Annotated in this window: 59 protein-coding genes and 1 tRNA gene (2 of these 60 running past the window's edge); 33 read left to right on the top strand and 27 right to left on the bottom strand. The window is 63.5% G+C overall.

The features are described from left to right. The 3 genes in view from NKI38_RS03810 to NKI38_RS03800 are tightly spaced (at most 15 nt apart) and all read left to right on the top strand, a layout consistent with a single transcriptional unit that may run on beyond the window. Nucleotides 1-878, top strand: partial view of a tripartite tricarboxylate transporter permease gene (locus tag NKI38_RS03810; RefSeq protein ID WP_352654905.1) — the 3' portion only. It extends 646 nt beyond the left edge of the window; the window shows 878 of its 1,524 coding nt (coding positions 647-1,524); its start codon lies off the left edge, out of view; its stop codon occupies nt 876-878. A 15-nt stretch (nt 879-893) separates the two neighbouring features. Then, nucleotides 894-2,078 carry a CaiB/BaiF CoA transferase family protein gene (locus NKI38_RS03805; protein WP_352654903.1) on the top strand — a complete coding sequence of 395 codons (1,185 nt, stop codon included), beginning with the start codon at nt 894-896 and terminating at the stop codon, nt 2,076-2,078. After that, the gene (locus NKI38_RS03800; protein ID WP_352654901.1) at nt 2,075-2,926 is read left to right on the top strand and encodes a citryl-CoA lyase; all 852 of its coding nucleotides are present in this window, start codon (nt 2,075-2,077) and stop codon (nt 2,924-2,926) included. The genes NKI38_RS03805 and NKI38_RS03800 overlap by 4 nt, the downstream gene beginning before the upstream one ends. 10 nt (nt 2,927-2,936) lie before the next feature. Here NKI38_RS03800 and NKI38_RS03795 read toward each other — a convergent pair whose 3' ends face one another. Continuing rightward, on the bottom strand, nt 2,937-3,401 hold the full coding sequence (locus tag NKI38_RS03795; RefSeq protein ID WP_352654899.1) for an NUDIX hydrolase: 465 nt from the start codon (nt 3,399-3,401) through the stop codon (nt 2,937-2,939). A gap of 127 nt (nt 3,402-3,528) precedes the next feature. Beyond that, entirely contained in the window at nt 3,529-3,840 is a 312-nt protein-coding gene (locus NKI38_RS03790) for a hypothetical protein (RefSeq protein WP_352654897.1), read from the bottom strand. A 155-nt stretch (nt 3,841-3,995) separates the two neighbouring features. Here NKI38_RS03790 and NKI38_RS03785 point away from each other — a divergent pair, with 155 nt between their 5' ends. Continuing rightward, complete coding sequence (locus NKI38_RS03785) at nt 3,996-4,187, top strand: hypothetical protein (protein WP_352654895.1); 192 nt, start codon at nt 3,996-3,998, stop codon at nt 4,185-4,187. Then, entirely contained in the window at nt 4,187-4,753 is a 567-nt protein-coding gene (locus tag NKI38_RS03780) for an invasion associated locus B family protein (RefSeq protein ID WP_352654894.1), read from the top strand. Before NKI38_RS03785 ends, NKI38_RS03780 begins: the two co-directional genes overlap by 1 nt. A 113-nt stretch (nt 4,754-4,866) precedes the next feature. On the opposite strand, the gene coaBC is transcribed toward NKI38_RS03780, so the two are convergent. From coaBC to ubiE, 3 genes are all read right to left on the bottom strand, one after another. Further along, nucleotides 4,867-6,336, bottom strand: coding sequence for a bifunctional phosphopantothenoylcysteine decarboxylase/phosphopantothenate--cysteine ligase CoaBC (gene coaBC, locus NKI38_RS03775; protein ID WP_352654893.1), 1,470 nt, complete (start codon nt 6,334-6,336; stop codon nt 4,867-4,869). A gap of 95 nt (nt 6,337-6,431) precedes the next feature. Further along, complete coding sequence (ubiB, locus tag NKI38_RS03770) at nt 6,432-8,006, bottom strand: 2-polyprenylphenol 6-hydroxylase (RefSeq protein ID WP_352654891.1); 1,575 nt, start codon at nt 8,004-8,006, stop codon at nt 6,432-6,434. A gap of 70 nt (nt 8,007-8,076) precedes the next feature. After that, nucleotides 8,077-8,853, bottom strand: a complete 777-nt coding sequence (gene ubiE / locus NKI38_RS03765; protein ID WP_352654890.1) for a bifunctional demethylmenaquinone methyltransferase/2-methoxy-6-polyprenyl-1,4-benzoquinol methylase UbiE — start codon at nt 8,851-8,853, stop codon at nt 8,077-8,079. 133 nt (nt 8,854-8,986) lie between these two features. Between ubiE and NKI38_RS03760 the strand changes: the two genes are divergently transcribed. The 3 genes from NKI38_RS03760 (at nt 8,987) to NKI38_RS03750 (ending at nt 11,540) form a co-directional block, all read left to right on the top strand. Further along, nucleotides 8,987-9,958 (top strand): adenosine deaminase, encoded by a 972-nt coding sequence (locus NKI38_RS03760; RefSeq protein ID WP_352654888.1) that lies wholly within the window; start codon nt 8,987-8,989, stop codon nt 9,956-9,958. 171 nt (nt 9,959-10,129) lie between these two features. Continuing rightward, nucleotides 10,130-10,759: a uracil phosphoribosyltransferase gene (upp, locus tag NKI38_RS03755; protein ID WP_352654886.1), complete on the top strand. Its 630-nt coding sequence runs from the start codon at nt 10,130-10,132 to the stop codon at nt 10,757-10,759. A gap of 217 nt (nt 10,760-10,976) precedes the next feature. Further along, nucleotides 10,977-11,540 (top strand): TIGR02281 family clan AA aspartic protease, encoded by a 564-nt coding sequence (locus NKI38_RS03750; RefSeq protein WP_352654884.1) that lies wholly within the window; start codon nt 10,977-10,979, stop codon nt 11,538-11,540. Nucleotides 11,541-11,624: 84 nt separating this feature from the next. Here the strand turns inward: NKI38_RS03750 and deoA are convergent, their stop codons facing one another. From deoA to NKI38_RS03720, 6 genes are read right to left on the bottom strand one after another with little or no spacing between them, the layout of a single operon-like run. Further along, nucleotides 11,625-12,944: a thymidine phosphorylase gene (gene deoA, locus NKI38_RS03745; RefSeq protein ID WP_352654882.1), complete on the bottom strand. Its 1,320-nt coding sequence runs from the start codon at nt 12,942-12,944 to the stop codon at nt 11,625-11,627. Further along, nucleotides 12,944-13,753, bottom strand: coding sequence for a purine-nucleoside phosphorylase (locus NKI38_RS03740; RefSeq protein ID WP_352654880.1), 810 nt, complete (start codon nt 13,751-13,753; stop codon nt 12,944-12,946). The genes deoA and NKI38_RS03740 overlap by 1 nt, the downstream gene beginning before the upstream one ends. Nucleotides 13,754-13,800: 47 nt before the next feature. Beyond that, on the bottom strand, nt 13,801-14,193 hold the full coding sequence (gene cdd / locus NKI38_RS03735; RefSeq protein ID WP_109658878.1) for a cytidine deaminase: 393 nt from the start codon (nt 14,191-14,193) through the stop codon (nt 13,801-13,803). A 53-nt stretch (nt 14,194-14,246) separates the two neighbouring features. Further along, nucleotides 14,247-15,218, bottom strand: a complete 972-nt coding sequence (locus tag NKI38_RS03730) for an ABC transporter permease (protein ID WP_352654877.1) — start codon at nt 15,216-15,218, stop codon at nt 14,247-14,249. 1 nt (nt 15,219) lies between these two features. Beyond that, a complete protein-coding gene (locus NKI38_RS03725; protein WP_352654875.1) occupies nt 15,220-16,359 on the bottom strand; it encodes an ABC transporter permease in 1,140 nt (379 codons plus the stop codon). After that, on the bottom strand, nt 16,356-17,888 hold the full coding sequence (locus NKI38_RS03720; RefSeq protein WP_352654874.1) for an ABC transporter ATP-binding protein: 1,533 nt from the start codon (nt 17,886-17,888) through the stop codon (nt 16,356-16,358). The genes NKI38_RS03725 and NKI38_RS03720 overlap by 4 nt, the downstream gene beginning before the upstream one ends. A gap of 221 nt (nt 17,889-18,109) precedes the next feature. On the opposite strand from NKI38_RS03720, the gene NKI38_RS03715 reads away from it, so the two are divergent. After that, a complete protein-coding gene (locus NKI38_RS03715; protein WP_502899244.1) occupies nt 18,110-18,319 on the top strand; it encodes a SlyX family protein in 210 nt (69 codons plus the stop codon). Between the two features lie 21 nt (nt 18,320-18,340). Beyond that, on the top strand, nt 18,341-18,730 hold the full coding sequence (locus tag NKI38_RS03710; protein ID WP_352654872.1) for a hypothetical protein: 390 nt from the start codon (nt 18,341-18,343) through the stop codon (nt 18,728-18,730). Nucleotides 18,731-18,794: 64 nt separating this feature from the next. Here the strand turns inward: NKI38_RS03710 and NKI38_RS03705 are convergent, their stop codons facing one another. The 3 genes from NKI38_RS03705 to NKI38_RS03695 form a co-directional block, all read right to left on the bottom strand. Then, nucleotides 18,795-19,784: a BMP family lipoprotein gene (locus NKI38_RS03705; protein WP_352654871.1), complete on the bottom strand. Its 990-nt coding sequence runs from the start codon at nt 19,782-19,784 to the stop codon at nt 18,795-18,797. Nucleotides 19,785-19,994: 210 nt separating this feature from the next. Then, nucleotides 19,995-20,660 (bottom strand): peptide-methionine (S)-S-oxide reductase MsrA, encoded by a 666-nt coding sequence (gene msrA, locus NKI38_RS03700; RefSeq protein WP_352654869.1) that lies wholly within the window; start codon nt 20,658-20,660, stop codon nt 19,995-19,997. A gap of 38 nt (nt 20,661-20,698) precedes the next feature. Continuing rightward, entirely contained in the window at nt 20,699-21,022 is a 324-nt protein-coding gene (locus tag NKI38_RS03695; protein ID WP_352654867.1) for a hypothetical protein, read from the bottom strand. A 395-nt stretch (nt 21,023-21,417) separates the two neighbouring features. Between NKI38_RS03695 and NKI38_RS03690 the strand changes: the two genes are divergently transcribed. From NKI38_RS03690 to NKI38_RS03645, 10 genes are all read left to right on the top strand, one after another. Then, nucleotides 21,418-21,507, top strand: a tRNA-Ser gene (locus NKI38_RS03690). A 268-nt stretch (nt 21,508-21,775) separates the two neighbouring features. After that, nucleotides 21,776-22,000, top strand: coding sequence for an alkylphosphonate utilization protein (locus NKI38_RS03685; RefSeq protein WP_352654865.1), 225 nt, complete (start codon nt 21,776-21,778; stop codon nt 21,998-22,000). A gap of 72 nt (nt 22,001-22,072) precedes the next feature. Continuing rightward, entirely contained in the window at nt 22,073-23,356 is a 1,284-nt protein-coding gene (locus NKI38_RS03680) for an acyltransferase family protein (RefSeq protein WP_352654863.1), read from the top strand. 463 nt (nt 23,357-23,819) lie between these two features. Continuing rightward, on the top strand, nt 23,820-23,909 hold the full coding sequence (gene kdpF / locus NKI38_RS03675; protein ID WP_019861144.1) for a K(+)-transporting ATPase subunit F: 90 nt from the start codon (nt 23,820-23,822) through the stop codon (nt 23,907-23,909). Between the two features lie 20 nt (nt 23,910-23,929). Continuing rightward, nucleotides 23,930-25,633: a potassium-transporting ATPase subunit KdpA gene (gene kdpA, locus NKI38_RS03670; RefSeq protein WP_352654861.1), complete on the top strand. Its 1,704-nt coding sequence runs from the start codon at nt 23,930-23,932 to the stop codon at nt 25,631-25,633. Between the two features lie 25 nt (nt 25,634-25,658). After that, the gene (locus NKI38_RS03665) at nt 25,659-25,874 is read left to right on the top strand and encodes a hypothetical protein (RefSeq protein WP_352654859.1); all 216 of its coding nucleotides are present in this window, start codon (nt 25,659-25,661) and stop codon (nt 25,872-25,874) included. Next, nucleotides 25,871-27,964 carry a potassium-transporting ATPase subunit KdpB gene (kdpB, locus tag NKI38_RS03660; protein ID WP_352654857.1) on the top strand — a complete coding sequence of 698 codons (2,094 nt, stop codon included), beginning with the start codon at nt 25,871-25,873 and terminating at the stop codon, nt 27,962-27,964. The genes NKI38_RS03665 and kdpB overlap by 4 nt, the downstream gene beginning before the upstream one ends. 10 nt (nt 27,965-27,974) lie before the next feature. Beyond that, nucleotides 27,975-28,541 carry a potassium-transporting ATPase subunit KdpC gene (gene kdpC, locus NKI38_RS03655; RefSeq protein ID WP_352654855.1) on the top strand — a complete coding sequence of 189 codons (567 nt, stop codon included), beginning with the start codon at nt 27,975-27,977 and terminating at the stop codon, nt 28,539-28,541. 54 nt (nt 28,542-28,595) lie between these two features. Then, on the top strand, nt 28,596-31,322 hold the full coding sequence (locus NKI38_RS03650; RefSeq protein WP_352654853.1) for a DUF4118 domain-containing protein: 2,727 nt from the start codon (nt 28,596-28,598) through the stop codon (nt 31,320-31,322). Beyond that, nucleotides 31,319-32,011, top strand: a complete 693-nt coding sequence (locus NKI38_RS03645; RefSeq protein ID WP_352654851.1) for a response regulator transcription factor — start codon at nt 31,319-31,321, stop codon at nt 32,009-32,011. The genes NKI38_RS03650 and NKI38_RS03645 overlap by 4 nt, the downstream gene beginning before the upstream one ends. A gap of 4 nt (nt 32,012-32,015) precedes the next feature. Here NKI38_RS03645 and NKI38_RS03640 read toward each other — a convergent pair whose 3' ends face one another. From NKI38_RS03640 to NKI38_RS03605, 8 genes are all read right to left on the bottom strand, one after another. Further along, the gene (locus NKI38_RS03640) at nt 32,016-33,461 is read right to left on the bottom strand and encodes an MFS transporter (RefSeq protein ID WP_352654849.1); all 1,446 of its coding nucleotides are present in this window, start codon (nt 33,459-33,461) and stop codon (nt 32,016-32,018) included. Between the two features lie 198 nt (nt 33,462-33,659). Beyond that, nucleotides 33,660-34,142 carry a DUF992 domain-containing protein gene (locus NKI38_RS03635; RefSeq protein ID WP_352654847.1) on the bottom strand — a complete coding sequence of 161 codons (483 nt, stop codon included), beginning with the start codon at nt 34,140-34,142 and terminating at the stop codon, nt 33,660-33,662. Between the two features lie 92 nt (nt 34,143-34,234). Further along, nucleotides 34,235-34,711, bottom strand: coding sequence for a DUF992 domain-containing protein (locus NKI38_RS03630; RefSeq protein ID WP_352654845.1), 477 nt, complete (start codon nt 34,709-34,711; stop codon nt 34,235-34,237). A 206-nt stretch (nt 34,712-34,917) separates the two neighbouring features. Next, entirely contained in the window at nt 34,918-35,760 is an 843-nt protein-coding gene (locus tag NKI38_RS03625) for a tetratricopeptide repeat protein (protein WP_352654843.1), read from the bottom strand. 141 nt (nt 35,761-35,901) lie between these two features. Then, entirely contained in the window at nt 35,902-36,180 is a 279-nt protein-coding gene (gene rpsU, locus NKI38_RS03620) for a 30S ribosomal protein S21 (RefSeq protein WP_023810129.1), read from the bottom strand. A 184-nt stretch (nt 36,181-36,364) separates the two neighbouring features. Beyond that, nucleotides 36,365-36,751: an SET domain-containing protein gene (locus NKI38_RS03615; RefSeq protein WP_352654841.1), complete on the bottom strand. Its 387-nt coding sequence runs from the start codon at nt 36,749-36,751 to the stop codon at nt 36,365-36,367. A 128-nt stretch (nt 36,752-36,879) separates the two neighbouring features. Further along, nucleotides 36,880-37,638, bottom strand: coding sequence for an SDR family oxidoreductase (locus NKI38_RS03610; protein ID WP_352654840.1), 759 nt, complete (start codon nt 37,636-37,638; stop codon nt 36,880-36,882). 115 nt (nt 37,639-37,753) lie between these two features. Continuing rightward, nucleotides 37,754-38,113, bottom strand: a complete 360-nt coding sequence (locus NKI38_RS03605; protein WP_352654838.1) for a YrdB family protein — start codon at nt 38,111-38,113, stop codon at nt 37,754-37,756. Nucleotides 38,114-38,329: 216 nt separating this feature from the next. Here NKI38_RS03605 and NKI38_RS03600 point away from each other — a divergent pair, with 216 nt between their 5' ends. The 8 genes from NKI38_RS03600 (at nt 38,330) to NKI38_RS03565 (ending at nt 46,162) form a co-directional block, all read left to right on the top strand. Next, nucleotides 38,330-39,583 carry a sarcosine oxidase subunit beta gene (locus NKI38_RS03600; RefSeq protein WP_184876774.1) on the top strand — a complete coding sequence of 418 codons (1,254 nt, stop codon included), beginning with the start codon at nt 38,330-38,332 and terminating at the stop codon, nt 39,581-39,583. Continuing rightward, entirely contained in the window at nt 39,583-40,023 is a 441-nt protein-coding gene (locus tag NKI38_RS03595; RefSeq protein WP_352654836.1) for a hypothetical protein, read from the top strand. Before NKI38_RS03600 ends, NKI38_RS03595 begins: the two co-directional genes overlap by 1 nt. Nucleotides 40,024-40,035: 12 nt before the next feature. Continuing rightward, entirely contained in the window at nt 40,036-40,347 is a 312-nt protein-coding gene (locus NKI38_RS03590; protein ID WP_023759679.1) for a sarcosine oxidase subunit delta, read from the top strand. Continuing rightward, nucleotides 40,344-43,337: a sarcosine oxidase subunit alpha gene (locus NKI38_RS03585; protein WP_352654834.1), complete on the top strand. Its 2,994-nt coding sequence runs from the start codon at nt 40,344-40,346 to the stop codon at nt 43,335-43,337. The genes NKI38_RS03590 and NKI38_RS03585 overlap by 4 nt, the downstream gene beginning before the upstream one ends. Further along, nucleotides 43,330-43,914: a sarcosine oxidase subunit gamma gene (locus tag NKI38_RS03580; RefSeq protein WP_352654832.1), complete on the top strand. Its 585-nt coding sequence runs from the start codon at nt 43,330-43,332 to the stop codon at nt 43,912-43,914. Before NKI38_RS03585 ends, NKI38_RS03580 begins: the two co-directional genes overlap by 8 nt. A 58-nt stretch (nt 43,915-43,972) precedes the next feature. Then, nucleotides 43,973-44,203 (top strand): hypothetical protein, encoded by a 231-nt coding sequence (locus tag NKI38_RS03575; protein WP_023759682.1) that lies wholly within the window; start codon nt 43,973-43,975, stop codon nt 44,201-44,203. Between the two features lie 77 nt (nt 44,204-44,280). Continuing rightward, complete coding sequence (locus NKI38_RS03570) at nt 44,281-45,066, top strand: ThuA domain-containing protein (RefSeq protein WP_352654830.1); 786 nt, start codon at nt 44,281-44,283, stop codon at nt 45,064-45,066. 46 nt (nt 45,067-45,112) lie between these two features. Next, nucleotides 45,113-46,162: a Gfo/Idh/MocA family protein gene (locus NKI38_RS03565; RefSeq protein WP_352654828.1), complete on the top strand. Its 1,050-nt coding sequence runs from the start codon at nt 45,113-45,115 to the stop codon at nt 46,160-46,162. Between the two features lie 42 nt (nt 46,163-46,204). On the opposite strand, the gene NKI38_RS03560 is transcribed toward NKI38_RS03565, so the two are convergent. The 5 genes from NKI38_RS03560 to NKI38_RS03540 all read right to left on the bottom strand — a co-directional run bounded on the left by NKI38_RS03560 (nt 46,205) and on the right by NKI38_RS03540 (nt 49,768). Next, the gene (locus NKI38_RS03560; protein ID WP_352654826.1) at nt 46,205-46,453 is read right to left on the bottom strand and encodes a DUF680 domain-containing protein; all 249 of its coding nucleotides are present in this window, start codon (nt 46,451-46,453) and stop codon (nt 46,205-46,207) included. A gap of 182 nt (nt 46,454-46,635) precedes the next feature. Next, nucleotides 46,636-47,280, bottom strand: coding sequence for a TetR/AcrR family transcriptional regulator (locus tag NKI38_RS03555; protein ID WP_352654824.1), 645 nt, complete (start codon nt 47,278-47,280; stop codon nt 46,636-46,638). 116 nt (nt 47,281-47,396) lie between these two features. After that, nucleotides 47,397-48,431: a phosphotransferase family protein gene (locus NKI38_RS03550; RefSeq protein WP_352654823.1), complete on the bottom strand. Its 1,035-nt coding sequence runs from the start codon at nt 48,429-48,431 to the stop codon at nt 47,397-47,399. Further along, nucleotides 48,428-48,913, bottom strand: a complete 486-nt coding sequence (locus NKI38_RS03545) for a MaoC family dehydratase (RefSeq protein ID WP_352654821.1) — start codon at nt 48,911-48,913, stop codon at nt 48,428-48,430. The genes NKI38_RS03550 and NKI38_RS03545 overlap by 4 nt, the downstream gene beginning before the upstream one ends. Before the next feature lie 39 nt (nt 48,914-48,952). Next, nucleotides 48,953-49,768, bottom strand: coding sequence for an SDR family oxidoreductase (locus NKI38_RS03540; RefSeq protein ID WP_352654819.1), 816 nt, complete (start codon nt 49,766-49,768; stop codon nt 48,953-48,955). A gap of 115 nt (nt 49,769-49,883) precedes the next feature. Between NKI38_RS03540 and NKI38_RS03535 the strand changes: the two genes are divergently transcribed. The 5 genes from NKI38_RS03535 to NKI38_RS03515 all read left to right on the top strand — a co-directional run. Further along, nucleotides 49,884-51,125: an acyl-CoA dehydrogenase family protein gene (locus tag NKI38_RS03535; protein ID WP_352654817.1), complete on the top strand. Its 1,242-nt coding sequence runs from the start codon at nt 49,884-49,886 to the stop codon at nt 51,123-51,125. A 53-nt stretch (nt 51,126-51,178) separates the two neighbouring features. Beyond that, the gene (locus NKI38_RS03530; RefSeq protein WP_352654816.1) at nt 51,179-52,216 is read left to right on the top strand and encodes a zinc-binding dehydrogenase; all 1,038 of its coding nucleotides are present in this window, start codon (nt 51,179-51,181) and stop codon (nt 52,214-52,216) included. Nucleotides 52,217-52,434: 218 nt separating this feature from the next. After that, nucleotides 52,435-53,598: a glycosyltransferase family 87 protein gene (locus NKI38_RS03525; RefSeq protein WP_352654814.1), complete on the top strand. Its 1,164-nt coding sequence runs from the start codon at nt 52,435-52,437 to the stop codon at nt 53,596-53,598. Beyond that, complete coding sequence (locus NKI38_RS03520) at nt 53,591-54,580, top strand: glycosyltransferase family 2 protein (RefSeq protein WP_352654812.1); 990 nt, start codon at nt 53,591-53,593, stop codon at nt 54,578-54,580. Before NKI38_RS03525 ends, NKI38_RS03520 begins: the two co-directional genes overlap by 8 nt. Further along, nucleotides 54,577-54,949, top strand: partial view of a ChbG/HpnK family deacetylase gene (locus NKI38_RS03515; protein WP_352654810.1) — the start only. It continues 437 nt past the right edge of the window; 373 of the gene's 810 nt are visible here — the first part of the coding sequence; it begins with the start codon at nt 54,577-54,579; its stop codon lies off the right edge, out of view. Before NKI38_RS03520 ends, NKI38_RS03515 begins: the two co-directional genes overlap by 4 nt.

Below are 54,949 nucleotides of genomic sequence, written 5' to 3'. Positions count from 1 at the left end.
TCGGCGAGACGCTCTACATGGCTTCGCGCCGTTATGCCGGCAGGGATGAGATCGTGCCGCTGAAGGGCTCGCTCTACATGACGGCGGCTGAATGGGGGCGTTCGTGGAAACCCTGGCTACGCGGGGCCGCGATTGGTTTTCCGATCGGCGCCATGCCGGCCGGCGGCGCCGAAATCCCGACCTTCCTGTCCTACGCCGTCGAGAAGAAGCTGTCGAAGCACAAGGGCGAGTTCGGTACGGTCGGCGCGATCGAGGGCGTCGCCGGCCCCGAGGCCGCCAACAATGCGTCCGCCGCCGGCGTGCTGGTGCCGATGCTGACGCTTGGCCTACCTACCTCAGCGACGGCGGCGATCATGCTGTCGGCGTTCCAGAGCTACGGCATCAATCCCGGGCCGCTGCTTTTGACGACGCAAGGCGACCTCGTCTGGGGGCTGATCGCCAGCCTGTTCATCGCCAACGTCATCCTCGTCGTCCTCAACCTGCCGCTGATCGGGCTGTGGGTGCGGCTGCTGAAAATCCCGGCGCCGCAGCTCTATGCCGGCATCCTGGTGTTCGCCACGGTCGGCACCTATGGCATTTCGCAATCGCCCATCGACCTCGTCATTCTTTATCTCCTGGGGGGCGCCGGCTTCCTGATGCGGCGTTTCGATTTCCCGACCGCGCCCGTCATCATCGGAATGATCCTGGGGCCGCTCGCCGAAACCCAGTTTCGCCGGGCGATGACCATCTCGAACGGAGACTGGTCGGTGTTTTACACCCACAAGCTGTCGCTGACACTGCTGACGCTCGCCTTCATCGGCCTTGCCGGCCCGCATATCTGGGCCTTCATCGAGCACCGGCGTCGGCGCGGACCGGAGCATGTGCCCGGCGATGCCTGATCGATTTGAGCTGTCATGAGCGAATTGCTTTCCGGTATCCGCGTCCTCGATCTGACCAACGTCCTGGCCGGCCCCTATTGTGCCTATCAACTGGCGCTGCTTGGCGCCGACGTAATCAAGGTCGAAGCGCCGCAAGGCGGCGACCTGGCGCGCCAGCTCGGCGGCTCGCCAAGGCTCAACAGCGCCGGCATGGGCGCCTCGTTCCTGGCGCAGAACGCCGGCAAACGATCGGTGGTGCTCGACCTCAAGCAGCCGGCCGATCGCGAGCGCTTCCTCGATCTGGTCGCCAGCGCCGATGCCTTGGTGGAGAATTTCCGCCCGGGCGTGATGGATCGGCTCGGCCTTGGCTACGGGGCACTGAAGGCGGTCCGTCCCAGCCTCGTCTATTGCGCGATATCGGGTTTCGGCCAGACCGGGCCGATGCGCGACAATCCCGCCTATGACCAGATTATCCAGGGCCTGTCGGGGATCATGAGCATCACCGGCACGCCGGAGACGGCGCCGCTGCGGGTCGGTTATCCCGTCGCCGATACGCTTGGCGGCCTGGTCGGCGCGTTCGCCATCGCCTCGGCGCTGGTGCGGCAGAAGACGAGCGGCGAGGGCGCCTTCCTCGACGTCTCGATGCTGGAATGTACCCTTTCCGCACTTGGCTGGCCGGTCTCCAACTATCTGACCGCGGGTGTAGACCCCCAGCCAATGGGCAATGAGAACATGACTGCGGCACCGTCCGGCGCGTTTCGCACCGGTGACGGGCTGCTCAACATCGCCGCCAACAAGCAGGAACAGTTCGTGACGCTGTGCCGGCTGATCGGCCGGCCGGACCTGGTCGGGGACGCCCGCTTTGCCGAGCGCGAGACACGCAAGCGCAACCGTGCGGCGCTTAAAGTCGAGATCGAGGACGCCCTGGCGAGCGCCCCGGCGGCAGACTGGGAAGAGACGCTCAACCGTGCCGGCGTGCCCGCCGGCAGGGTGCTGACGATCCCGCAAGTGCTGGCCGAGCCGCAAGTGCTCGAACGCCAGGTGACCGCGAATTTTGATGATGTGGCTGGCATGGACGAGCCGCTGACCGTTCTGCGCGGCGGTTTCATGGTCGATGGCGTTGCACCCCTGCCGACGAAGCCGCCGCCGGCGCTCGGCGAGCACATGGGCGAGGTGTTCGCGGACCTGCCGCCGCGCGCCAAGGCAAAGGCACGGGCATGAGCGGCACGGAGAAGAAGACTGGCCGTGAGCGCGGGGAGGAATGGTGGCAGACCGATATTATCGAGATGCGGCCGGGTGTCATCCGGCTGCGCGGCTACGAGATCCAGGATCTGATCGGCCGCGTCAGCTTTCCGGCAATGATCTGGCTGATGCTGCGCGGCGAACTGCCCAGCGAGGATCAGGCCGCGCTGCTCGGCATTGCGCTCGGTGCCGCCGTCGACCACGGGCCGCAAGCGCCGTCGATCGCCATCGCGCGCATGGCTGCAACCTGCGGCGTCGGCATCAACAGCGCCATGGCCTCGGCCATCAACGTTCTCGGCGATGTGCACGGCGGTGCCGGCGAACAGGCGCTTTCCTTCTACGGTGACATTGCCGTGGCGATCGATGCCGGGATGACGCTGAATGAAGCGGTCTCGGCACGGCTCGACCGGTTCTTCGCCGAGGAGAAAGGCTATGTGCCGGGGCTCGGACACCGCTTCCATCCCGTCGATCCGCGCGCGCCGCGGCTGCTGGAAGTGACCCGCGAATTTGCCGCACGCGGTGTCGTCAACGGACGTTTCGCCGACATCGCCGAGGCGATCGAGGCAGAAGTCGCGCGGCGCAAGGGGAAAAAGATACCGCTCAATATCGATGGCGCCACCGCCGTCATCTATGGCGAACTCGGCTTTCCACCGCCGCTGACGCGCGGGCTTTTCGTGCTGTCGCGCTCGGTCGGCATCCTCGCGCATGCCTGGGAGCAGTCGCAGCAAACCGAGCGAAACAAGGGGCCGCTGCCGCGCGAGTGGTTGTGGACCTATACCGGCACGCCGGTGCGGCCGTTTCCAGAAGAAGATGACACGGGCGAGTGAGGCTTCATGCCTAGTCGACCGGATCGGGAAGTTTCAGCGTTTTTACCAGCGTCGAAAGGTCGGGCTCATCGATGAGCATGGCCGCGTCGGCCGGCGCCAACCAGGCCCGCTGGCGTCGTTTGGCTTCCTGCCAATCGGCCAGTTCCTCCGTTACCTCGAGCAGATAGACGATGACGTCGACGCGGACAAAGCGGTTGGCCAGCCGCTTCCAGTAGGAATAGGTGCCCGCCGGCTGCTTCAGTGTCTTGCCGAGCACGCCGGCTTCTTCCTGTGCCTCGATGGTGGCCGCCTTGCGTCCGTTCTTGCCCTTCATCGGCCATCCCTTGGGAACGATGAAGCGCCTGGTGGTTCGCGACGTGACCAGCATCACCTCGATATCGCCGCGCGCGTTCAGCCGAAAGGGAATAGCCGCCACCTGGCGGATCCTCTCGCCCTTCTTTGCCTTGCGTACGGTCTTTTTCTTGGTGGCTGCCATTCGTCAATCCAGTCGATGCAATGCCGCATAGCGCGACAAGGCATCGTTGCAAAACCAAAACTTTCGCGTGTGCCGAAAGGCACCACGAACACATAAGTCGGCTAAATAAATGAAAAACGCCTGGATGTCAGCGGCAATTGCTCACGGCGGTGGTGCCGATTATCTGCGTCTGGCAGCTTGGCTTGAGTTGCTGCACGACCGGTGGTGGTTGCCGAACGACCTGGCGGTCCTGGGCACGATACTGCTGCTGTTGCTGCTGATATTGCTGCCGCTGTACCCTGTTTTGCAGGATTTGCAGGTCGTTCTGCCGGATCAGCGCGTTGTTGCCGGTGGCGGAATTGAGGGCCTGCGCCGAAGCGGGCAGCCAGACGCCCACCAGCAGCATTGCCGTGGCCAGCATTGCCGATGTGAAAATCGTTGATGGTCGAAACGCTGACATCCGCTCATTCCCGCGTGATGAAATCCTGCACCTAATATAGGGGCGTCTGTCCGGCTGTGCCATGTCCAGGCGTCGATCGAAACGAGATCGGCTTGTCGACCGCCGAATGACCCCTGGCGGCGGCTTAGAATCTGCCTGGCAACTTCGCATTGCACTTGACGGAAGCCGTCGTTTCGCCGCTCTATCGGATCGGCGCCGGCCTTGAGCTGAATGGCGTCAATGGCGTCGGCATGTCCGTCAGGTATGATGGCGCCTTCGGCGAAACGGTTAAACAGAACGCGATCAGCGCGTCTCTCAAGGTCAGCTTCCAGCTGGCCCGAGGCGGGGCCGGGCGGGAGGGATCTTGATGAGGAAGTACGCGTATCTCGTGGCGATGCTGGGTGTTGCCTGCGCCATGGGTGTGCCGGCCGTGGCAGCGCAGACCAAGGTGGCGGCGCCGCCCGCCGCCGATGCGCCGCAGCTGCCTGGTGGCGCGTCGGCACTGTCCGAAACCCATGGCGACTGGACGGTCAATTGCCAGATATCAGGCGCGACCAAGACCTGCAGTCTGTCGCATCAGCAATTCAACAAGCAAACCAACCAGCGCCTGCTGGCGATCGAGCTGTCGAGCAAGACCGGCGCGGACGCCACGGGAACGCTTGCACTGCCGTTCGGACTGGCGTTGGCCAAGGGGGTCAGTCTGTCCATCGACGACCAGAAGCTGGACGGCAGCCTGGCATTCAACACCTGCCAGGCCGTCGGATGTCTGGTGCCGGTGGCGCTCGATGCGACGGTCACGCCGCTGCTGAAGTCAGGCACCACTCTGAAGATCGATGCTTTCGCGGCCGACACCGGACAGGCGGTGAGCTTTTCCATTCCGCTTAACGGCTTCGCCGGCGCGCTTGCCCGAACCGCGGAGCTCTTGACCAATTGACCGCAGAGGTCATGTGGAGCCGCAGGACCTGAAGCGCGCCGCCTGAAGCCGTCTCGCGGCAGGGGCGGTGCGTCACTGCAGCTGACGTAGCGGCACAACGTCTTTGCGTCGGCTCAAACGACGATCGTTTTCAGCCGTTCGGCGATCAGGGCGGCGAGCCGCGCCGCCACCTCGTCCTTGCTCATCTCGGGCCATTCCTCGACGCCGGCCTTCGACACGATCCGCACCCGATTGCGATCGCCGCCCATCACGCCCGACGGACCGACGCCGCTGGACTGCGACACGTCGTTGGCAACGATGAAATCGGCGCCTTTCTTCCGGAGCTTGGCCTCGGCGTTGCGCAAGAGATCCTGTGTCTCGGCGGCGAAGCCGATCACGAGGCCGGGTCGCTGGCTGTGATGGCCAATCCCGGCGAGAATGTCGGGGTTCTCGACCATACGCAGCACCGGCGGCCCTTCGCCCGCGACCTTCTTGATCTTCTCACCGGCTGAATTCTCCGTGCGCCAGTCGGCAACGGCGGCGACGAACACCGCCGCGTCGGCGGGCAGCAACTGTTCCACCGCATCGCGCATCTCCTGCGCCCGTTCGACATGGATGGTTTTCACCCCGGTGGGATCGGCAATACCGACTGGGCCGGAGACGAGACGCACATCGGCGCCGAGCCTGGCCAGAGCTGCCGCGATGGCGTGGCCCTGCTTGCCGGACGAACGGTTGGCGATGTAGCGCACCGGGTCGATCGGCTCGTGCGTCGGGCCGGAGGTCACGATGATCTTGCGCCCCGACAGCGGCTTGGGGCTGACATCGAGCAGCGCCTCGATGGCGGCGACGATCTCCAGCGGCTCGGCCATGCGGCCTTCGCCCGCTTCATTGCTTTCGGCCATCTCGCCCTTGGCTGGACCGACGAAGGCAACGCCGTCCTTCTGCAGCGTTACGCGGTTGCGGCGGGTGGCCGGATGCGCCCACATCCTGGGGTTCATGGCCGGTGCCATCAACACCGGCTTGTCGGTGGCGATGAGCACGGTGGAGGCCAGATCGTTGGCGTGGCCATTGGCAAGCTTGGCCATCAGGTCGGCGGTGGCTGGCGCCACCACCAGCAAGTCGGCCTCGCGCGACAGCCTGATGTGGCCGACATCGTGCTCGTCATTGCGGTCGAACAATTCGGTGAAGACATGGTCGGCGGAGAGCGCGCCGACCGACAACGTGGTGACGAATTCCTGTGCGGCCGATGTCATCACCACCCGGACCGCAGCACCGCGCTCGCGCAGCCGGCGGATCAGATCCAGCGCCTTGTAGGCGGCAATTCCACCACCGATGATGAGCAGGATGCGCTTGCCGGAGAGGCCGCGCGGCAGCCTCTTGTCTGCCGGCGCGTTAGCCGGGGTCGCCGCGCCGCGCACGCTGGTCAACTCGCGCAGCGTTCTTTCGATCTGGTCGATGCGACCCATGGGGCCGATCTGCCCATCGACAGCGGCCCGGATCATGACCCGCGCCTGCTCTTCCATGGAGCGGTCGTTTTCCGCCGCCAATCGGCGCAGCAACTCCTTGACCTCGTCGTCCAGGTTGCGGATCGTGATGCTGGCCATGTGATTGCACTTCGTTTTGGCTATTGATGGCAATGATAGCAATGCACTCAAACCGCCGCAAGTTTGCGAAATCGAACCCCATCAGCGACTGGGCGTTAGATGATTTTCCAGGCGATATAGACCAGCGTCAGCGCGATCACCCACAGCGCCAGGCGGCCGGAGCGGCTGTAACGTGCCTCGGCTTTGCCTATGGCGTGAGCGGTTGTCTCATCGAAGCGTAGGCCATGCTCGGCCATCAGGTCGATCTCGCGCGACAGCCGATCGGTGCGCGCCGCAAGCTCGGGTGCCTGGCGGGCCAGCGTCAGCAGCGCTTTGGCGCCATCGCGCGCATCGAGCATCATGCCACGCGGTCCGAGGTTGCCGGCGATCCAGCCGCTTACCACCGGTTCGGCCGTCTTCCACATGTTGAAAGCCGGGTCGAGCGTGCGGGCGACACCCTCGACCACCACCATGGTCTTCTGCAACAGGATCAATTCCGGCCGGGTCGCCATGTCGAAGAGTTCGGTTACCTCGAACAGCAACGTCAAAAGCTTGGCCATCGAAATGGTCTCGGCCGGCTGGCCGTGAATCGGCTCGCCGATCGCCCGGATCGCCTGCGCGAAGGCCGCGACATTGTGCTGGCGCGGCACGTAGCCGGCCTCGAAATGCACCTCGGCGACGCGCAGATAGTCGCGCGTGATGAAGCCGTAGAGGATTTCGGCGAGGAAGCGGCGCTCTTTCTTGCCGAGACGTCCGGCAATGCCGAGATCGACGGCGACGATGGTGCCGTTTGCCTCGACGAACAGGTTTCCCGGATGCATGTCGGCGTGGAAGAACCCGTCGCGCAGCGTATGGCGCAGAAACGACTGGATCAGGTTGGCGGCGATGGTTTTCAGATCATGATCGGCAGCGGCAAGGCCGGCTATGTCGTTCATCTTGACGCCGTCGACCCATTCCATGGTCAGCACGTCACGGCCGGTGCGCTCCCAGTCGACGGATGGCACGCGAAAACCGGGATCATCCTTGGTGTTCTCGCCCAATTCCGAGAGAGCGGCCGCTTCGAGGCGAAGATCCATCTCGATCTTGGTGGTCTGCGCCAGCGTTTCGGTCACCTCGACCGGCCGCAGCCGGCGTGACGAGGGGATGTATTTCTCCTGCAGGCGGGCGGCGAGGAAATAGCTTTCGAGATCATGGAAGAAGCGGCGGCGCACCCCCGGCCGGATCACCTTGACCGCCACCTTGGTGGCAACGCCGTCGTGGAGGGTGTCGGCGGCATGGACCTGGGCGATGGAGGCGGCTGCGACCGGGTCGCCGAATTGCGCGTAGAGATCGCCAACCTTGCGCCCGAGCGAGGCCTCGATCGCGGCAATCGCCTCGGTCCTCGGGAAGGTGTGCATCTTGTCTTGCAACATGGCGAGATCAAGTGCCATGTCGTTGCCGACGACATCGGGCCGTGTCGCCAGGAACTGGCCGAGCTTGACATAGGAGGGACCGAGCCGGACGACCGCCTTGGCCAGTCTGTCGCTGCGCTCATAGGCAAGTGCCCGGCGGCGGGTGAACAGCCGCGCCAGCCGCCAGCCGAATTTCGGCAGGCCGGACAGTTCCTCGCCGGGCAAGGCGGCAACGACGCCCTCGCGCACCAGCACCCAGCCGGCCCTTACGAGCCGAAATCCAGCGCTGACGGTGCTCATGGCCGCGCCCGTCCTGCCGGCTCTTTGAACCGGCATCGCGCATGTCGAATGTGAGAAATGCCCCCCGGCCTCAAAGCTTCCAGCCCGAATGAAGCGCGGCAATACCGCCGGAATAGTTGCGGAAGGAAACGCGATCGAAGCCGGCGCGGGAAATCATAGTCGCGAAATTCTGCTGGTTGGGGAACCTGGCGATCGATTCGACCAGATAGGAATAGGGCTCGCCGTCGCCGGTGACCATCTTGCCGATCTTCGGAATGGCATTGAACGACCAGGCTTCGTAGGCCTTGTCGAGCAGCGGCATCTCGACTTCGGAAAATTCCAGGCACAGGAAGCGCCCGCCTGGCTTCAGCACGCGGAACGCTTCGCTGAGCGCGACATCGATGCGCGGCACGTTGCGGATGCCGAAAGCGATGGTGTAGGCGTCGAATGTGGCGTCGGCGAAAGGCAGTTCCTCGGCATTGGCCTCGACGAAATCGGTGTTGCTGGACAGGCCCTTCTTTTCGGCGCGGTCGCGGCCGACGGACAGCATCGAGCCATTGATGTCGAGCACGGTGGCATGTGCATTGCCGTGGCTGGCATCGACGATGCGGAAGGCGATGTCGCCGGTGCCTCCGGCAACGTCGAGGACGCGCCAGCCGATCCTTTTTGGAGGATTGAGCCAGGTGACCATGGCGTCCTTCCACAGCCGGTGCAGGCCAGCCGACATCAGATCGTTCATCAGGTCGTAGCGGTTGGCGACCTTGTGGAAAACATCGTTGACCAGAGACTGCTTGTCGCCAGCCCCTACACGCTTGAAACCATAGGAGGTTTCCATGCCGCCCGCGGCCGTGGTTCTCTCAACTGACATTTTTTTGATCCGTCATAAAACCGGCGGGACCATAGCCGATCGATGGTGCGGGCGCTATTGTTTAAGGCGCGGTGTTCAGCCGCGCTTCCAGGTGGCGGTTTTCGAGACCTGGACTGACCGACGGGATGTTTGAATGCCTTTGAAAGCGGAACTGCACTGCCACATCGAAGGGGCAGCGTCGCCAGAACTCGTCATCCGCCAGGCGCAGAAATACGGCAAGGACACCTCGCCCTATATCCAGAACGGTTCGTTCGTCTGGCACGATTTCACGTCCTTCCTCGCGGCTTACGACTTTTCCTCCGATCTGTTCCGGACCGAGGAGGACTATGCGCGGCTGGCCGATCATTATCTGACCAGCCTTGCCCGCGACGGGGCGATCTATTCCGAGGTGTTCACCTCGCCGGACCATGCCAGGAAGGCCGGGCTGTCGCCCAAGGCCTATACCGACGCGCTTGGCGAAGGCATGGCCCGCGCCAAGGCCAAGACCGGCATCGAGGGCCGCATGATCGTTACCGGCGTGCGCAATGTCGGCGTCGAGTCGATCGAGCAGGCGGCGCGTTTCGCGGCGCGTTGCGGGCACCCGCTGGTCACCGGTTTCGGCGTTGCCGGCGATGAGCGCATCGGCGAGATGGAGGATTATGTCAGGGCATTCGAGATCGCCCGCGAGGCTGGGCTCGGCATCACCATCCATGCCGGCGAACTGACAGGCTGGGAGACCGTCCAGGCGGCGCTCGACCATATCCGCCCGTCGCGCATCGGCCATGGCGTGCGTGCCATCGAAAATCCGGACCTTGTCCGGCGCATCGCCGACGAGGGCGTCGTGCTGGAATGCTGCCCCGGCTCCAACATCGCGCTCAAGGTGTTCGACAGTTTTGCCGACCATCCGTTTCCGTCCCTGCAGGCGGCAGGCTGCAAGGTGACGCTCAATTCCGATGATCCGCCCTATTTCTGGACCTCGCTGAAGCGCGAATACGTCATTGCCGCCGAGCATTTCGCGATGAGCGAAAAGGCGCTGGCCGCCGTTACCCGTACAGCCATCGAAGCCGCTTTCGTCGACAAAAAGACCAAGACAGCACTTCTTGCCCGGCTCGATGCGAAGAGGTGAATGGTGAATGGTGAATGGTGAATGGTGAATGGTGAATGGTGAATGGTGAATGGTGGGAGGCCCTGTCTGCCTGTCAAGCATTACCTTTCCGCATCTCGCAAAAGACTCGCAAACCCATTCACTATTCACTATTCACCATTCACCACTTTCCATCGCGGCTCGGAGCACATTATGCAGGGCGTCACCGTCATCGACCATCCGCTTGTCCAGCACAAGCTGACCATCATGCGCAAGAAGGAGACCTCGACGGCGGGCTTCCGCCGGCTGCTGCGCGAAATATCGCTGCTGCTCGGCTATGAGGTCACTCGCAACCTCGAACTGACGACGACGACGATCGAGACGCCGATGGAAACCATGGAAGCGCCGACGCTGGAGGGCAAGAAGCTGGTCTTCGCCTCGGTGCTGCGCGCCGGCAACGGCTTGCTGGAAGGCCTGCTCGACCTGGTGCCGGCGGCCCGCGTCGCCCATGTCGGTCTCTATCGCGATCACGAAACGCTGGAAGCGATCGAGTATTTCTTCAAGGCGCCGAGCGATCTCGGTGACCGGCTGGTCATCGTCGTCGATCCGATGCTGGCGACCGCCAATTCGGCGATCGCGGCGATCGACAAGCTGAAAGAGCGCGGTGCCACCAACATCCGCTTCCTTTGCCTGCTGGCGGCGCCCGAAGGCATCGAGCGCTTCACAAAGGCGCATCCGGACGTTCCCGTCTTCACCGCTTCAATCGACCGCCAGCTCAACGAGAAGGGCTACATCATGCCCGGCCTCGGCGATGCCGGTGATCGCATGTACGGGACCAAATAGTACCAGCCAAAGTTGCCTGGTACGATTTACCAAATATTTACGCAAAGGCGGGGTTTTGGCGCGTGTTAAAGCGGCAAACACCATCCGGGCTTAAGGATCGGCTCTCACTACAGCGCCGCGCGTCCATTCGGACGCGCAAATAACGCTGTAGCACTTTGATTTTGCGCATGACCCGAAAATCGATCCCGATTTTCGGGTCATGCGGCGAGGCCGGTCCATGCTGCGCAAACTTCTTATCCTCGGCGTTTTCGCCGGCACGTCGGCATCGATACCGATCGTGTATCAGGCGAATCCGCAATTCGTCGAAAACCTGCTGAAATCGACGGTGCCGGGCAAACAGGCGGCTGGAGCCCAACCGAACGTCAACCTGGCATCGGTCCCCGACAAGCCGGTGGCGGCGCTGCCGATGGGCCGCAAGGTGGTCGTTGCGGCAGACGAGCGCGGACACTTCTCGTCGGCCTTCAAGCTCAACGGACGTCAGATCGACGGCATGATCGACACCGGCGCCACGCTGGTCGCCATCAACACCTCGACAGCACGTAGGATCGGCCTGTCGTTGAACGCTTCCGATTTCAACCACGAAGTCAGCACCGCCAACGGCACCATCAAGGCAGCCGTGGCAATGATCGACCGCCTGCAGATCGGAAACATCACGGTCAACGATGTCCAGACCATCGTGCTCGACGACAGGGCGCTGCGCACCAATCTGATCGGCATGAGCTTCCTCAACCGGCTCAGCAAATACCAGGCCGAGAATGGCGCGCTGCTGCTCGTCCAGTAAAGTCCTATTTGTTTTCCGCAATTCCCAAGGGAAGCGCTATGCGCTTTTCCCGGGAAAACCGTTACACACTTTTCCTGGAATTGCTCAGCCGCGCGGCAGAATCCGCCGGATGACCGACTTGTCGGCGGCCGGCTTCGAAGCGCCGACCGTATAGGCCGAAAGCACGGCGGCGGCGGCGGCCTCGGCATCGGCCAATGAGCGGGCATGGACCAGTGCCAGCGGGTCGCCGAGCCTGACCTCCGCACCGATAGGCAACAGCCTGGTGATGCCGACCGCAGGGTCGACCTTGTCGTCCGGCCGCGTGCGTCCGCCTCCCAGGCCAACCACGGCGAGCCCGATGTCTCGGGCTGCGATGCCGGTGACGAAGCCGTTTGCGGTCGCCTTGACGGCAAATTCGGTCGCAGCCGCAGGCAGATATTTTTCCGGCTTCTCGATGAAATCGGCGGGACCGCCAAGCGCGGCTACCATGCGCGCGAAGGTGGCGGCGGCACGGCCGCTGGCGAGCGTCTCGGTGGCGCGCCGCATGCCATCCTGGTTGGACGACACCAGCCCCGCCGACTGCAGCATTTCGGCGGCCAGCGCCAGCGTCACATCCTCCAGCCGATGGTCGCGAAACCGACCAGTGAGGAAATCGACGGCATTGCGCACCTCGACGGCGTTGCCGGCGGCCGACGCCAGCGGCTCGTTCATTCCGGTGATCAACGCCGAGGCGTTCAGCCCGGCACCATTGGCAATTTCGACCAGGCTGTTGGCCAGTGCGGTCGCGTCGCGCGACTTCTCCATGAAGGCGCCGTTGCCGACCTTGACGTCGAGCACCAGCGACTGCAGCCCGGCCGCCAGCTTCTTCGACAGGATCGAAGCGGTGATCAAGGGCACTGATTCGACCGTGCCGGTGACATCGCGGATCGCATAGAGCCGGCGGTCGGCGGGTGCGAGGTCGGCGGTCTGGCCGATAATGGCGCAGCCGGTTTCAAGCACCGCCTTGCGAAACAGTGCGATATCGGGCTGGCTGGCGTAGCCGGGGATGGCATCCATCTTGTCCAGCGTGCCACCCGTGTGGCCAAGGCCCCGGCCTGATATCATCGGCACATAAGCGCCGCAGGCGGCGACGATCGGTGCCAGCATGAGCGAGACATTGTCGCCGACGCCGCCGGTCGAATGCTTGTCGGTGACCGGGCCGGGCAGGTTCGACCAGTCGAGCACGTCGCCGGAATCGCGCATGGCGAGCGTCAGCGCCACCGCCTCGTCGCGGCTCATGCCGTTGAAGAACACCGCCATGGCGAAGGCACCCACCTGGCCGTCCGAAACGGCGCCTGACGTCACGCCCTCGACGAAGCCGGCGATCTCCTGCTCCGACAGCCTCAGGCCATCGCGCTTGCGGCGGATGATTTCCTGCGGAAGCATCAGCTCTCCAGCAGTCCGTCGCGGAACACGCGTTGCAGGATCGTTGCCAGCCGCGCGCCGCCAACCGGTGCCATGTCCTTGGTCTCCTGGTGCGAGAGCTCGGCCCCGGTCATGCCGGCAGCCAAATTGGTGATGACCGAACAGGCGGCGACGCGCAGTCCGAGGAAACGGGCGAGAATGACCTCCGGTACGGTCGACATGCCGACCGCGTTGGCGCCCATGATGCGCGCCATGCGGATTTCGGCCGGCGTCTCGAAGCACGGGCCGGAGAACCACATGTAGACGCCCTTGTGCAGTGTGGTGTCGGTCGCTTTCGCCGCCCGTTCGATGGCCTTGCGGATGCCGGCATCATAGGCTTCGGTGAGGCCGACGAAGCGGCGGTCGCTGGGTTCGCCGATCAGTGGGTTGCTGCCCGAGAAATTGATGTGGTCCGATATCAGCATCACCGAACCCGGCGGCATGTCCGGATCGACCGAACCGGCGGCGTTGGTGAGGATCAGTTTCGTGATGCCGATGCCGGCAAGCACTTCCAGCACCGGGCGCATCGCCGCAGCAACGCCGTGCTCATAATAGTGGGCGCGGCCGGACAGCATCAGCACCGGCACACCGGCAAACAGCCCCGCCACCACTTCGCCGGCATGGCCGGTGACGCCGCTTCTGGGAAAGCCCGGCAGCTCGGCATAGGAGATGCGGATCGGATCCTTGATCTGGTCGACCAGCCCGCCCAGGCCCGAACCCAGCACCAGCGCCGTCAACGGCGCCAGGCCGTCCAGTCTTTCGATGAGATGATCCAGCGCCTTTTCCGTCATTTCAGCCAGCTCTTCATTTCAGCCAATTCTTCATTTGAGCCACGTCTTCATTTCAAGATGTCGCCGCGGAAGCCATAGGGCAGCATCTCGCCCATGGTCACGGTCTCGGCCACGCCGGCATTGTCACAGAGATAGAGCTTGGTTTCCGGCCGGCAGAATTCCGCCAGCCGCTGCCGGCAGCCGCCGCAAGGCGAGCATTTCGCCATGCGCTCGGCAAGAACGGCGATTTCCACGATCTTGCCGCCACCGCCCATGATGTAGTGGCCGAGCGCTGTGGTCTCGGCGCACCAGCCTTCCGGGTAGGAGGCGACCTCGATATTGGCACCGGTAAAGACGCGCCCATCCTCGGTGCGCAAGGCGGCGCCCACCGGAAACTTCGAATAGGGCGCATAGGCCTTGGCCATGGCAGCCTTGGCGGCCTCGAACAGGTCATGCGACATTCAGGTGTTCTCTCCGATGATCGTGTCCAAAACCCGGCACAAAGCCGGCCGGCTCAGCGTTCCTTGACGTAGGGCACGCCGCCGGCGCGCGGTGGAATGGCCTTGCCGATGAAGCCGGCGAGCAGGATGACGGTGAGGATGTAGGGCAGCGCCTGCATGAACTGCACCGGCACCTTGCCGATGATGGGCAGCGGCGAGCCTTGCAGGCGGATCGACAGCGCGTCGAGGAAACCGAACAGCAAGCAGGCGAACATGGCGTTGACCGGCCTCCACTTGGCGAAGATCAGGGCTGCCAGCGCGATGTAGCCCTTGCCGGCGGTCATGTCCTTCACGAAGCCGCCATTTTGTACCATCGACAGATAGGCGCCGGCGATGCCGGTGAGGATGCCGGTGCAGATCAGCGCCCGATAGCGCAGCCAGGCGACGGAAATGCCGGCGGTGTCGACGGCGGCCGGGTTCTCGCCGACGGCGCGCAGGCGCAGGCCGAAGCGGGTGCGAAACAGCACCCACCAGGTAAACGGCACCATCAGGAAGGCGAGATAGACCAGGATCGAGTGGCCCGACAGCAGCTCGGCATAGATCGGTCCGATGATCGGCACACCGTGGATGGCATCGGCGCCGGGCCAGATGATGGCCTCGAAGCGCTCGCCCGGTTGCAGCGCCGGCGTGCGCCCGCCTTGCTGGAACCAGGCCTGGCCGAGGATGATGGTCGATCCGGCGGCGATGAAATTGATCGCCACGCCGGAGACGATCTGGTTGCCGCGATGGGTGATCGAGGCAAAGCCGTGGATCATGGCAAAGGCGACCGAGATCAGGATGGCCATGCCGAGGCCGAGAAAGGCCGAATGGAACACGGAAGCCGCCGCCGCGCCGGCGAAGGCGCCGACCAGCATCTTGCCTTCGAGACCGATGTCGAAGATGCCGGCGCGTTCCGAATAGAGGCCGGCGAGGCATGCCAGCAGCAGCGGCACCGAGAGGCGGATGGTCGAATCCAGTGTCTGGACGATTGCGTTGAACACATCCATCTCAGGCACCCTTGCTCTTGACCGCTTCCATGCCGACCGACCTCGGATTGAACGAGGCGAACAGCGCCTGGATGTAAGGCCTGAACATGTGCTCGAGCGCGCCGGCAAACAGGATGACGAGACCCTGAATGATGACGATCATGTCGCGGCTGATCGCCGGCATCTCGAAGGCAAGCTCGGCGCCGCCCTGGTAGAGCATGCCGAACAGGATCGCCGCCAGCACGATGCCGATGGGGTGCAGGCGGCCCATCAGCGCCACGGCGATGCCGACGAAACCGGCGCCGGAAACGAAATCGATCGCGACATTGTGCTGGTCGCCCATTACCGGGTTGAGTGCCATCATGCCGGCGAGCGCGCCCGAGATCATCATGGCGGTGATGATGATGCGGGTTTCCGAAATGCCGGCATAGCGCGCCGCTTTCGGGCTGTGACCGTAGGTGCGCATCTCATAGCCGAGCTTGGTGCGCCAGATCAGCAGCCAGACCAGGAAGGCCATGACCAGCGCCAGCAGGAAGGAAATGTTCAGCGGTGCCGAACGGATCTTGGCACCGAACAGTTCGATGATCCAGTTGAGCTTAGGCAATTCCGCGCCGGCGAGGAAGTTGCGCGTCTGCGGCGCTTGCGACGCTGCCGGCTTCAAGGGGCCGACCAGCAGGTAAACCATGATCGAGGCGGCGATGAAGTTGAACATGATGGTGGTGATGACGATGTGCGAGCCGCGCTTGGCCTGCAGATAGGCGGGGATGAGTCCCCACAACGCGCCCACGACCGCCGAAGCGACGATGGCCAGCGGAAATGTCAGCCACCATGGCAGCACGCTGTCGAAGGACAGACAGACAATGGCGATGCCGAGGCCGGCGATGTAGGCCTGGCCCTCGGTGCCGATGTTGAACAGGCCGCAATGCGCGGCAACCGCCACGGACAGGCCGGTGAAGATGAAAGTCGTGGCATAGAATAGGGTGAAGGCAATGCCAGTCCCCTTGCCGAAGGCGCCCTCGACCAGGATGACGGCGGCGCGGAACGGGTTTTCGCCGACCAGAACCACGACGAAGCCGGCGACGACGAAGGCAACGAACAGATTGATCACCGGGATCACGCCGTAGTCGGCCCAGGCCGGCAGCTTGGCGTAGGGCGTGCTCATTCCGCTGCCTCCTGATGCTCGACGCCGGCCATCAGCAGGCCGAGTTCGCCCTCGGTTGCTTCCGGGCCGCGCTCGCCGACGATGCGGCCGGCAAACATCACCAGGATGCGGTCGGAGAGCGAGCGGATCTCGTCCAGCTCGACCGACACCACCAGCACCGCCTTGCCCTGGTCGCGCATGGCGATCAGGCGCTTGTGGATGAATTCGATGGCGCCGACATCGACGCCGCGCGTCGGCTGGCCGACGATCAGCACGCCGGGGTCCTGTTCCATCTCGCGCGCCAGCACGATCTTCTGCTGGTTGCCGCCGGAGAAATTGGCGGTTTTCAACCTGCAATCGGCCGGACGGATATCGTATTTGGCGATCTTGTCCTTGGCATCGTTGCGTATGGCGTCGATGTTGAGGAACGGCCCTTTCAAATAGCGGGGATCGTCGTGATAGCCGAGGATGGAATTCTCGTTCTCCTCGAAGGCCAGCACCAGCCCGACATGATGGCGGTCCTCCGGCACGTGCGCCAGGCCGCGGTCGCGAAGCTCGCCGGGGTCGGCGGCACCGGTCAGGTCGATCGGCTTGCCGTCGAGCATGACCGAGCCAGACACGGCGCGCCTGATGCCGGAGATCGCCTCGAGCAGTTCGGATTGTCCGTTGCCGGCGACACCGGCGATACCGACGATCTCGCCGGCCCTGATATCGAAGGAGATGTCGTCGACCATGGTGACGCCGCGCGCGTCCTTTACTGTCAGGTTCTTGACCGCGAGCTTGACGCCGCCGGCTTCCGCCTCGCCCTTTTCGACCCTCAAGAGCACGCGCCGGCCGACCATCAGCTCGGCCAGCTCCTCGACCGTGGTCTTGGCGGTCTCGCGCGTCGCCACCATCGTGCCCTGGCGCATGACCGACACCGTGTCGGTGATGGCCATGATCTCGCGCAGTTTGTGGGTGATCAGCACCACCGTCTTGCCCTGGTCCTTCAACTGCCTGAGGATGCGGAACAGGTGGTCGGCCTCGGCCGGCGTCAGCACGCCCGTCGGCTCGTCGAGGATCAGGATCTCGGCGCCGCGATAGAGCGCCTTGAGGATCTCGACACGCTGCTGCAGGCCGACCGGCAATTCCTCGACGATCGCATCGGGATCGACTTCCAGCCCGTATTCGCGCTCCAGCCGCTCCAGTTCGGAGCGCGCTTTGGCGATGCTGCGCTTCAGCAGCGCATCGCTCTCGGCGCCGAGGATGACGTTTTCCAGCACCGAGAAATTGTCGACCAGCATGAAGTGCTGATGCACCATGCCGATGCCCAGCGCGATCGCGTCATTGGGGGTCTTGATCGAGGCGGGCTGGCCGCCGACACGAATCTCGCCGCTGTCGGCCTGATAGAAGCCGTAGAGGATCGACATCAGCGTCGACTTGCCCGCGCCATTCTCGCCGACGATACCGTGAATGGTACCGCGCGCGATCTCCAGATTGATGTCGCGGTTGGCGCGCACGGCGCCAAAACTCTTGTCGATGCCGATCAGCTCGATTGCGGCTTGCGCCATGCAGCCTGTCCCACTCTTTTTTTTATCGCTTGGTCAAAACGCCTAGCATGACGCTCCGTCCATGCCAATTGGCCGAAGCAGGGTCACTCTCGACAAATCCCGGTGCGCTTGTCAATTTCCAACGTGGCCGGGGCCCTCACATTCGCTAATATGGCAAAGCCGACATTCGCATCGCTGCGCAACGTAGTGCGAGACATCGCTGTGAAAGACTGGGGATTTGAATGATCATGCCCGCCGACCGGCTGACGACGCTGGAGATCCGCTCCGCCGAACAGGAGAAGACCATCGAGGAACTGTCCGGCCAGATCGCCGAGCAGTGGAAGGTGATCGAGCGCATGCAGCGCAAGCTCGATGCGCTGACCGACCGCTTCCTGGCGCTGGAGGAGCAGGCAGGAGACGACGTGCCTGTAACCAAGCCGCCGCACTGGTGAGGAAAGGGGAGGGTGCACGCCGTGGCCAGTGAAAGCGATCGCATCGCGCGGGCAGGCGACTATGTGCTCGGCCTGATGAACGACGCCGACCGCGAACGGGCCGAGCGCGACCTTGCGATCGATCCCGCCTTCCGCGACGCGGTCGTGCAGCTTGCCGAGCGCATGCATGTCTTCGACCGTGCCGAACCTGCGGGCGAAGAGCGCTGGAAGCAGATCACGCAGCGCATTGGAGACCTGCCGCAGATGCGCACCTCTGGCCTGAGCGATGCCGGGTCGCCAACAGTGATCCGAAGCCTGTCGCAGCGGCCGTACGGCATCGGCCTGCACACGCTTGGCGGGCGGAGCGGATTTGTCGTCGCCGCCGGGCTGATCGTGGCCTTCGTGTTGGGGTATCTGGCGGGTAAACTATAGGCAACGCAAAACCGCCAGGCTTGCGCCCGGCGGTTTGCAGATCATGGCTGTATATTTGTGCCGCTCAATAGGGGCAGGCGTTGTCGGCGGTGTAGTCGTGCACCTCGATCTTGCCGGAGATGATATCGGCCTTGGCCTTTTCGACGGCGGCTTTCATCTCATCGGTGATCAGCGCCTTGTTGTTGTCGTCCATGGCGTAGTCGACGCCGCCCTCCTTGAGGCCGAGATTTTGCAGGCCGCCCTTGAAGGTGCCGTTCTTGCCGTCCATGAAGGCGTTGTAGACGGCAACGTCGACGCGCTTCATCATCGAGGTCAGCACCTTGCCGGGCTGCAAGCCGTTCTGGTTGGAATCGACGCCGATGCCAAGCTTGCCGGCATCAGCCGCTGCCTGCAGCACGCCGACGCCGGTGCCGCCAGCCGCGGCATAGACCACGTCGGAGCCCTGATCGATCTGTGTCTTGGCGATCTCGCCGCCCTTGGCCGGATCGTTCCAGGCAGCCGGCGTGTCGCCGGTCATGTTCTGGATGACGTCCGTCGCGCCGGCCGACTTGGCGCCGCCGACATAGCCGCATTCGAACTTGCGGATCAGCGGAATGTCCATGCCGCCGATGAAGGAGACCTTCTTCGACTTCGATGCCATCGCCGCCAGGATGCCGACCAGATAGGAGCCTTCATTTTCCTTGAACACCAGCGAGCGGACATTGGGCAAATCGACGGCGTCGTCGATGATGGCGAAGTTGAGGTCAGGATACTCGGCCGCGACCTTCTTCAGCGCATCCTCCCAGGCGAAACCGGCCATGACGATCGGGTTGCGGCCGTCCTCGGCGAATCGGCGCAGAGCCTGTTCGCGCTGCGAGGCGTTGGACACCTCGAATTCGACGTAGGCCGTGCCGGTCTCTGTCTTGAACTTCTCGGCGCCATGATAGGCGGCCTCGTTGAAGGACTTGTCGAATTTGCCGCCGAGATCATAGAGGATGGCCGGCTGGACATCCGCGGCGAAAGCCGGAAGAACCATTGCGGTTGCGGCCAGGAGGCCGAGAACGATACGTTTCATGTGATCCACACCCTGTCGGTTATTTTTTCCGTTATGCACCGCATGCCGGCCCGGTTCTCCGGCAGGCATGCGACGTCAGCCAGGAGTGTACTCCCCTCCCGCTCGGGGCAATCTGGCATGGCCCGAAACAAAATTCACGCGGAATTTTGACCTTTTGGAAAAGCATGGCGCGAGCAAGCGGTGCCGCGGCTCGATCCCTGCGCCAAAGGCTCAGCCGGAGGCAACAGCCGGAATGGCGCAAGCGACACCCGTGCCCTTGAGGCTGCAAGTGCCGTAAGGGTTCTTCGCCAGATATTGCTGGTGGTCGCTCTCGGCGAAGTAGAACTCTGGCGCCGGCGCGATCTCGGTGGTGATCCTGCCGTGGCCGCCGCCACGCAGCGAGGCTTCATAGGTAGCGCGCGAGGCGCTCGCCGCCCGCAATTGCGCATCACCTGATGTGTAGACCGCGGAGCGGTAGGTGGTGCCGACATCGTTGCCCTGGCGCATGCCTTGCGTCGGGTCGTGGCTTTCCCAGAACAGCTTCAAAAGCGCGGCATAGGAGGCGATCTTGGGGTCATGGACGACCAGCACCACTTCGGCATGGCCGGTAAGCCCGGTGCAGGTTTCCTGGTAGGTCGGATTGGGCGTGAAGCCGCCGGCATAGCCGACCGCCGTGACCCAGACGCCTTCGATCTGCCAGAAAAGCAGTTCCGCGCCCCAGAAGCAGCCGAGCCCGAACATCGCCATCTCCAGCCCCTCGGGATAGGGACCCTTGAGCGGCCTTTTCAAGACCTTGTGCCTTGGCGCAGTCGGGATCGCCCTGGCGCGGCCCGGCAACGCCTCGGACGGCTTCGGCAGATTGAGCTTCTTGTTCAGCATGTCGCTGAGAAAGAACATGCGCAGCTTTCCTCTGTGGGTAGGACGCGGAAAGGAGATCAGTTCGCGGCGAACCGTCCCGCGCGCCGTTGCCGCTTATAGCCGATCGCATAGAGCAGGAAGGCCAGCACCGCGAACACGGCGAAGCCCGGCTGGTTAAGCACCCAGGCGACGGCGCCGTCCCACAGCAACGGACTGGCCTTGGTCCGGATGAAGGTTTCGAAGGCTGCCCGCGTGTCCGGCGATACCGCCAGCCAACTGGCGTTGAGCGGGGTCAGCACCAGCGCCGAGGCCGCCACGGTGCGCGTCACGTCGAGCACCGCCATGATGACGGAAATCGATAGCGCGACCATTGCGGCAAGACGGAAGACGAAGCGAAACATCAGAGACCTTCCTCCGGATCAGTCCTCAAGCTCCTCCCGAGGGCTTCCGGCACGTTTCGAAACGAGAGATAGAATGCGCATGTCTGGTTCGCAATCGCCATACGCGAATTCCGGCGCTCTGTCCGGTTGGCCCTATACCGCCGGCTTGCGTTTGCGCCGCGCCGCCGGCCTGCCGAAACGCTGTATGGCCGGCAAAGCGAATAGACTGCCGTTATGGCTTGGCATTCGCCGCCGGATCGACTAGATGAGCCCCGCGCCTGTTGCTTCGACGGCTCAGGTGCGGGGAAAGGCGCTTGCTGGTTGGCGACGCCGATGGCGGAAGTTCCGCCTTGCCCCAAGGGAGGTGCATCTCCCCAACCCGCGTGGCGAAACCGGCCGGCGCGACATGCATGGACGGAGAGGTGGCCGAGTGGTTGAAGGCGCACGCCTGGAAAGTGTGTTTACGGGAGACCGTAACGCGGGTTCGAATCCCGCTCTCTCCGCCAGAAACTTCAAAAATGATATAACCATCTGATATCATTGCGTAAGGGGTGCCAGGATGATCGGCGTCCGGTATGGGGCATGATGGTCATGGCCCTGCTTATGTGATCGCGGTGCTGGAAAGGCAGCTGGCAATTTTCGAACGCCTTGGAGACGCAATCGCCGCGAAGCGCGTCGATTGATCATTGGATAATCCTATGAAAAGACCGTCCACGAGCTGTTTTGGAATTCTTGCGCGATCTGGTAGTGGTGACCCAAATCACAGGAGACGGCATGCCAAACGATGTAATCGTGCGCGACAGCAATGGCGCTCAATTGAATGACGGCGATTCCGTCACGCTGATCAAGGACCTCAAAGTCAAAGGCACTTCGGAGACGATCAAGCGGGGCACGTCGGTGAAGAACATTCGCCTCAACGGCAATCCCGGCGAGATCGAATGCAACACCAAGCAAGTGAAGGGCCTGGTGCTCAAAACCGAGTTCGTGAAGAAGGCGTGACCCTCAAGGCGACAAGCAATCTCGATGCGTGGTCTATTATGAGCGTGTGGTCCGGCGACCGCAGAACGTGGTGTGCGCAAGAACAAGCTCGGAGCAATCGTGATTGGACTTTATGACCTCTGGCCCGCGTTTGTGGTCGTCGCGCTGCTTTGGCCGCTTGCAGGCACGTCCTTATTTCAGCGGGTAGGCTTCGAATCGAATTCCGCCAGGGTCCGGGCAATTGACGGGATGCGAGGATATCTGGCGCTTGCAGTCGCGCTTCACCACTCCGTCATTTACCATGAATTCTTGACGACAGGCGCGTGGAAGTACCCGCCTTCCGCTTTCTATGGCCTGCTGGGACAGGTTGGGGTCTCCTTTTTCTTTGTCATCTCGGCCTACCTGTTCTGGGGGAAACTGCTGTCGGCAAAGTCCTCCGTGGATTTTCCGACGTTGTTGCTCAAGCGGGCTTTCAGGATCGGGCCGCTCTACATTGTCGCGGTCGGCGCAGCGATGGTGCTTGAGCTCGTCAACGCACAGATCGATTACTCAGCCCTCGCGACCTACGAGCGTGCGTTTTTCAATCTGCTGTTGGGTGTCTTTGGCTACGTCCAGCTTTCGAGCTTCGGAGTCTACCTGCTGGCCGGTGTAACCTGGACCTTGCCCTATGAATGGCTATTCTATTTCAGCCTGCCTATCATGGCGATATTCAGCCGGCACCCGATTGCACGCCTAGGCATGCCGGTGGCCCTTCTGGCTTTTTCCATTCTCATGTCGGTGGGTGGAGGGAGTCTAGCTTACTGCTATCTGGGGCTTTTCGCAGGAGGCATGGTGTGCGCGACGCTTGAAGCAAACGCCCTGCTGGTGAAAATGCATCGACACGTTCTGTCCGCCATCGCCCTGGCGGTCCTGGTGTATATTTTTGCCACCTATGACATTGCCTACGCCCCGGGGCCGATGCTGCTATGCATCGGAACTTTCTTCCTGATCGCCTCGGGCGCGGATTTCTTTGGTCTCCTGACCGCCAACCGCTCAGTGCGGCTGGGTGAGATCAGCTATGGCATCTATCTGCTGCAGGGGCTTACCTTCGCCTCGGTATTCTCCATCGCGCCGGTGCGGAATTTTGCCATGGACAACGCCACCCAGTATTGGCTTGTGACATTGATGGCGATGGTACTTCTGGTCCTCATGGCGCTGGTCGCACACCTTGTTGTTGAAAAGCCCGGCGTCTCGCTTGGAAACAGTCTTGTGGCAGCTCTTCGCCTGCCGGCGATGCGCGAGGCACGCGAGGCTGCAGCCGCTGACGCTGGGGCTTGGCGCATCCGGGACGTTTCACAAGACAATCTGTTGACCGCTCATAACGGCCAGGAGCGATGATTTTTCTGGGCCATTGAACCGCGCGCTCAAACAACCACTTCGACAGCGGCTGGTTACGTCTGAAAAGTATCCAAGCCAAGCTTGGATGGCCGGCTGCAGGATGAGGGTTCGCGCTCGGCCGGCGTGACGACCAGCCGGTAGAAGGTGTGCTTCGACACCCTTCAGACGGCCGCCGGACCGAAAACCTTTATAAAATTCCTATTTCTTTCTATTGCGCCCCGTCTCGAACCTTTATGGCGATCGGGTCCATATTCCATCTGAAACAAATTTCGGTGCCGTCATGAAAATACGGCGGGCCGTTTAGGGTGTTGCTGACCTTTTCATCGAAGGCGCAAGCCAAACAGATATGCGCAAGGAACAAACACAATGGACGTCATTGTTCTCGGGATCGGGGTTTTGTTTTTCGCCCTGTTCTTCGCCTATGTCAAAGCCTGCGACAGAATTTGAGCTTAAGGATCGAACCATGCTTTTCGATTACATCCTCGGTGGTGGCGTGACCTTGTTCCTGCTCGCCTACCTGACCTACGCGCTCGTTCGTCCAGAACGCTTCTGAAGGCACGGAAAGCCACAGCCATGACACTGAACGGTTGGATACAGATCCTGGTCTTTTGCGGGATCATCATTTTGCTGGTGAAGCCGCTCGGCGGCTACATGCACCGCGTCTTCAACGGCGACCGCACGCTGCTTTCGTCAGTCTTTGGCCCGCTCGAGCGCGGGCTCTACCGCGTTTGCGGAACCAACGAACGCGAGGAACAGCACTGGACCACCTATGCGGTGGCTTTGCTGCTCTTCAACCTTGCCGGCTTCCTGGTGCTCTATGTCCTGCAGCGCCTGCAGGGAAGCCTGCCCTACAATCCGGCCGGCATGACCGCCGTTGAACCAGGGCTCGCCTTCAACACCGCCGCCAGCTTCATGACCAACACCAACTGGCAGAACTACGGCGGCGAGAGCACGATGTCCTACCTCGTGCAGATGGCTGGCCTGACGGTGCAGAATTTCGTTTCGGCCGCCACCGGCATTGCCATCGCAATTGCGTTGATCCGCGGCTTTGCCCGTGCTTCCGGCAAGTCGATCGGCAATTTCTGGGTCGATATGACCCGTTCCACGCTTTATGTGCTGTTGCCGCTCTGCATCGTGCTGACACTGGTCTATGTCTGGCTCGGCATGCCGCAGACGCTTGGCGCCTATGTCAATGCCACCACGCTCGAAGGCGCGCAGCAGACCATCGCTGTCGGCCCGGTCGCCTCGCAGGTGGCCATCAAGATGCTCGGCACCAATGGCGGCGGCTTCTTCAACGCCAATGCCGCGCATCCGTTCGAGAACCCCGATGCGATCTCCAACCTGATCCAGATGGTCTCGATCTTCGCCATCGGCGCCGCCTTGACCAATGTTTTCGGCCGCATGATCGGCAACCAGCGCCAGGGCTGGGCAATCCTGTCGGCCATGGGCGTCATGTTCATCGCCGGCGTCATCGTCTGCTATTGGGCGGAAGCCGCCGGCAACCCGCTGGTGCATGCGCTGGGCATCGACGGCGGCAACATGGAAGGCAAGGAGACGCGCTTCGGTATCGCCCTGTCGGCGCTGTTTGCCGTCATCACCACGGCCGCTTCCTGCGGCGCGGTCAACGCCATGCATGGTTCTTTCACCGCGCTCGGCGGCATGATCCCGATCATCAACATGCAGCTTGGCGAAGTCATCGTCGGCGGTGTCGGCGCCGGACTCTACGGCATCCTGATGTACATCGTCATCGCCGTCTTCGTCGCCGGCCTGATGGTCGGCCGCACGCCCGAATATCTCGGCAAGAAGGTCGAGGCCAAGGAGGTCAAGATGGCGATGCTGGCCATCCTGTGCCTGCCGCTGGCGATGCTGATCTTCACCGCCATCGCGGTCGTGCTGCCGACCGGTGTGGCTTCGATGGGCAATGCCGGCCCGCACGGCTTCTCCGAGGTTCTCTATGCCTATACGTCGGGTGCTGCGAACAATGGCTCGGCCTTTGGCGGCCTCAGCGGCAACACGCCCTGGTACAACATCACCATCGGCATCGGCATGCTGATGGGCCGCTTCCTGGTGATCATCCCGGCGCTGGCCATTGCCGGCTCGCTGGTGGCGAAGAAGACGGTTCCGGCTTCCGCCGGCACCTTCCCGACCGATGGCCCGCTGTTCGTCGGGCTGCTGGTCGGCGTCATTCTCATCGTCGGTGGTCTGACCTTCTTCCCGGCGCTCGCCGTCGGGCCGATCATCGAGCACCTGGCTGGCATTCACGGGCAGACCTTCTGAGACCGCCCGAGTCTGGATCAATGATATGTCCTGGTTCAGCTCCATGCGTCGCAAGATCAGCCACAGGGGCGATCACGGGAAGGAGGAGAGACCTCCTCCTTTCCCGACCCTGTCGACGTTTCTCGGTCTTGCGGCAGTCATGCTCGTCCTCTGGTTGCTGGCCTACGGGCCGCCGCACTTCCTTTCGGCATCCGATCATCGGGTGCCGTCCAACAACACCGAAGCCGGAGCTTCAAAATGAGCCACTCGAAATCAGCAAGCATCATGGATGCCCGCATCCTGCTTCCCGCCATCGGCGGCGCCTTCCGCAAGCTCGACCCGCGCACGCTGGCCAGGAACCCGGTGATGTTCGTCGTCGCCGTCGTCTCGGCGCTCACCACGGTGCTGTTCGTCAAGGACGTGGTCACCGGCGGCGGCAATCTCGGCTTCACGCTGCAGATCATCATCTGGCTGTGGTTCACCGTGCTGTTCGCCAATTTCGCCGAAGCCGTCGCCGAAGGCCGGGGCAAGGCGCAGGCGGATTCGCTGCGCAAGGCGCGCACCGAAACCCAGGCGAAGCTTCTGACCGGCGAAGACCGCACGAAATACAAACTCGTGCCCGGCACCAGCCTCAAGGTCGGCGATGCGGTGCTGGTCGAGGCCGGCGATATCATCCCGTCCGACGGCGAGGTGATCGAAGGCGTCGCTTCGGTCAACGAGGCGGCGATCACCGGCGAGTCCGCGCCGGTCATCCGCGAATCCGGTGGCGACCGTTCGGCGGTCACCGGCGGCACGCAGGTGCTGTCCGACTGGATCCGCGTGCGCATCACGGCGGCGTCCGGCCACACCTTCCTCGATCGGATGATTTCGCTGGTCGAAGGTGCCGAGCGCCAGAAGACGCCGAACGAGATCGCACTCAACATCCTGCTCGTTGGCATGACGCTTATCTTCGTTCTGGCCACCGCAACGATCCCGAGTTTTGCGACGTATTCGGGCGGCTATATCTCGGTCACGGTGCTCGTCGCCCTGTTCGTCACCCTGATCCCGACCACGATCGGCGCGCTGCTGTCGGCCATCGGTATCGCAGGCATGGACCGCCTGGTGCGCTTCAATGTGCTGGCCATGTCGGGCCGCGCTGTCGAGGCTGCCGGCGACGTCGACACGCTGCTGCTCGACAAGACCGGCACGATTACGCTCGGCAACCGCCAGGCGACCGAGTTCCGTCCGGTCAAGGGCGTCACTGAGCAGGAACTGGCCGACGCGGCGCAACTCGCCTCGCTTGCCGATGAGACGCCGGAAGGCCGCTCGATCGTCGTGCTGGCCAAGGAGAAATACGCCATCCGCGCCCGCGACATGGCGACGTTGCACGCCACCTTCGTGCCTTTCACCGCGCAGACCCGCATGAGTGGCGTCGACATCGACGGTTCCTCGGTGCGCAAGGGCGCGGTCGATTCCGTGCTCGCCCATGTCAGCCAGTCGACGGTCGCCACCCACGCCATGCGGCCCGGCAGCGATACCGTCAGGGATCTCCAGGCGATCGCCGACGAGATCGCCAAATCGGGCGGCACGCCGTTGGCTGTCGAGCGCGACGGGCGCCTGCTCGGCGTCGTCCACCTCAAGGATATCGTCAAGGGCGGCATCAGGGAGCGCTTCGCCGAATTGCGCAAAATGGGCATCCGCACGGTGATGATCACCGGCGACAATCCGATGACGGCGGCAGCCATTGCCGCGGAAGCCGGCGTCGACGACTTCCTCGCCCAGGCAACGCCCGAGGACAAGCTGAAGCTGATCCGCGATGAGCAGGCCAAGGGCAAGCTGGTCGCCATGTGTGGCGACGGCACCAACGATGCGCCGGCCCTTGCCCAGGCCGATGTCGGCGTCGCCATGAACACCGGCACGGTCGCCGCGCGCGAGGCCGGCAACATGGTCGACCTCGACAGCGATCCGACCAAACTCATCGAGATCGTCGAGATCGGCAAGGCGCTGCTGATGACGCGAGGCTCGCTGACGACCTTCTCCATCGCCAACGACGTGGCCAAGTATTTCGCCATCATCCCGGCGATGTTCGCTGCCTTCTATATCGCGCCGGGACAGACGACCGGCCCGTTGCAGGCGCTCAATGTCATGCATCTGGCGACACCGCAGAGCGCCATCCTGTCGGCCATCATCTTCAACGCGCTGATCATCATCGCACTGATCCCGCTGTCGCTGAAAGGCGTCAAATACCGTGCCATCGGCGCCGGCGCGCTGCTCAGCCGCAACCTGCTCGTCTACGGCCTCGGCGGCATCATCGTCCCCTTCGTCGGCATCAAGGCGATCGACATGATCGTCACCTCACTCGGCCTCGCTTAAGGATATCCTCATGCTCACTCAGATAAGACCCGCGATCATCATGATCGTCTTCTTCACGGTGCTGACCGGCCTGATCTATCCCTTGGGCATGACCGGCATCGCACAAGTGCTGTTCCCGCGCCAGGCCAATGGCAGCCTGATCGAAAAGGACGGCAAGGTCATCGGGTCCGAACTGATCGGCCAGGGCTTTGCCAGCGACCGTTATTTCCACGACCGCCCCTCGGCCGCCGGCGACGGCTACAACGCTGCCGCCTCGAGCGGCAGCAATTTCGGCCCGACCAATTCCAAGCTGATCGACCGTATCAAAGGCGATGCGGAAAAGCTGAAGGCGGAGAATCCGAACCAGCCCGTGCCGATCGACCTGGTGACGACGTCCGGCAGCGGCCTCGATCCTGATATCAGCCCCGAAGCCGCCTACTTCCAGGTCGCAAGGGTGGCCAAGGCCAGGGGGATCGACGAAGCCAGGGTCAAGGCGCTTGTCGACAGCCAGGTCGAGAGCAGGGAACTCGGTTTCATGGGCGAACCGGTGGTCAATGTGCTCGGTCTCAATCTTGTGCTGGACGCCGCGAAACGGTGAATGGCGGCGGCCGGGGATCGACAGTATCCCCGGCGCCATCCATGATCGATCCTGATGCCGGACGACAGAAGCAACGAGACCAGACCCTCACCCGACGCACTGCTTGATCATGCCGAGCGGGAGGGGCGCGGCCGTCTGCGGATATTCCTCGGCGCGGCACCGGGCGTCGGCAAGACCTACGAGATGCTGATGTCGGGCCGCGCCAGGCTGGCCGACGGCGTGGACGTGGTGATCGGCGTCGTCGAGACGCATGGCCGCAAGGAAACGCTGGCCCTGGTCGAGGGTTACGAGGTCATTGCGCGCCGCAAGGTCGATTACAAGGGGCGCATCCTCGACGAGATGGATATCGACGCCATCATAGCCCGGCGCCCGGCGCTGGTTCTCGTCGACGAACTCGCCCACACCAACGCACCCGGCAGCCGTCATCCCAAGCGCTATCTCGACGTCCAGGAAATCCTGACGCAAGGCATCGACGTCTACACGACGCTCAACATCCAGCATGTCGAAAGCCTGAACGACGTCGTCGCCCAGATCACCAAGGTCAGGGTCCGTGAAACGGTTCCCGATTCCGTCATCGACCAGGCCGACGATGTAGAGATCATCGATCTTACCCCCGACGACCTGATCAAACGGCTCGAGGAAGGCAAGGTCTATTTCCCCAACACCGCCCAGCGCGCGATCGAAAACTATTTCTCATCAGGCAATCTGACGGCGCTCAGGGAACTGGCGCTGCGCCGCACCGCGCAGCGTGTCGACGACCAGTTGCTGATCCATATGCAGGCCCATGCCATTCCCGGACCTTGGGCAGCCGGGGAAAGGGTTCTCGTTTGCCTCGACGCGCGTCCGGGAGGAGCGGCCCGCGTCCGCTATGCGCGCAGGCTGGCCGACCGGCTGCGTGCCCCCTGGACGGCGCTGCATGTCGATAGCCCGCGCTTGGCCAGTATGCCCGAGGAGGACAAGGACCGGCTCGCAAACAACCTGCGCCTCGCCCAGCAGCTTGGCGCCGAGGTGACGACCATACCGGGTCAGAATGTGGCGCAGGACATCGTGCGTTATGCGACGGCGAACAATTTCACCCATATCGTGGTCGGCAGGCCGACCCGGTCGCGCTGGCGGGAATTGGTCGAAGGTTCGCTCACCTATGATCTCATCCGCAATGCCGGCGACATCAGCGTCCATGTCATTTCGGGAAACGAACGCAGCACCGAGGCGTCGAGGAGCGTCAAGGCGGCCGACGAGCAGTGGCAGTTCGAGATCTGGCCCTATCTCAAGGCCACGGCCTTCGTCGTGGGCTCGCTCGCCTTCGCCGTCCTTCTCGACCAATTTCTCGACGTCCGCAACCTGGCGATCATCCTTCTCATCGGGGTGCTGGCATCGGCGGTGACCGGCGGTCTGTGGCCGGCACTGTATGCGTGTTTCGTCAGCGCCCTTGCCTTCAACTATTTTTTCCTGGAGCCGCGCTACACGCTGACGATCCGGGATCCGGAGAGCATTGTTGCGCTCGGCGTGTTCCTGGTTGTCGCCGTCATTGCCAGCAATCTGACGGCGCGCGTGCAGCGTCAGGCGGTTGCCGCCCGCTCACGGGCGCGGGCCACGGAGGACATCTACCTTTTTTCAAAGAAGCTCGCCGGTGCCGGCACGCTCGACGACGTGCTCTGGGCCACCGCTTTCCAGATCGCCTCGATGCTGAAGCTGCGGGTGGTGCTGCTTTTGCCGGAAGACGGAACGATCACCGTCAAGGCCGGCTATCCGCCAGACGACACACTGGCCGAGGCCGACATCGCCGCCGCCCGCTGGGCCTGGGAGCACAACCGTGCCGCGGGTCGCGGCGCCGACACGCTTCCCGGCGCCAAGCGCCTCTATCTTCCCTTGCGAACCGGGCGCACGGCAATCGGCGTCGTTGGCCTCGACAATGACAAGCAGGGACCGTTGCTGACGCCCGAGCAACAGCGCCTGCTCGACGCGCTGGCCGACCAGGCGGCTGTCGCCATCGAGCGCATCCAGCTGGTCGCCGACGTCGACCGCGCCAAGCTCGCGGCCGAAGCGGACCGGCTGCGCTCGGCGCTGCTCACCTCCATCTCGCATGATCTGAAGACGCCGCTCGCCGCCATCATGGGTGCGGCCGGCACGCTGCGGGAATTCGCACCGGCACTTCCCGAACAGGACCGGACGGAGCTTTTGTCGACCGTGCTCGACGAATCCGAGCGGCTGAACCGCTTCATCGCCAATCTGCTCGACATGACCAAGATCGAGTCCGGCGCGATGGAGCCGAACTTTGCCTTCCACTATGTCGGTGACATCGTCGGCTCCGCCTTGCAGCGGGCCAGGAAAATCATCGGCGAGCACAAGATCGAAACAGACATCCCCAGGGATTTGCCGATGTTGAAGGTCGATCCCGTCCTGTTCGAGCAGGCGCTGTTCAATCTCCTCGACAATGGAGCGAAATACGCGCCGGCCGGCTCGACGATCCGCGTGCAGGGCTGGACCGACAATGGCTCGGTCATCCTGCAGATCATGGACGAAGGGCCGGGCATTCCCCCCGGCGACCTGGAACGGATTTTCGACACCTTCTATCGGGTGCGCAAGGGCGACCAGGTTCGCGCCGGCACCGGGCTCGGCCTGTCTATCTGCCGTGGTTTCATCGAGGCGATGGGGGGCACGATCGCGGCAGCAAACCGGACAGATCGTTCGGGCGCGGTCTTCACCATCAAGATGCCGAAGCCGGCAAACCCGCCCAATTTCGACGCCTCGAATACCGACGGTGTGGGTGACTTGGCATGACAAACTCGAATGTCAGGATACTGGTCGTCGATGACGAGCCGCCGATCCGCAAGCTGCTTCGCGTCGGGCTCGGCAGCCAGGGCTACGCGATCAGCGAGGCGCCGAACGCAAAAGTGGCGATCGAACTGATGGAGGCGGAGAAGCCGGACCTCGTCCTGCTCGACCTCGGCCTGCCCGGCATGAGCGGCCATGAGCTGTTGCGCAAATGGCGCGACGACGGCCTCGACATTCCGGTGGTCATCCTGTCCAGCCGCACCGACGAGGCCGGCATCGTCCAGGCTCTGGAACTCGGCGCCGACGACTATGTCACCAAGCCGTTCGGCATGAACGAACTGGTTGCACGCATCCGTGTGGCGTTGCGGCACAAGTTCCAGCAGCAGGGTGAAAAGCCGGTGTTCCACACCGGCGACCTCAGCGTCGATCTGGTCAAACGCATCGTCAAGGTCGAGGGCCAGGACGTAAAGCTCTCGCCCAAGGAATACGATATCCTGCGCCTTCTCGTGCAGCATGCCGGCAAGGTGCTGACCCACCATTTCCTGTTGAAGCAGGTCTGGGGCGATTCGACCGACGTGCAGTATCTCAGGGTCTATGTCCGGCAGCTCAGGCAGAAGATCGAAAAGACCCCCGACCAGCCGCGCTACATCACCACCGAGACCGGTGTCGGTTACCGCCTGCGCGAGGTCGAGTGAGCGGCTAAGGTTTAGCTGCGATAGCTTCCCGCGGCTGACCAAGGGGGGTGGATACTCGCAGAGCCGCCACGCAGCCGACAATGCCGAGCGGCACGAAGGCAAGAAACAGCCAGGACGCGACATTCGCCGCCGCGTCGGGGTTCAAACCTTGCGAAAAGCCGCTGGCGTTGGCGACGATGCCGGCAAGTGCGGCACCCACGGCATAGCCGATGCGCTGCATGGTCGGTACCGCCGCCGAGGCGATGGTCTGCTCGCCCTCCGGCGCGGAGGCGACGATGACGCGCGTCAGGAAGGGCCAGGCCACGCCGAAGCCGCCGCCTTGCAGCAAGGCGCAGATCAGGATCAGCGGAATGGAGCCCAGCGGTATCGTGTAGGCGAAGCCGGCGATGCCGGCCGCGATCATCACCGCACCGCCAACGATGATCAGCCGCTCGCGTCGTGGCGGCGCATTGGCGACGAGGATCGACAGGATCGACCAGGCGATCGATTCGGCGGCGATGATGTAGCCGGTGGTCAGCAGCGAAATGTCGTGCAGGCTGGTCAGCAGCAGCGGCCCGTAGACGCCGAAGGAACAGGTCGCGACCGAAAAGGCGGCAACCATGGTCATGCCGGCGCCGACCGGCGTGCGCCACGAGAACAGCCGCGCCGGGAACAGCCGCGAGCGCGGCTTCAGCGCGTCGATGTAGAAGAACAGCACCAGGCCGACCAGCCCGAGGGCCATCAGCAGCGAGGAACGCAGCAAGGCGATATCGACGCCGGCCGAGGCAATCAGCACCACGGCGACGGCAAGGCAGGCAAGGGCCGCGAACGGGAAGGGCGGCGCCCTGCCTGTGCTCGCCTTGGGCTTCGTCGCTTCCGGCGTGTTCAGCACGATGAAGCTTGCCAGCGCCATGGCGGCACCGCCGAGGGTGAAGATGCCGAAGGCCCAGCGCCATGACAGAAGCTCGGTCATGATCGCGCCGAGCAACGGTCCGCTGAAGGCGGCTACGCCCCAGATCGCCGACATGATGCCGAAAAGCTGCGGCCAGATGGCGCGCGAGAACAGCCGCTCGACCGACACGAAGGCCAGCGACACCAGCGCCCCGCCACCAAGCCCCTCGATCAGCCGGCCGGCAAGGAAGAGTTGCATGGAAGGCGAGGTGGCGCAGATCAGCGCTCCGGCTGCATAAAGCAGCGCGGCGACAACCATGTTGGTGCGCAGCGGGACATAGCTCACCAGCCGACCGGCGGCTGCCCCGGCGACGATGGCGCCGAGTTCGTAGATCGCCAGCGACCAGCCGACGAGCTGCACGCCGGCCAGTTCGCCGACCATGGCCGGCATCACCGTTGCCACCATCGTTTCGTTGGTGGCGTGCAGCAGGATGCCGAGGCTGATGAAGCAGAAGCGCGCCAGGTCGCCGCTTGCCCACAATGCGCGCCAGTCGACCCTGTTTGTGCTGATTTCGGTCATGTCCACCCCTGCCTTCCATATCTTGAGGCCAGCGCAGGGCGCCAGAAGCCAGTACGGGTTTCCGGCAGGACCATGCGCAGGCAGGAGCGTATATCGCGCGCCGCATCGAGCGCGCTGCTCCGGTCGGGGCAGGCTTGTAAAACCTCAACCGGGGTTGAGCTCAAGCGAATTTTTTCGGGATGCGGTCCGGTGGCGCGATCAATTCTCGGTGCTGCGCAACTGGAACTGGCTGACGCCGATCGCAAGGTTCATGCCGGTCTGCGTCTGCAGGCTGAGCGGCTGCAAGGTGAAGGCCTGCGAGGAGCCGCCGACCAGCAGATTGGCGCCGGCGCCGACGGCGGCCGTCACCTCGGCGCTGGCGCCGATATAGTCACCGGCCAACGCGCCCGGCGCATAGATGTTCTTCAGCGGCGTCAGCACGATCCACTGCATGACCGTCTGCTTCGTCGTGCCGATATCGAGGCCGTATTTGTTGACCGCGCCGAAATAGGCTTCCGGCGCGAAGCTCTTGTCGGCGGGGTTGAAGGTGCAGCTCAGATCCTTGCTCGAGCCGAAGATGAAACCGGTGCCGCCGCCGATGGCGCAATCGAGCGTGCCGAGCTCTATGCCCTGGTCCTGGGCTTGCGCCGCGCCGGCAAGCACAGTGGCGATCACGGCAGCGGCGATGGCTGTCTTCGGCATGGCGGTCCCCCCAAAAATCAAACGGCGCGGAACCATCCTATCTGGTTCCGCGCCGCAGGGTGAGGGGGCATGGAGCGCATGGCTCCATGCATTTACTTGAACGAGTGGATGAGCTGGAGCGCGGTCACGGCCACGGCAAGGTTGACGCCGGTCTGCGCCTGGACGCTGAGCGGCTCCAGCATGAAGGCGCTGTCCAGTCCGCCGACCAGCAGATTGGCGCCGCCGCCGGTCACCACGCTCGCCTCGGCGTTGACGCCGTAATAGCTGCCGGCGAGGTCGCCCGCGTCACGATCACGCGTTGCCGCCAGCACGGCCCAGACGAGCTGGCCCTGATGCGTCTTGCCGACATCGAGGCCGATCTTGGAGATCACGCCGGTGTAAACCTCGGACGGTCCCTGATGATGGGGGCGGAAGACGCAGGACACGCCCTTGTTGGAGGCGACGATGTAGGCGGTGCCGCCGTCGATTGTGCAGTCTAGCGTGCCGAGTTGCAGCTTGCCGGCGCTGGCCGGAGCGACGGCAAACGCCGTCATGGCGAGGACAGCGGCGCAGGCGAGTTTCTTGATCATGGGAGGTCCTTTCGCAAATAACTTTTTAATAACGGATTGGGTGGGCAGACCGTTCCGCTGAAAACTTGGCGCGAACAAGGCACGGGTCAACCCCTTGCTGCCGGGGTTAACGCACGGTTGCCGGAGTGCGTCTTTTCGGACACGCAAAAGGACGGCGCAGCACCTGGATGCCACGCAGATTGTGTGGGAATGCTTGCCGAAATCGACTAGCTGACGCGGGCGAGGCCATCCTTGGCCGGCTGGTAGGTCGGGTCGAGGCGAACGGCTTCCTTATAGGATTTCGCGGCCTTCGCCTTGTCGCCGCGCCGCTCATAGATCAGCGCCTGGTTGGACCAGGCTTCGGCATTCTTGCTGTCGAGCTTGATCGCCATGTTGAAGTCGGAGAAGGCGTTGTCTTCGTCGTTGGTCGCCAGATAGGAGAGACCACGGCCATTATAGGGCTCGGCGGCGTCCGGCGCCAGCGAGATGGCCGTCGAGAAGTCTTCGATGGCGAACTTGTGCTGGCCCTGGCTCTGATAGATCAGGCCACGATTGTGGTAGGCACGCGCGTCGGTCGTGTCGAGCTGGATCGCCTTCTGGAAGTCGTTGAAAGCGTCCTGGGTGCGACCTGCCTTGCGGTAGAGATTGCCACGGCCGATATAGGCGGCGTCATAATTTGAATTGATCTGGATCGAGCGGTTGTAGTCCGCGAGCGCGGCTTCCTGGTTGCCGAGGAAGCGCTGGATGAGCGCGCGGTTCGAATAGGCCTGGTAGAAATTCGGATTGAGCTGAATGGCCTGGTTGAAGTCCTTGAGCGCCGCCTGGTACTGGCCGCCGCGGCCATAGGCCGAGCCACGCACGTTGTAGGCTTCAGGATCCTGGGGATTGCGCTGGATAACCGCCGACAGCGACGAGATGTTCTCGCTCGACCCCTGCGCCTTGTCGATGTTGTTGAATTCGCCGGTCGGGCCTGACGTCTGGCAGCCGGCAAGCGCCAGTCCGGAGAGCAGGGCCACTGTCAGGGCGAAACCACGCAATGCGGTCCCGCGCTCCACGCTTGTTGCGTTCATGTCTGCCCTGTCCTCACTTCAAGCCGCGTCGCTCTGGTCCGGTTCCCCCCTCCGGGCCGGGTCACAACCAAAACAAAAAGGTGGCGGCGATTCCGCATCGCGCCACCTCTGATATCCTTCGAAAAGGACGAAAAATTGGCGTTAGAACCGCGGCGGACGCGGAGCGCCACCTGCACCACCGGCGGCGCCAGCAGCAACCGGGCGCGGCGTCATCGGCAGCAGGCCTTCGCGCTGGGCGCGCTTGCGGGCCAGCTTGCGGGCGCGGCGGACGGCTTCAGCCTTTTCACGGGCGCGCTTCTCGGACGGCTTCTCGTAGTGACCGCGCATCTTCATTTCGCGGAAAATGCCTTCGCGCTGCATCTTCTTCTTGAGAGCGCGAAGCGCCTGATCAACGTTATTGTCGCGGACGAGTACCTGCACGGGCAATCCTGTCTTTCGGGTTTGATATCAACAGGCAAGCGGCCATAGCCACCAGCCTCCGCGGCGGTCTACACCACGAATTGGGGCGGCTGATAGCAGAATCATGCCGCGCTGTCCACAGTCGAAATGAACTTGGCGGGCCAAACCGCAGCCGGTTTGCCACAAGATCAAGATAAGGGGCCGACTACGCCGTGGCGAGGTGCAGCCGCTCGAAATCCTCGAAGAACTCGCCGTAGTCGCAGGTGATCTCCTCGCCCTCGGCGATGTCGCGGGTCGCGGTAGCCCCGCCATACCGTGAAAAATCCGTGTTCGGGTTGCCCGAATGGTTCATGAAGCGCCCATTGTCGACTTCATAGACCATGAAACCCGGCCGGTCCGGACTCGGATACGCGTAACGGTCGAGCAGTTCCCTCAGATGCGGCGGCGCTGAATGGTATTTGTCCATCGGGATCAGCCGGTCGAAATCGGGATCGAGCCGCCAGATCGATGCGCCTCTCCTGATCGGCTCGGCGGCGAACACGCCGACACCTTCGATTGCGCTCGCAGCCACATAGGTTCTGATCAGCATCATGGTTGCAGGACCGGTTTTGGCAAGAAGACCCGTTTCGACAGGAAACGGCATCGCCAAATCGCGCGGAAAAAGCAAGACCGGCTGCCCGCCTTGCGGCTATGAACATGCGTCTTGGCCGCGAAAACCCTTCACGTCCGGTTGATCGACACGCCGCCATCGGCCAGCAGTGCCGTTCCGGTGATGAAACTCGAGGCGTCGGAGGCGAGATAGAGCGCCGAACGGGCGATCTCCTCGGGCACCGCTACACGCTTCAGCGCATGCAGACCTTCGACGAATGCTCGTGATTCCGGAGTCTTGAAGGTCGCTGCCGGCGTGTCGGTACCGCCGGGCAGCAGCGCGTTGACCCGCACGCCTTTTGGGCCGTATTCGGCGGCCAGCACCTGCGTCAGTCCGATGAGCCCGGCTTTGCTGGCGGCATAGCTGGTCATGCCTGGCATGCCGATGGTGTGGCCGACGAAGGTGGAGGTGAAGATCAGCGAACCGCCGCCACGCTCGATCATCGCCGGCACCTGGTATTTCGCACCGAGAAAGGCGCTCGTGAGGTTGGTGTCGAGCGTCTCGCGCCAGCCCTCCAGCGGCAGGTCCGAAATCGGCCCCATCTGGCCAACGGCACCGGCATTGTTGAATGCGATGTCGAGCCCACCGAACTTTTCGACCGCCAGATCGACAAGGGCCTTTGCATAGGCTTCGTCGCGGACATCGCCGGCAAGGGCAACGGCCATTCCGTCGGCGTCTTCGATCTCGGCGACAAGCGCCTGGAGTTCGGCCTGACGCCGGGCGGCCACGATGACCTTGGCGCCTTCTTCGGCAAAGAGTTTTGCCGTGGCGCGGCCGATGCCGGAACTGGCGCCGGTGACGATGGCGATCTTGTTGGCGAGTACGAACATTTTATGCATCCTTTGCTTCGCGCCAGCTCTGCTGGTAATCGGATGCTTGGTCGCAAATGGGGCGGGTCGGAGCCACCCGATACCTGCGAAGGCAGCGTCGTCCTGAACTATTGCCTCAGCAGCCAACCGGTCGATCGAACGAAAATGCGTAGCTGATGGCGATGAGCAGGGCGATGATGGTGCCCGTTGTCGTGTAACCGGCGACATAGAATCCCGCAGCACCACCGAACAGGATGACAAGTTCGAGCACCAGCCGCACCGCGCCGGGCACAGGCACCGGTGCGCGGCCCGACCGGCTTGGGTCGTTGAGTACCGCGAAGGTCCCCCACAGCACAGCCGCGATGAGCGGCAAGGCCAGTGCAGGGACCCAGCGCCACCATCCGTCGGACAGGCTCCAGCCCGCAATGCCGACGCCAAGCAAGGCGGCAAGCTCCAGCAGGAAGCGCAACGTCAAGTTCCACCAGGCATTGCCCACGATCGTCCTCCGGATTTCCATCACAGACAATCTGACTGAAGGCTCTCATAGGAGCCAGAGTGCATGCGTCTTTTTCACCACGGCGCAAAACGGCAAGCGCCGTCGCAAACAGCGCAAGGGTGGAAGCGCTGTTTCGCTAGTGATACACCTCGCGCGCCGGGATCGAATGAACGCCCGGCCGCTATTCGCGAGACCTTTTGGCGAGAGGCTGGGACGTTGAAGAAATATTCGGTATTCGCCATCGCCCGCGAGGCCATGCGCGGCCACAAGGGCTGGGAGGAGCAGTGGTCCTCGCCTGAGCCCAAGAAGGAATATGACGTCATCATCGTCGGCGCCGGCGGCCATGGCCTGGCCACCGCCTACTATCTTGCCACGGTGCACGGCATCACCAATGTCGCGGTGCTGGAAAAGGGCTGGCTCGGCGGCGGCAACACCGGCCGCAACACCACCATCATCCGCTCCAACTATCTCTATGACGAGAGCGCCGGCATCTACGACCACGCGTTGAAGCTGTGGGATGGGCTGAGCCAGGAGCTCAACTACAACGTCATGTATTCGGCGCGCGGCGTCATGATGCTCGCGCACAATGTTCACGATATCCAGGTGCTGAAGCGCCACGTGCACGCCAACCGGCTGAACGGCATCGACAATGAATGGCTGACGCCGGAGCAGGCGAAGGAATTCTGCCCGCCGCTCAACACCTCCAAAGACGCGCGCTATCCGGTCGTCGGTGCGGCGCTGCAGCGGCGCGGTGGTACGGCGCGCCACGATGCCGTTGCCTGGGGCTATGCGCGGGGCGCCTCGGCGCGCGGCGTGCACATCATCCAGAATTGCGAAGTCACCGGGGTCAAGCGGGCCGCCAATGGCGCCGTCATGGGCGTCGACACGACGCGCGGCTTCATCGGCGCCAAGAAGGTCGGCGTCGTTGCCGCCGGCCATTCCTCGGTGATCATGAACATGGCCGGCGTGCGCATGCCGCTGGAAAGCTATCCGTTGCAGGCGCTGGTGTCGGAGCCGGTCAAGCCGGTGGTGCCTTGCGTTGTCATGTCGAACACGGTGCACGCCTATATCTCGCAATCCGACAAGGGCGAACTGGTTATCGGCGCCGGCACCGACCAGTATGTTTCCTATTCGCAGACCGGCGGCCTGCACATTCTCCAGCACACGCTGGACGCCATCTGCGAGATGTTCCCGATCTTCACGCGCATGAAGATGCTGCGCTCGTGGGGCGGCATCGTCGATGTGACGCCGGACCGCTCGCCGATCCTGGCCAAGACGCCGGTGCCCGGCCTCTACGTCAATTGCGGCTGGGGCACGGGCGGCTTCAAGGCAACGCCGGGCTCGGGCCATGTCTTTGCCCACACGATCGCGAGGGATGATCCGCACCCGATCAACGCACCCTTCACCATCGAGCGCTTCCGCACCGGCCGCCTCATCGACGAGGCGGCGGCGGCGGCGGTGGCGCACTGATGATGGCGCAGATGGCTGTCGCGATGCCGCTGATGCTGGCGGGGGAACAAGTGCTGGCGGGAGAACGGGGCATGTTCCATTTTCCGTCGGCGGACGAGGTGCGCACGCAGCCGATCAGTCGCGCCGGGAACGAAGCCAACTGGCCGTTTTCCGTCGACGAGGGCATGCTGGCCTGCGTCTGGAGCGGTGGCCAGAGGGTGGTGATGTTCTTCGAGGGACGACCCCAAGGGCTCGACGAGGACGAGACGTTCACGCCACGCCAGGTGATCGTCACCACCGATCCGATGCAACTCACCCTCGGCAACATGGCGTCTCGCGATCTGTTTCGTCCCGCTGCAAGCGTGGAAGAGCGCATCCGGCTCGTCGCGCCGTTCGCTACGTTGGGACAGAAGCTTTGCGATCAACCGGCGGGTGCCCGCGTCGGCCACGGCGAATTGTAGGAACGAACCAAAATGCTTCTCATCCGCTGCCCCTATTGCGAGGAAGAGCGCCCGGAACTCGAGTTCCGCAACGCCGGCGAGGCGCATATCGCGCGCTCTGCCAACATGGCAGGCGAGAGCGACGATGATTTCGAAAAGTTCTTCTTCATCCGCTCGAACCCCAAGGGCATCATCTATGAGCGCTGGCGGCACATGCATGGCTGCGCGCGCTTCTTCAACGCCGTACGCGACACCGTCACCGACAAGTTCGTCATGACCTACAAGGCCGGCGAGCCGAAACCCTCCAAGCTGCCCAAAAACTCTAACGAAGTGGTTGCCAAATGAGCGGCGCGTACCGCATTCCCGGAGCCGGCCGCTTCAAGCAGGCGAAGACCGCGCGGTTCAGCTTCGATGGCCAGTCCTATGCCGGCATCGAGGGCGACACGCTGGCCTCGGCGCTGCTCGCCAATGGCGTCCATCTCGTCGGCCGCTCGTTCAAGTACCATCGTCCGCGCGGCATCCTGTCGGCGGGCGCCGAGGAGCCGAACGCGCTGGTCGAGATCAAGCGCGACGCGGCGCGCAGGACGCCGAACGTACGGGCCACCGTGCAGGAACTCTACGACGGGCTGGACGCGCAGTCGCAGAACCGCTGGCCGTCACTGTCCTTCGACGTCAGCGCGATCAACGACCTGGCGTCGCCGCTGTTTTCGGCCGGCTTCTACTACAAGACCTTCATGTGGCCGAAGGCCGCGTGGAAGAGCCTGTACGAGCCCAAGATCCGCGCCGCGGCCGGCCTTGGCGTTTCCCCGGACCAACCGGATCCCGATCATTATTCGTCGCGCTATGCGCATTGCGACGTGCTGGTGCTGGGCGGCGGTGCCGCCGGCATCGCGGCGGCATTGGCAGCGGCTGAAACCGGCGTGCGCGTCATTCTCGCCGACGAGCAGGCCGAGTTTGGCGGCAGCCTGCGTTTCGAGAGCGGCGCTAAAATCGACGGCCAGGACGGCTTTGCCTGGGCTCAAGGTGCGGTGGCGAAGCTCGCCGCCATGGACAATGTCCGCGTGCTATCGCGCACGACGGCGTTCGGCTACTACGCACAGAATTTCGTCGGGCTGGTCGAGCGTGTCAGCGATCATTTGAAGGCGCCCGGCCACGATCTGGCGCGCGAGCGGCTGTGGCAGGTCAGGGCCAAGCGCGTGGTGCTGGCCTCCGGCGCCATCGAGCGCCACATGGTGTTCGCCGACAACGACCGGCCGGGCGTCATGCTGGCAGGTGCGGCGCGTACCTATCTCAACCACTATGGCGTCGCGGTCGGCAAGAATGTCGGCGTCTACACCGCCAATGATTCCGCCTATGCAGCGGCAATCGACCTCAAGAAGGCCGGCGTCAACGTGGCGGCGATCGTCGATTTGCGCGACAACCCGACCGGGCCGGTGATCGACGAGGCGAGGGCGCTCGGCATCGAGGTCAATTTCGGCCGCGCGGTGATCCGCGCCGGCGGCAAGCTCAGGGTGTCGTCGATGACCGTGCAGCCGAAGAATGGCGGCGGCGAACGCACCATCCCGGTCGATGCGATCCTGATGTCGGCCGGCTGGACGCCGTCGGTGCATCTGTTCTCGCAATCGCGCGGCAAGGTCGCCTTCAATGACGAAACCAAGCGCTTCGTGCCGGGCACCTATGCGCAGGACTGCGTCTCGGTCGGCGCCTGCAACGGCACTGACGGGCTTTCGGCAACAATCGACGAGGCCTATGCGGCGGGCGCCAAGGCGGCCAAGGATGCGGGTGCCAAAACCGCCAAGGGTACGAAGCCGAAGGTCGACGCCTCGGAGAGTTGGTCGCGCGGCATGCTGGGTGCGGCCCCCGGCGCCGGGCCGGACACGACGGTGAAGGCGTTCGTCGATTTCCAGAACGACGTCACCGCCAAGGACATTCGCCAGGCGGTGCATGAGGGCATGCGCTCGATCGAACACGTCAAGCGCTTCACCACCAACGGCATGGCGACCGACCAGGGCAAGACCTCCAACATGCACGGCCTGGCGATTGCCGCCGAAACGCTGGGCAAGCCGATCCCGGAAGTCGGCCTGACCACGTTCCGGGCGCCCTATACGCCGGTGACCTTCGGCGCGATCGTCAGCCATGCGCGCGGTCCGCTGTTCGACCCGACGCGCAAGACCGCGATCCATCCCTGGGCCGAGGCGCAAGGTGCCGTGTTCGAGGATGTCGGCCAGTGGAAACGCGCCTGGTATTTCCCCAAGGCGGGCGAGGACATGCACGCCGCGGTCGACCGCGAATGCGTCGCGGTGCGCAAGACGGCTGGCCTGTTCGATGCCTCGACGCTGGGCAAGATCGAAGTGGTCGGTCCGGATGCGGCGAAGTTCATGGAGCTGCTCTACACCAACCCATGGGAGAAGCTGGAGCCCGGCCGCTGCCGCTACGGCATCATGCTGCGCGAGGACGGCTTCATCTATGATGACGGCGTCGTCGGCAGGCTTGCGCCGGACCGTTTCCACGTGACGACGACGACCGGCGGCGCGCCGCGCGTCATGAACCACATGGAGGATTATCTCCAGACCGAGTTCCCGCATCTCAACGTCTGGCTGACCTCGATCACCGAGCAATGGGCGGTCATCGCCGTGCAGGGTCCCAAATCGCGGGACATCATCGCGCCGCTGGTCGAAGGCATCGACATGTCGGACGAAGGGCTGCCGCATATGTCGGTGCGCGAAGGCAAGATCTGCGGCGTGCCGACCAGGCTGTTCCGCATGTCGTTCACCGGCGAGCGCGGCTTTGAGGTCAACGTGCCGGCCGACTATGGCCAGGCGGTCTGGGAAGCGCTGTGGGCGGAAGGCCAGAAGCACGGCGCTGCCGCCTACGGCACCGAAGCGATGCACGTGCTGCGCGCCGAGAAGGGCTACATCATCGTCGGCCAGGACACCGACGGCACGGTGACACCGAACGACGCCGGTCTCGACTGGGCGGTCGGCAAGAAGAAGCCGGACTTCGTCGGCATCCGCGGCTTGACGCGGCCTGATCTGGTCGCCAAGGGCCGCAAGCAACTGGTCGGCCTGAAGACCAAGGACCCCAAACTGGTGCTGGAAGAGGGCGCGCAGATCGTCGAAGACCCGAAGCAGGCGATCCCGATGAAGATGATCGGTCATGTCACCTCGAGCTATTGGTCGGAAAACTGCGGCCGCTCGATCGCACTGGCGCTGGTCGCCGGCGGCCGCGATCGCATGGGCGACACGCTCTATGTGCCGATGCCGAACGGGGTGATCGAAGTGGAGGTTACCGGCATGGTGTTCTTCGACGAGACGGGAGGGCGCCTCAATGGCTAAGGCTGCTGCAAGAAAGACGGCACCGGCTGCACCGCCTTCGGTAGAACGCCGTCCGGCGCTGGCCGGACGCAGCACGGCCGCGACCGGCGTCAAGGTCGAGTTGCTGCCGCCGGCCGAGCGCATTTCATTGCGTGCACCGCAGGCCTCGCTTGCAGCGCTTTCCAAGGCGCTCGGCGTGACCTTGCCGAAAAAGCCGAAGACGTCCGCTTCGAAGGGCGGGCGAACCGCCTTGTGGCTCGGCCCCGACGAATGGCTTGTCATCGATGAGGCGGGCAAGGATCCGCTGGCCGATTGTGCCGGGGTTTCCGCCTTGCACTCGGCGGTCGGTATCTCGCATCGCAATATCGCCATCGCCGTAACAGGCACCGGGGCGGCGGCGACGATCAATGCGGGCTGTCCGCAGGACCTGTCGCTCGATGGCTTCCCGGTGGGAGCAGCGTCGCGCACCATCCTGGGCAAGACCGAGATCGTCCTGTTGCGCACCGCGGCGGACGCCTTCCGGGTTGAATGCTGGCGTTCGTTCTCGGATTATGTCTTTACTTTTTTGTCCGAGGGATCGCGCGACGCAGCGGTCTGAACCCGGAACGTTTGCAGGGCAGGCTCGTTCTGCATCCTCACGCCGAGGGAGAATGCCGATGCCGTCGAATTCCGCGCCCAAGTCGCCGGTCAAAAAGACGTCGGCCGTCCGTTCGCTCGAACAGGAGCGGCACGAAGCGCCGAGCGCCGAAGAGGAACTCGAGGAAGGCCTCGAAGACACGTTCCCGGCCAGCGATCCGGTGTCGATCACTGGATCGTCCATCTCGGGCGCTCCGGCGAAGCCGGGCCAAGCCAAGACCGTGCCCGGGCGCAAGAAGCGCAAGGCGTAGTTTTCCATCGGGCCAGGCGGCATCGGACCTTCTCAATCCCATTGGACATGCTATTTAAAGCGCTTTGGGAGATGAAAATGCCGACAAAAGCGATCGTTTGGGGCGAGAATGTCCACGAACAGACCAATGCCGCCGTGCGCGACCTCTATCCCCTGGGCATGCATGGCACCATTGCCTCGGCGCTCAACCAGGACAAGGGCATCGAGGCGACCACCGCCACCTTGCAGGAACCCGAACATGGCTTGAGCGAAAAGCGCCTGGCCGCCACCGATGTGCTTTTGTGGTGGGGCCACGCGGCGCATGGCGAGGTCAAGGACGAGATCGTCGAGCGAGTGCAGAAAAGGGTGTGGGAAGGCATGGGCCTGATTGTGCTCCATTCCGGGCATTACTCGAAGATTTTCAAGCGGCTGATGGGTACGCCCTGTTCGCTGAAATGGCGCGAGGCGGGCGAGCGCGAGCGCGTCTGGGCGATCAACCGCGGCCACCCGATCGCACAAGGCATCGGCGAGTGCCTGGAGATCGGCGAGACCGAAATGTATGGCGAGCCCTTCGCCGTGCCGGAGCCGTTCGAGACGGTGTTCGTTTCCTGGTACGAGGGCGGCGAGGTGTTCCGGTCCGGGCTGACTTATCAGCGCGGCGCCGGCAGGATCTTCTACTTCTCGCCCGGTCACGAGACCTATCCGATCTATCACAATGAGGGCGTGCAGCAGGTGCTGCGCAACGCCGTGCACTGGGCGCACAACCCGGCGCCGGCCTGGTCCGGCATCACCAATGCACCAAACGTACCGACGGATGCGGCAAAGGAGAAGATCGTCCAGAAAGGCTTGCGCCTGCATGCCGACGGCGACAAGGGCCTGAGTTAAGAGGCCTGGGTTGATTGCGACGTGAGGTGATTGGGGGCCTGAACTGATGCATCGAATTCTCCTGCTCGGCACCGGCGGCATCGCCGGGCATCATGTCGAGGAGTTTGCCGGGATTGCCGGCTGCAGCATCGTCGCCTGCGTTGATCAGGTGCCCGGCCGCGCGGCCGCGTTCGCCGCCGCCAGCAAGATCGGCGATTTCTTCGAGAGCCTGGAAGCGGCGATCGCCTGGGGCCAGTTCGATGCCGCCATCAACGCGACGCCGGATGGTGCGCATATGGCGACGACGCTTGCGCTGCTTGCCGAGGGAAAGCATGTGTTTTGCGAAAAGCCGCTGGCACCGAACCACGCCGATGCGCTGGCAATGACCGAAGCGGCCGAGGCAGCCGGGGTGGTCAACATGGTCAACCTGACCTATCGCAACTCACCGGCGATCCAGGAAGCACGGCGCATGGTGCAGGCCGGCGAGATCGGCGAGTTGCGCCATGTCGAGGCGAACTACCGGCAAAGCTGGCTGGTCAGCAAATCATGGGGCGACTGGCGGGTCGAGGACAAGTGGCTGTGGCGCCTGTCGAGCCGGCATGGCTCGACCGGCGTGCTCGGCGATGTCGGCATTCATATCCTGGATTTCGCCACCTATGGCGCCGACCAGGATATCGTCAGCCTGCATGCCGATCTGGTGACGTTTCCGAAGGCCGAGGGTGAGCGTATCGGCGACTATGTGCTGGATGCCAATGACAGCGTCGCAATGACGGCGCGGCTCAGCTCCGGTGCGCTCGCCACGATCGTGGCGAGCCGCTACATGACCGGCCACACCAACGATTTGTCGCTGGCCCTGCACGGCACCAAGGGCGCCATCAAGGTCGAGACAGACGGCAAGCTATCGAACCTGTCCGCCTGCCTGGGCGGGGATGTCGATCTTCAACGCTGGCAAAAGCTGGCACCGCCCGAAGTCAAACGCAACGCCCGGCGCTTTGCCGACGCGCTGGATGCTGGCCGGAACGGTGACCCGTCCTTCCGGCGCGCCGCCGACATGCAGAAGCTGATCGACGCGGCCTTCGAGAGTTCAGCAGCCAAACGGCCGACCTCGGTCGGCTGAAGCTGGCCGGCTTGTGCCGGCCAGGCGTGATTTCTGCGGAAATCAGAATGCGCTCGGCACGATCCACGGATTGATGCTGATGCCGAGGCGTGGGCCCTTGCCTTCAGCGGTGTTTTCCGTGGAGCCCTTCTTCTCGACCGACCCGGTCGAAGCGCAATCGAGCATCACGTTGCTCTTCGTGTCAATGCAGGTCGCGGCGGACGCGTGCTTGACCAGGTGGGTGGTGTTGGCGGCGAAGGCCGAGCCCGAAAGTGCCAGCACGGCGGCGAGGGTGAGGAGCGTCTTTTTCATAATCAGTCTCCGGTTTCGACGGGTGAATTTTTCTCGTACGTGTACGATGCGTTGTACAGATACGTCCGTCGATCGCGAAGTTCAAGGTGGAAACCGTACGTGTACGATAAATTTTTTGTTAACCAAGAAATTCACCCAGTTTGGCTGGGCGGAGAGAAATATGGAAACGAAAGGAACCGGCTTTAGCAGTTGACCGGTGTCTCGGTCAGTGGCGGTACGTTTTGCGTGCTGAGCGTGGCAAGCGTGAAGTCACACATGCGCTTCACGAAGGCCTGCGGGTCGCCGAAGGGGTAGAACGGAAAGGTGATGAGCAGCGAGATCGTGCCGTGGCCGACCGCCCACAGCATTGTGGCGATAGCGCGCGGATCGCCCTGCAATTTGCCGGCGGCGACGCAGGCCTCGACCCTGCTGATCAGCGCCTTCATGGCCGGGTTGCCCTCTTCCATGTCCTCGTAGCTCCTGCCTTCCGGCAGCTTGGTCTTCTCGGTCATGAATACGGTGCGGTATTCGTTCGGATTGCCGAGCCCGAAGGCCGCATATTCGGTCATGACTGCCTGCAATGCCTCGATAGGATCGTCGGACGAATGCCCCTCGATGCGGCGGGCAAGCGTCTCGAACGCGTCCTCGGCAAGTGCGAACAGGATATCCTGCTTATCGGCGAAGTAGGAGTAGACCGACATCGGAGCATAGCCGACCCGCTTGGCCAGCTTGCGAATGGTCAGGCCTTCATAGCCTTCCTCCTGGACGAGTTTGTGCGCGGCCTCGACCAGTTCGGAGCGCAGTTCGGCCTTTTGTTTCTCGCGGCGTGTCTGGACGCTCGGCGGCAAGATCTGGTGCCTTTGGTTGGGTTGGTGCCTGGCTAAATTATATACGCTGTACGAAAACGGACAAGAGCGCGACAGGTTCCCAAGCGGCAAGCATCAGATTGCGCTGACGCTCGTCATCACGCCTCCTTGTCGATCAGTTTCGCGGCGAGATGCGAAAGCAGTTTCACTGCCTCGCCATAGGTTTTCGCTTTTTCCGGATTGGAGGCGTTGCCGTCCAGCGCCCGCTTGAAGACTCCCTGGCAAATTGCAGCCAGCCGGAAAAAGGAGAAGGCGAGGAAGAACGTCCAGTTGCCGATGCCGCTGAGTCCGCGCCGCCGGCAGTAGCTGGCGACATAGTCCGTTTCGGAGGGCAGGCCGAGTGCGGACCGGTCGACACCGCCCAAGCCGCGAAAACCCGAGCTATGCGGCAGGCGCCACTGCATGCACTGGTAGGCGACATCGGCGAAGGGGTGGCCTGATGTCGACAGTTCCCAGTCGAGCACCGCCACCACTTTTGGCTGGTCCGAAGCAAAGATCAGATTGTCCAGCCGGTAGTCGCCATGCACCAGCGAGACGCGGCCGTCATCTTCCGGCATGTGTGTCTCCAGCCAGGCAATCAGCCGGTCCATATCGGCCACCGTGCCGGTCTCCGAGGCGCGGTACTGGCTGGTCCAGCGCGCCAGCTGGCGCTCGAAATAATTGCCCGGCCGGCCGAAATCGCTCAGACCCACGGCCCCGACGTCGACATCGTGCAGCGCAGCGAGGGTGTCGTTCATGGCATCGTAGATGGCGGCGCGTTCATCGTTGTCGCCTGCCTCCGGCAACGCCGGATCCCAGAAGATGCGGCCGTCGAGGAAATCCATCACATAGAACATGCGGCCGATCGGCGAGTCCTCCGCCGACAGATGCAGCATGTCAGGCACTGGCACGGCAGTGCCGGCAAGCGCGCTCATCACCGTGAATTCGCGGTCGACCTGATGCGCCGATTTCAGCAATTGGCCCGGCGGCTTGGCGCGCAGCACGTAACGACCGCTTGCCGCCGTCAGCAGATAGGTCGGGTTCGATTGGCCGGATTTGAACTTTTCGATTGCAGCAAGCCCGGAAAAGCCCGGTATGTTCGCCTCGAGGTAAGGCGCAAGCGCGGCCTGGTCGAGGACGTTCGGATCTTTCATACCGTCTCGGGCTGGCGTTCGATCAGGGTCAGCGTCAGCCAGCGGGCGGTCAGCGCCGGTTTCTTCGAGCCTTCGATCTCGATCGTCACGTCATGCGCCGTCTGCACCCAGCCCGACGGCCTGACCTTGACGTCGGCCAGCACGAAACGGGTGCGGATGCGCGCGCCGGTCTTCACCGGCGCCAGGAAGCGCAGCGTATCGAAGCCGTGGTTGACGCCCATCTTGCTGTTTTCCAGCGGCGGCATGGTCTCGAAGGTCATCGCCGACAACAGCGACAGCGACAGGAAGCCGTGTGCGATGGTGCCGCCGAACGGCGTTTCGCGCGTGGCCCGCTCCGGGTCGCAGTGGATGAACTGATGATCGTCGGTGGCGTCGGCGAACTGGTCGATCATACGTTGCGTCACCACCCGCCACGGCGACACGCCAACTTCCTTGCCGATATTGGCCAGAAGCACATCGAGACTGATCGGTTCCACGCTCATGTCCTCCAGTTCACCTCCGGCTTCTATGGCCGGAAAATGTCATTCCTTGAACAGCGTCAGCCCATGCTGCACCGATTGCCCGCCGTCGATCGGCAGGATGGCGCCGGTGACATAGCTGCCTGCACGGCTGCACAGATAGAGCGTTGCGCCGGCAATGTCATCCGGTGCGCCGATACGGCCGATCGGAACATGGTTGCCGACATGTCTGGCCTGTTCATCCGTGCCGGTGGCAAACGCCGTCATCCGGCTCTGGAAGGGGCCGGGGGCGAAAGCGTTGACGGTGATGCGGCGGGCGGCGAACTCCAGCGCCAGGGTGCGTGTCAGATGGTGAACCGCGGCCTTCGAAGCCGTGTAGGAATAGGCGTCGTCGGCCAGCGGTTGCGTGCCCATCACCGAACCGAGATTGATGACCCTGGCCGGGTCGGTATCGCTGGCGGCGGCATCGAGCAGCGGCAGCAATTCACGGGTCAGATGGAAGACCGCGGTGACGTTGACGCCGAACACTTTCGCCCATGCCGAATAGGGAAAACTTTCGAGCGGCGCGCCCCAGGAAACGCCGGCATTGTTGATCAGGATGTTGAGCCTGTCGGTCCGCGCCTTGACCTCGGCGACGAGTGCGGCAATGCCGGATTCGCTGGAGACATCGCCGGCGAAGCCTTCCGCCCGGCCCGAGGCGCCAAGACCGTTCAGTTCTTCGGCGACCTTGATGCAGTCCTCGCCCTTGCGCGAAGCGATCATCACGCTGGCGCCGGCCTGCACCAGCGCGGTCGCCGCCATGCGGCCGATGCCGGTTGCGGCACCCGTCACCAGCGCGCTCTTGCCGGCCACCGAAAACAGCTCGTCCAGATAGCTCATCACAATCCTCCGCGCTCGGCATGCGGGCAAACAGTTCGCGTTGACAAGGCTATCCGAAGTACGGTCATCCTTGCCACAGACAAAATGCCTGGCACGCATGAAGGGTTGGCGACCGATGACGGAGATGAATCTCGGCATGACCGAGCGGCTGAAGCCGATCCACGCGCGCGTCGCGGCCATGGTGCGCGACGAGATCATGCCGCTCGACAAGGAATTTCTCGGCGAAGTGGGCAAGGAAGGCGACCGCTGGGTCTATACGGCGCGCCAGAGCGAGATCCTCGAAGGGCTCAAGAAGACCGCAAAAGAGCGCGGCCTGTGGAATTTCTGGTTGACCGGCTCGGAACGCGGCTACGGCCTTTCCACCGTCGAATATGCCTATCTGGCCGAGGAGATGGGCAAGGCGCATCTCGGTGCCGAGACCTTCAACTGCTCCGCGCCCGACACCGGCAATATGGAGGTGCTGGAACGCTACGGCTCGGCCGATCACAAGAAGGCGTGGCTCGAACCGCTGCTCGACGGCAAGATCCGCTCGGCCTATCTGATGACCGAGCCGGATGTCGCCTCGTCCGACGCCACCAACATCGCCATGCGCTGCGAGCGGCAGGGCGACGACTATGTGCTCAACGGCGAGAAATGGTGGGCGTCCGGCGCCGGCGATTCGCGCTGCGCCATCTACATCGTCATGGTCCGGACCGGCGATGACAGCGAGCCGCGGCACCGGTGCCATTCGATGATCCTGGTGCCATCGGGCACAAAAGGCGTGACCAAAATCCGCGCCATGCAGGTCTATGGCGACGACGACGCGCCGCATGGCCATATGCACCTTCGCTTCGACAATGTGCGGATACCGGCATCGAACCTGATCCTCGGCGAGGGCAGGGGTTTCGAGATCGCGCAAGGGCGGCTCGGTCCCGGCCGCATCCATCATTGCATGCGCGCCATCGGCCAGGCCGAGATGGCGCTGGAAATGCTGTGCCAGCGTTCCGTGCGCCGCGAGGCCTTCGGCCAGCCCCTGGCAAAGCTCGGTGCCAATTTCGACATCATCGCGGAATGCCGCATGGAGATCGAGATGGCCCGCCTGCTCTGCCTCAAGGCGGCGTGGATGATCGATCAGGGCGATGCGCGGGCCGCGGCTCCCTGGATCAGCCAGATCAAAGTGATCGCACCCCGCGTCGCGCTCAAGGTCACCGATGAGGCAGTACAGATGTTCGGCGCGCAAGGCATCAGCCAGGACACGCCGCTGGCGCGGTCGTGGACGCATCTGCGGACATTGCGCCTTGCCGACGGGCCTGACGCCGTGCATCGCAGGCAGGTGGCGCGGACGGAGCTGAAGAAATACACGCAGGAAAAGGTCTGAGCGCCGGCATCGCCATCCGGCGACGCCGGCAGGTCCAGGCAAGGAGTGTAGCGATGACCGTCCCCTCCGAAATGAAGGCACTGCTGCTGGTCGGCGACGGTTACACCAGGACCCCGAGCGGCAGCGTGCTGGAGGCGATGGAGCCCTATCTCGAACCGGGCAGCATCGCGGTGCCGACACCCGGGCCGACACAGGTGCTGATCAAGGTCAGCCTCGCCTCGATCAATCCGTCCGATGTCGCGTTCATCAAGGGCCAGTACGGCCAGCCGCGCGCCAAGGGCCAGCCGGCCGGCTTCGAGGGCGTCGGCACCATCGTCGCCAGCAGTGACGAGCCCTATCCCAAAAGCCTGATCGGCAAGCGCGTGGCGTTTGCCACCGGCGTCACCAACTGGGGCTCATGGGCCGAATATGCCGTCGCCGAGGCGGCGGTCTGCATCCCACTGCTCGACACCATCCGCGACGAGGATGGCGCGGCGATGATCGTCAACCCGCTCACCGCGCTCGCCATGTTCGACATCGTCAAACAGGAAGGCGAAAAGGCCTTCATCATGACCGCCGGCGCCAGCCAACTCTGCAAGCTGCTCGTCGGGCTGGCCGGGGAAGAGGGTTTCCGGCCGATCGTCACCATGCGCCGCGACGACCAGATCGTGGCTTTGAAAGAGCTTGGCGCGGCGCACGTCCTCAACGAAAGGGCGCCGGATTTCAAGACGGCGCTGCGCGAGGTGATGAAGGCCGAACAGCCGCGCATTTTCCTCGACGCGGTAACCGGGCCGCTGGGCTCCGCCATCTTCGACGCCATGCCGAAGCGTTCGCGCTGGATCATTTACGGGCGGCTCGATCCCGAAGTCACTGTTATCCGCGAGCCCGGCCAGTTGATCTTCCAGCACAAGCATATCGAAGGTTTTTGGCTGAGCGAGTGGATGCGCCAGCATCGCGACCGTCGCGGCCCGGCGATCCTGGAGGCGCAGAAACGTTTTTCCGACGGGCGCTGGTCGACCGATGTGACGGCGGTGGTGCCGCTGGCCGAGGCCATGGCGCGGCTGCCGGCCGAACTGGCCAGACCCAATGGCAAGGTGTTCATTCGGCCTTAGCTCCATTCGAAAGACGCGAGAAGCTTGGACATGAAGCCTTCAGAGGGCTTTCGACGGCCGCAAGGATGGCGGTATCTGGCCGCTGTCTGGATCGTCAGGCGGCTATCCGCGTCTTTCAGCCCCCTATGCCACGCCGCTTTGTCCGTGATATGCCGCCGCCATCGAATGCCGTGACAGTGCTGGACTGAGCCAGTTCCGGGGTGGTGTGGGATGCCTTGATGATGATTTCCAAGCCGGTTTTCGACCGTTTGGGGTTTGGCCTGTGGATCGGAGCGTTCCTGGTCGTTCTTGCCATGGTCCTGTGGTCGCCCAACACGCGTACGGTGTTGCAGGCCTACAGAGACGGCAGCGAGGCGTTTCTGGCCGGCCAGCCACTCTACCACGTCGACCTTGAGGCGGGGTATCTCTACGCGCCAGTCTTTGCTGCGCTCTACATCCCGCTGATGAAGCTCGGACCCCATCTGGGCGGGCTGGTGTGGCATGTGTTCGGCTTTGCGGTGCTGACCTTCGCCGCGATGCGGCAGGTGCGCAAGCTTGGCGGCGGGGAATTGACCTGGCTGCTTTCGTTCGGTCTCTTTCTCGCTCTGCCGATGGCGCTCGGCGCGATCCGCAACGGCCAGGCGACAATCCTTTTGACCGGCGCCTGCTGGCTTCTCACCCTGTCGGCGCTTGAAGGGCGGCGCGCCGAGACCTTTTTCTGGGCATCGCTTGCCATCATCGCCAAGCCGACCGCGATCATCATGCTGCTCCTTGCGGGAGCATTGCGCCCCCGTTTGATACCGGTGCTTGTGCTGGCAGTTCTGTTCGTGATCGCCACACCTTATGCATTCGCGCCCGCCGGTTATCTCAACGACCAGTATGGTGATTTCGCCCATATGCTGACCTCGATGGCGGTCGACAAGATCAGTCGCTTCGTTGCCTCCGATTTCACCGCACCTTTTGCGACGATCGGACTGCCCATCGCGGAATCCGCTGCCACGATCGTGCGCATCGTCATGGCCCTGTTCACGCTCTCGGCGGTCATCTGGTTCGACCGCAAGCTTGAACGCGGACCGGCGGGGCTGGCCATCTTCCTGACGGCCACTTTCTACATGTGCGTCTTCAACCCGCGCGTCGAGCCCAACACCTATGCGATGATCGCGGTGCCCGCCGGTCTCGCCATCGCGCTGTTGTGGCGCGAAGAACGCGGTGGCATTCTGGCCTCGGTGTTGTCGACGGTGCTGTTCGCGGCCGGATTGACCGGCGTCGATCGCCATGTGCACGATTTGCTCTACCCCTGGTTCCGGCCGATCGCGGTTACGTTCATCGCGGGTTCGCTGATCTGGTGGTTCTGGGCCAGGGCGCGGGTAAAGGTGGTGAATGCAGGGGTCGCAAATGGCTGAATTGCGGCCAACACTCGATATCGTGGCGCCGTTCTTCAACGAAGCGCCATCAGCATCGGCGTTCGCACGCCTGCTCGGCGAACTCGAAGCAGCCGTGGCACAGCGCTTCGGCATGACCGTGCACAAGATCCTGATCGATGACGGCAGCCGTGACGATGGCGCCGAACGGTTTTCGCAGGTGCTGACCGGGTCGTGGGAGATCGTTCGCCTCAGCCGCAATTTCGGCAAGGAAGTCGCCGTACTCGCCGGCCTCGACCAGTCGCGCGGCGCCATGGTGCTGATGATGGACGCCGACCTCCAGCATTCCTTGGACATCAGCCTGAAGCTCATCGCCGAACTGGTGGACCATCCTGATGTCGATGTCGTCTATGCGCAGAACGACCGCCGCGAGGCGAGCTGGCGGCGCAGCCAGCTGGCCCGGCTTTTTTACGGCCTGATCAACAGCAGCCAGCGTTTCGACATTCCCGAAAATGCCGGCGACTTTCGCGTCATGCGCGGCGCCGTGGCGCGCGCGTTGACCAGCCTGCGCGACAAGCGACGCTTCAACAAGGGCCTGTTTGCCTGGGCGGGCTTCCGCCAGAAGGCGTTGCCCTATTCGCCGGAGGGCCGCGCCAGCGGCACGTCGAAATGGAGCCGGCTCAACCTGATCGCCTTCTCGCTCGAAGGGTTCACCTCGTTCTCCGTCATTCCGCTGCGCCTCATCAGCCTCAGCGGGCTGCTCGCGGCGTTGGCCGGCGCGATCTATGGCGCCAAGGTGTTCTTCGAGGTGATCTTCTACGGCATTGCCGTTCCGGGCTACCCCAGCCTTCTGGTCGCCGTCGTCCTGCTCGGCGGCCTCAATCTGACCCTGCTTGGCCTGATCGGCGAATATGTCTGGGTCACTCTCAGCGAAAGCAAGGATCGGCCGGTCTATCTCGTGCGCGATGTCGTGCGCAGCGAGATCTCCGCCGACAGGCCGGAACAGGGTGCTCGCGACCGATGACGCGGCGCATTCGCCTGATCGCCGACGACTACGGCCTGGCGCCCGGCGTCTCCACCGCGATTCTCGATCTGCTCGATCGCGGGCGGCTGACCGGCACCAGCTGCATGACCGGCTTTCCGGAATGGTCTGAGGAGGCAGAGCGCATAAAACCTCTGCGCGGGCGTGTCGCAGTCGGGCTGCATCTCACCTTGACCGACCAGCCGGCCATCACCGGCCGGTCGAGCCTGGCGCCGGAAGGCCGGCTGCCGCCACTCCGCGCGCTGGCTTTGCCGGTTCTGCGCGGCCACATTGCCGAGCGCGATGTCCATGCCGAGCTCGACGCCCAGTACAGCCGCTTCGTCGAGGCGCTGGGGCGCCGGCCCGATTTCG

It is taken from the genome of Mesorhizobium sp. M0621 (genome assembly GCF_040320745.1).
Lineage (GTDB): Bacteria > Pseudomonadota > Alphaproteobacteria > Rhizobiales > Rhizobiaceae > Mesorhizobium.
This window is presented reverse-complemented; position numbering and strand designations above follow the sequence as displayed.

Coding starts and splice junctions, on each gene's coding strand:
- NKI38_RS03805 (WP_352654903.1), top strand. CDS start 894: ATGAGCGAATTGCTTTCCGGTATCCGCGTCCTCGATCTGACCAACGTC.
- NKI38_RS03800 (WP_352654901.1), top strand. CDS start 2,075: ATGAGCGGCACGGAGAAGAAGACTGGCCGTGAGCGCGGGGAGGAATGG.
- NKI38_RS03795 (WP_352654899.1), bottom strand. CDS start 3,401: ATGGCAGCCACCAAGAAAAAGACCGTACGCAAGGCAAAGAAGGGCGAG.
- NKI38_RS03790 (WP_352654897.1), bottom strand. CDS start 3,840: ATGTCAGCGTTTCGACCATCAACGATTTTCACATCGGCAATGCTGGCC.
- NKI38_RS03780 (WP_352654894.1), top strand. CDS start 4,187: ATGAGGAAGTACGCGTATCTCGTGGCGATGCTGGGTGTTGCCTGCGCC.
- coaBC (WP_352654893.1), bottom strand. CDS start 6,336: ATGGCCAGCATCACGATCCGCAACCTGGACGACGAGGTCAAGGAGTTG.
- ubiB (WP_352654891.1), bottom strand. CDS start 8,006: ATGAGCACCGTCAGCGCTGGATTTCGGCTCGTAAGGGCCGGCTGGGTG.
- ubiE (WP_352654890.1), bottom strand. CDS start 8,853: ATGTCAGTTGAGAGAACCACGGCCGCGGGCGGCATGGAAACCTCCTAT.
- NKI38_RS03760 (WP_352654888.1), top strand. CDS start 8,987: ATGCCTTTGAAAGCGGAACTGCACTGCCACATCGAAGGGGCAGCGTCG.
- upp (WP_352654886.1), top strand. CDS start 10,130: ATGCAGGGCGTCACCGTCATCGACCATCCGCTTGTCCAGCACAAGCTG.
- NKI38_RS03750 (WP_352654884.1), top strand. CDS start 10,977: ATGCTGCGCAAACTTCTTATCCTCGGCGTTTTCGCCGGCACGTCGGCA.
- deoA (WP_352654882.1), bottom strand. CDS start 12,944: ATGCTTCCGCAGGAAATCATCCGCCGCAAGCGCGATGGCCTGAGGCTG.
- NKI38_RS03740 (WP_352654880.1), bottom strand. CDS start 13,753: ATGACGGAAAAGGCGCTGGATCATCTCATCGAAAGACTGGACGGCCTG.
- cdd (WP_109658878.1), bottom strand. CDS start 14,193: ATGTCGCATGACCTGTTCGAGGCCGCCAAGGCTGCCATGGCCAAGGCC.
- NKI38_RS03730 (WP_352654877.1), bottom strand. CDS start 15,218: ATGGATGTGTTCAACGCAATCGTCCAGACACTGGATTCGACCATCCGC.
- NKI38_RS03725 (WP_352654875.1), bottom strand. CDS start 16,359: ATGAGCACGCCCTACGCCAAGCTGCCGGCCTGGGCCGACTACGGCGTG.
- NKI38_RS03720 (WP_352654874.1), bottom strand. CDS start 17,888: ATGGCGCAAGCCGCAATCGAGCTGATCGGCATCGACAAGAGTTTTGGC.
- NKI38_RS03715 (WP_502899244.1), top strand. CDS start 18,110: ATGATCATGCCCGCCGACCGGCTGACGACGCTGGAGATCCGCTCCGCC.
- NKI38_RS03705 (WP_352654871.1), bottom strand. CDS start 19,784: ATGAAACGTATCGTTCTCGGCCTCCTGGCCGCAACCGCAATGGTTCTT.
- msrA (WP_352654869.1), bottom strand. CDS start 20,660: ATGTTCTTTCTCAGCGACATGCTGAACAAGAAGCTCAATCTGCCGAAG.
- NKI38_RS03695 (WP_352654867.1), bottom strand. CDS start 21,022: ATGTTTCGCTTCGTCTTCCGTCTTGCCGCAATGGTCGCGCTATCGATT.
- NKI38_RS03685 (WP_352654865.1), top strand. CDS start 21,776: ATGCCAAACGATGTAATCGTGCGCGACAGCAATGGCGCTCAATTGAAT.
- kdpF (WP_019861144.1), top strand. CDS start 23,820: ATGCTTTTCGATTACATCCTCGGTGGTGGCGTGACCTTGTTCCTGCTC.
- kdpA (WP_352654861.1), top strand. CDS start 23,930: ATGACACTGAACGGTTGGATACAGATCCTGGTCTTTTGCGGGATCATC.
- NKI38_RS03665 (WP_352654859.1), top strand. CDS start 25,659: ATGTCCTGGTTCAGCTCCATGCGTCGCAAGATCAGCCACAGGGGCGAT.
- kdpB (WP_352654857.1), top strand. CDS start 25,871: ATGAGCCACTCGAAATCAGCAAGCATCATGGATGCCCGCATCCTGCTT.
- kdpC (WP_352654855.1), top strand. CDS start 27,975: ATGCTCACTCAGATAAGACCCGCGATCATCATGATCGTCTTCTTCACG.
- NKI38_RS03650 (WP_352654853.1), top strand. CDS start 28,596: ATGCCGGACGACAGAAGCAACGAGACCAGACCCTCACCCGACGCACTG.
- NKI38_RS03645 (WP_352654851.1), top strand. CDS start 31,319: ATGACAAACTCGAATGTCAGGATACTGGTCGTCGATGACGAGCCGCCG.
- NKI38_RS03640 (WP_352654849.1), bottom strand. CDS start 33,461: ATGACCGAAATCAGCACAAACAGGGTCGACTGGCGCGCATTGTGGGCA.
- NKI38_RS03635 (WP_352654847.1), bottom strand. CDS start 34,142: ATGCCGAAGACAGCCATCGCCGCTGCCGTGATCGCCACTGTGCTTGCC.
- NKI38_RS03630 (WP_352654845.1), bottom strand. CDS start 34,711: ATGATCAAGAAACTCGCCTGCGCCGCTGTCCTCGCCATGACGGCGTTT.
- NKI38_RS03625 (WP_352654843.1), bottom strand. CDS start 35,760: ATGAACGCAACAAGCGTGGAGCGCGGGACCGCATTGCGTGGTTTCGCC.
- NKI38_RS03615 (WP_352654841.1), bottom strand. CDS start 36,751: ATGATGCTGATCAGAACCTATGTGGCTGCGAGCGCAATCGAAGGTGTC.
- NKI38_RS03610 (WP_352654840.1), bottom strand. CDS start 37,638: ATGTTCGTACTCGCCAACAAGATCGCCATCGTCACCGGCGCCAGTTCC.
- NKI38_RS03595 (WP_352654836.1), top strand. CDS start 39,583: ATGATGGCGCAGATGGCTGTCGCGATGCCGCTGATGCTGGCGGGGGAA.
- NKI38_RS03590 (WP_023759679.1), top strand. CDS start 40,036: ATGCTTCTCATCCGCTGCCCCTATTGCGAGGAAGAGCGCCCGGAACTC.
- NKI38_RS03585 (WP_352654834.1), top strand. CDS start 40,344: ATGAGCGGCGCGTACCGCATTCCCGGAGCCGGCCGCTTCAAGCAGGCG.
- NKI38_RS03580 (WP_352654832.1), top strand. CDS start 43,330: ATGGCTAAGGCTGCTGCAAGAAAGACGGCACCGGCTGCACCGCCTTCG.
- NKI38_RS03575 (WP_023759682.1), top strand. CDS start 43,973: ATGCCGTCGAATTCCGCGCCCAAGTCGCCGGTCAAAAAGACGTCGGCC.
- NKI38_RS03570 (WP_352654830.1), top strand. CDS start 44,281: ATGCCGACAAAAGCGATCGTTTGGGGCGAGAATGTCCACGAACAGACC.
- NKI38_RS03565 (WP_352654828.1), top strand. CDS start 45,113: ATGCATCGAATTCTCCTGCTCGGCACCGGCGGCATCGCCGGGCATCAT.
- NKI38_RS03560 (WP_352654826.1), bottom strand. CDS start 46,453: ATGAAAAAGACGCTCCTCACCCTCGCCGCCGTGCTGGCACTTTCGGGC.
- NKI38_RS03550 (WP_352654823.1), bottom strand. CDS start 48,431: ATGAAAGATCCGAACGTCCTCGACCAGGCCGCGCTTGCGCCTTACCTC.
- NKI38_RS03545 (WP_352654821.1), bottom strand. CDS start 48,913: ATGAGCGTGGAACCGATCAGTCTCGATGTGCTTCTGGCCAATATCGGC.
- NKI38_RS03540 (WP_352654819.1), bottom strand. CDS start 49,768: ATGAGCTATCTGGACGAGCTGTTTTCGGTGGCCGGCAAGAGCGCGCTG.
- NKI38_RS03535 (WP_352654817.1), top strand. CDS start 49,884: ATGACGGAGATGAATCTCGGCATGACCGAGCGGCTGAAGCCGATCCAC.
- NKI38_RS03530 (WP_352654816.1), top strand. CDS start 51,179: ATGACCGTCCCCTCCGAAATGAAGGCACTGCTGCTGGTCGGCGACGGT.
- NKI38_RS03525 (WP_352654814.1), top strand. CDS start 52,435: ATGATGATTTCCAAGCCGGTTTTCGACCGTTTGGGGTTTGGCCTGTGG.
- NKI38_RS03520 (WP_352654812.1), top strand. CDS start 53,591: ATGGCTGAATTGCGGCCAACACTCGATATCGTGGCGCCGTTCTTCAAC.